At 52.6% G+C, this 57671-nt stretch carries 53 protein-coding genes and 1 tRNA gene (1 of these 54 running past the window's edge); 16 read left to right on the forward strand and 38 right to left on the reverse strand.

What is annotated here, in order from left to right; genetic code table 11:
• The coding region (locus tag KNP85_RS15845) for an IS3 family transposase (RefSeq protein WP_214800926.1) at window positions 1-81 on the forward strand (81 nt) is incomplete at its 5' end.
• 236 nt (window positions 82-317) lie between these two features.
• Here the strand turns inward: KNP85_RS15845 and KNP85_RS00010 are convergent.
• From KNP85_RS00010 to KNP85_RS00045, 8 genes are all read right to left on the reverse strand, one after another.
• Window positions 318-734 (reverse strand): YhfM domain-containing protein, encoded by a 417-nt coding sequence (locus KNP85_RS00010; RefSeq protein ID WP_214800716.1) that lies wholly within the window; start codon window positions 732-734, stop codon window positions 318-320.
• Between the two features lie 88 nt (window positions 735-822).
• The gene (locus KNP85_RS00015) at window positions 823-1110 is read right to left on the reverse strand and encodes a hypothetical protein (protein ID WP_029595544.1); all 288 of its coding nucleotides are present in this window, start codon (window positions 1108-1110) and stop codon (window positions 823-825) included.
• Between the two features lie 110 nt (window positions 1111-1220).
• Window positions 1221-2639, reverse strand: a complete 1419-nt coding sequence (locus KNP85_RS00020) for a sucrose-6-phosphate hydrolase (protein ID WP_214713648.1) — start codon at window positions 2637-2639, stop codon at window positions 1221-1223.
• An 18-nt stretch (window positions 2640-2657) separates the two neighbouring features.
• Window positions 2658-4088: a sucrose-specific PTS transporter subunit IIBC gene (locus tag KNP85_RS00025; RefSeq protein ID WP_021067362.1), complete on the reverse strand. Its 1431-nt coding sequence runs from the start codon at window positions 4086-4088 to the stop codon at window positions 2658-2660.
• On the reverse strand, window positions 4085-5029 hold the full coding sequence (locus KNP85_RS00030; protein ID WP_214713650.1) for a carbohydrate kinase family protein: 945 nt from the start codon (window positions 5027-5029) through the stop codon (window positions 4085-4087). The genes KNP85_RS00025 and KNP85_RS00030 overlap by 4 nt, the downstream gene beginning before the upstream one ends.
• Window positions 5030-5139: 110 nt before the next feature.
• Complete coding sequence (locus tag KNP85_RS00035) at window positions 5140-6126, reverse strand: LacI family DNA-binding transcriptional regulator (RefSeq protein ID WP_021067360.1); 987 nt, start codon at window positions 6124-6126, stop codon at window positions 5140-5142.
• Window positions 6127-6173: 47 nt separating this feature from the next.
• Complete coding sequence (locus tag KNP85_RS00040) at window positions 6174-6650, reverse strand: GNAT family N-acetyltransferase (RefSeq protein ID WP_021067359.1); 477 nt, start codon at window positions 6648-6650, stop codon at window positions 6174-6176.
• A gap of 86 nt (window positions 6651-6736) precedes the next feature.
• A complete protein-coding gene (locus KNP85_RS00045; protein WP_021067358.1) occupies window positions 6737-7600 on the reverse strand; it encodes a cation diffusion facilitator family transporter in 864 nt (287 codons plus the stop codon).
• Window positions 7601-7780: 180 nt separating this feature from the next.
• Here KNP85_RS00045 and KNP85_RS00050 point away from each other — a divergent pair, with 180 nt between their 5' ends.
• From KNP85_RS00050 to KNP85_RS00070, 5 genes are all read left to right on the forward strand, one after another.
• The gene (locus tag KNP85_RS00050; protein WP_021067357.1) at window positions 7781-8092 is read left to right on the forward strand and encodes a hypothetical protein; all 312 of its coding nucleotides are present in this window, start codon (window positions 7781-7783) and stop codon (window positions 8090-8092) included.
• A gap of 38 nt (window positions 8093-8130) precedes the next feature.
• Window positions 8131-8916: a class I SAM-dependent methyltransferase gene (locus tag KNP85_RS00055; RefSeq protein WP_214755924.1), complete on the forward strand. Its 786-nt coding sequence runs from the start codon at window positions 8131-8133 to the stop codon at window positions 8914-8916.
• Window positions 8917-9060: 144 nt separating this feature from the next.
• The gene (locus KNP85_RS00060) at window positions 9061-11433 is read left to right on the forward strand and encodes an immune inhibitor A domain-containing protein (RefSeq protein ID WP_021067355.1); all 2373 of its coding nucleotides are present in this window, start codon (window positions 9061-9063) and stop codon (window positions 11431-11433) included.
• Between the two features lie 110 nt (window positions 11434-11543).
• Window positions 11544-11614: transfer RNA gene (locus tag KNP85_RS00065), tRNA-Thr, on the forward strand.
• Between the two features lie 136 nt (window positions 11615-11750).
• A complete protein-coding gene (locus tag KNP85_RS00070) occupies window positions 11751-12446 on the forward strand; it encodes a queuosine precursor transporter (RefSeq protein WP_021067354.1) in 696 nt (231 codons plus the stop codon).
• Between the two features lie 31 nt (window positions 12447-12477).
• On the opposite strand, the gene KNP85_RS00075 is transcribed toward KNP85_RS00070, so the two are convergent.
• On the reverse strand, window positions 12478-12726 hold the full coding sequence (locus KNP85_RS00075) for a hypothetical protein (protein ID WP_029595550.1): 249 nt from the start codon (window positions 12724-12726) through the stop codon (window positions 12478-12480).
• A gap of 145 nt (window positions 12727-12871) precedes the next feature.
• Here KNP85_RS00075 and KNP85_RS00080 point away from each other — a divergent pair, with 145 nt between their 5' ends.
• The 3 genes from KNP85_RS00080 to KNP85_RS00090 all read left to right on the forward strand — a co-directional run bounded on the left by KNP85_RS00080 (window position 12872) and on the right by KNP85_RS00090 (window position 14344).
• Window positions 12872-13228, forward strand: coding sequence for a PilZ domain-containing protein (locus KNP85_RS00080; protein WP_021067352.1), 357 nt, complete (start codon window positions 12872-12874; stop codon window positions 13226-13228).
• 87 nt (window positions 13229-13315) lie between these two features.
• The gene (locus tag KNP85_RS00085) at window positions 13316-13948 is read left to right on the forward strand and encodes a hypothetical protein (RefSeq protein WP_214800718.1); all 633 of its coding nucleotides are present in this window, start codon (window positions 13316-13318) and stop codon (window positions 13946-13948) included.
• A 123-nt stretch (window positions 13949-14071) separates the two neighbouring features.
• Window positions 14072-14344, forward strand: a complete 273-nt coding sequence (locus KNP85_RS00090; protein ID WP_021067350.1) for a hypothetical protein — start codon at window positions 14072-14074, stop codon at window positions 14342-14344.
• Window positions 14345-14416: 72 nt separating this feature from the next.
• Here KNP85_RS00090 and KNP85_RS15815 read toward each other — a convergent pair whose 3' ends face one another.
• Window positions 14417-14551 carry a hypothetical protein gene (locus KNP85_RS15815; protein WP_021067349.1) on the reverse strand — a complete coding sequence of 45 codons (135 nt, stop codon included), beginning with the start codon at window positions 14549-14551 and terminating at the stop codon, window positions 14417-14419.
• A 56-nt stretch (window positions 14552-14607) separates the two neighbouring features.
• On the reverse strand, window positions 14608-17271 hold the full coding sequence (locus KNP85_RS00095) for a cation-transporting P-type ATPase (protein WP_214800720.1): 2664 nt from the start codon (window positions 17269-17271) through the stop codon (window positions 14608-14610).
• A gap of 251 nt (window positions 17272-17522) precedes the next feature.
• Between KNP85_RS00095 and KNP85_RS00100 the strand changes: the two genes are divergently transcribed.
• On the forward strand, window positions 17523-18557 hold the full coding sequence (locus KNP85_RS00100) for a PTS sugar transporter subunit IIC (protein ID WP_214800723.1): 1035 nt from the start codon (window positions 17523-17525) through the stop codon (window positions 18555-18557).
• A 41-nt stretch (window positions 18558-18598) separates the two neighbouring features.
• On the opposite strand, the gene KNP85_RS00105 is transcribed toward KNP85_RS00100, so the two are convergent.
• From KNP85_RS00105 to KNP85_RS00120, 4 genes are all read right to left on the reverse strand, one after another.
• Window positions 18599-19645 (reverse strand): lipid II:glycine glycyltransferase FemX, encoded by a 1047-nt coding sequence (locus tag KNP85_RS00105; protein WP_214755920.1) that lies wholly within the window; start codon window positions 19643-19645, stop codon window positions 18599-18601.
• Between the two features lie 232 nt (window positions 19646-19877).
• Complete coding sequence (locus KNP85_RS00110) at window positions 19878-20876, reverse strand: Gfo/Idh/MocA family oxidoreductase (protein ID WP_214755919.1); 999 nt, start codon at window positions 20874-20876, stop codon at window positions 19878-19880.
• Window positions 20877-20935: 59 nt separating this feature from the next.
• Window positions 20936-21424 carry a GNAT family N-acetyltransferase gene (locus KNP85_RS00115; protein WP_214755918.1) on the reverse strand — a complete coding sequence of 163 codons (489 nt, stop codon included), beginning with the start codon at window positions 21422-21424 and terminating at the stop codon, window positions 20936-20938.
• A gap of 79 nt (window positions 21425-21503) precedes the next feature.
• Entirely contained in the window at window positions 21504-21929 is a 426-nt protein-coding gene (locus KNP85_RS00120) for an OsmC family protein (protein WP_214755917.1), read from the reverse strand.
• Window positions 21930-22024: 95 nt separating this feature from the next.
• Here KNP85_RS00120 and cls point away from each other — a divergent pair, with 95 nt between their 5' ends.
• Entirely contained in the window at window positions 22025-23482 is a 1458-nt protein-coding gene (cls, locus tag KNP85_RS00125) for a cardiolipin synthase (RefSeq protein ID WP_214755916.1), read from the forward strand.
• Between the two features lie 231 nt (window positions 23483-23713).
• Entirely contained in the window at window positions 23714-24619 is a 906-nt protein-coding gene (locus KNP85_RS00130; protein WP_214755915.1) for a GGDEF domain-containing protein, read from the forward strand.
• Between the two features lie 44 nt (window positions 24620-24663).
• Here KNP85_RS00130 and KNP85_RS00135 read toward each other — a convergent pair whose 3' ends face one another.
• From KNP85_RS00135 to adhE, 13 genes are all read right to left on the reverse strand, one after another.
• Entirely contained in the window at window positions 24664-26643 is a 1980-nt protein-coding gene (locus KNP85_RS00135) for a methyl-accepting chemotaxis protein (RefSeq protein WP_251136169.1), read from the reverse strand.
• Between the two features lie 172 nt (window positions 26644-26815).
• The gene (locus KNP85_RS00140; RefSeq protein WP_214800725.1) at window positions 26816-27283 is read right to left on the reverse strand and encodes an SRPBCC domain-containing protein; all 468 of its coding nucleotides are present in this window, start codon (window positions 27281-27283) and stop codon (window positions 26816-26818) included.
• Between the two features lie 155 nt (window positions 27284-27438).
• The gene (locus KNP85_RS00145; protein ID WP_251136170.1) at window positions 27439-28917 is read right to left on the reverse strand and encodes an AMP-binding protein; all 1479 of its coding nucleotides are present in this window, start codon (window positions 28915-28917) and stop codon (window positions 27439-27441) included.
• 61 nt (window positions 28918-28978) lie between these two features.
• The gene (locus KNP85_RS00150; protein WP_214800729.1) at window positions 28979-29839 is read right to left on the reverse strand and encodes an SDR family NAD(P)-dependent oxidoreductase; all 861 of its coding nucleotides are present in this window, start codon (window positions 29837-29839) and stop codon (window positions 28979-28981) included.
• A gap of 54 nt (window positions 29840-29893) precedes the next feature.
• The gene (locus tag KNP85_RS00155) at window positions 29894-30412 is read right to left on the reverse strand and encodes a hypothetical protein (protein ID WP_029595565.1); all 519 of its coding nucleotides are present in this window, start codon (window positions 30410-30412) and stop codon (window positions 29894-29896) included.
• A gap of 206 nt (window positions 30413-30618) precedes the next feature.
• Window positions 30619-31302: an alpha/beta fold hydrolase gene (locus KNP85_RS00160; RefSeq protein ID WP_051627731.1), complete on the reverse strand. Its 684-nt coding sequence runs from the start codon at window positions 31300-31302 to the stop codon at window positions 30619-30621.
• Window positions 31303-31355: 53 nt separating this feature from the next.
• Window positions 31356-31877 (reverse strand): GNAT family N-acetyltransferase, encoded by a 522-nt coding sequence (locus KNP85_RS00165; protein WP_214800731.1) that lies wholly within the window; start codon window positions 31875-31877, stop codon window positions 31356-31358.
• Between the two features lie 134 nt (window positions 31878-32011).
• Window positions 32012-33919 carry a PTS fructose transporter subunit IIABC gene (locus KNP85_RS00170; protein WP_214800733.1) on the reverse strand — a complete coding sequence of 636 codons (1908 nt, stop codon included), beginning with the start codon at window positions 33917-33919 and terminating at the stop codon, window positions 32012-32014.
• On the reverse strand, window positions 33916-34845 hold the full coding sequence (pfkB, locus tag KNP85_RS00175) for a 1-phosphofructokinase (RefSeq protein WP_214800735.1): 930 nt from the start codon (window positions 34843-34845) through the stop codon (window positions 33916-33918). Before pfkB ends, KNP85_RS00170 begins: the two co-directional genes overlap by 4 nt.
• Window positions 34842-35588: a DeoR/GlpR family DNA-binding transcription regulator gene (locus tag KNP85_RS00180; protein ID WP_214800737.1), complete on the reverse strand. Its 747-nt coding sequence runs from the start codon at window positions 35586-35588 to the stop codon at window positions 34842-34844. Before KNP85_RS00180 ends, pfkB begins: the two co-directional genes overlap by 4 nt.
• Window positions 35589-35727: 139 nt before the next feature.
• A complete protein-coding gene (locus KNP85_RS00185; RefSeq protein ID WP_214800739.1) occupies window positions 35728-36639 on the reverse strand; it encodes an alpha/beta hydrolase in 912 nt (303 codons plus the stop codon).
• 103 nt (window positions 36640-36742) lie between these two features.
• Window positions 36743-37933 (reverse strand): zinc-binding metallopeptidase family protein, encoded by a 1191-nt coding sequence (locus tag KNP85_RS00190; protein ID WP_214800741.1) that lies wholly within the window; start codon window positions 37931-37933, stop codon window positions 36743-36745.
• 141 nt (window positions 37934-38074) lie between these two features.
• Window positions 38075-40666: a bifunctional acetaldehyde-CoA/alcohol dehydrogenase gene (gene adhE / locus KNP85_RS00195; protein ID WP_214800743.1), complete on the reverse strand. Its 2592-nt coding sequence runs from the start codon at window positions 40664-40666 to the stop codon at window positions 38075-38077.
• A 386-nt stretch (window positions 40667-41052) separates the two neighbouring features.
• On the opposite strand from adhE, the gene KNP85_RS00200 reads away from it, so the two are divergent.
• From KNP85_RS00200 to KNP85_RS00210, 3 genes are all read left to right on the forward strand, one after another.
• On the forward strand, window positions 41053-41499 hold the full coding sequence (locus KNP85_RS00200) for a MarR family winged helix-turn-helix transcriptional regulator (protein WP_021067328.1): 447 nt from the start codon (window positions 41053-41055) through the stop codon (window positions 41497-41499).
• 79 nt (window positions 41500-41578) lie between these two features.
• Window positions 41579-42292, forward strand: a complete 714-nt coding sequence (locus tag KNP85_RS00205) for a YebC/PmpR family DNA-binding transcriptional regulator (protein ID WP_214800745.1) — start codon at window positions 41579-41581, stop codon at window positions 42290-42292.
• A gap of 145 nt (window positions 42293-42437) precedes the next feature.
• On the forward strand, window positions 42438-43757 hold the full coding sequence (locus tag KNP85_RS00210) for a Na+/H+ antiporter family protein (protein WP_021067326.1): 1320 nt from the start codon (window positions 42438-42440) through the stop codon (window positions 43755-43757).
• A 149-nt stretch (window positions 43758-43906) separates the two neighbouring features.
• On the opposite strand, the gene KNP85_RS00215 is transcribed toward KNP85_RS00210, so the two are convergent.
• The 6 genes from KNP85_RS00215 to KNP85_RS00240 form a co-directional block, all read right to left on the reverse strand.
• On the reverse strand, window positions 43907-45358 hold the full coding sequence (locus KNP85_RS00215) for a glutamate synthase subunit beta (RefSeq protein WP_029595574.1): 1452 nt from the start codon (window positions 45356-45358) through the stop codon (window positions 43907-43909).
• On the reverse strand, window positions 45355-49794 hold the full coding sequence (gltB, locus tag KNP85_RS00220) for a glutamate synthase large subunit (protein WP_214800747.1): 4440 nt from the start codon (window positions 49792-49794) through the stop codon (window positions 45355-45357). Before gltB ends, KNP85_RS00215 begins: the two co-directional genes overlap by 4 nt.
• A gap of 279 nt (window positions 49795-50073) precedes the next feature.
• Window positions 50074-50823 (reverse strand): TspO/MBR family protein, encoded by a 750-nt coding sequence (locus tag KNP85_RS00225; RefSeq protein WP_058763540.1) that lies wholly within the window; start codon window positions 50821-50823, stop codon window positions 50074-50076.
• Between the two features lie 217 nt (window positions 50824-51040).
• Window positions 51041-51853 (reverse strand): aldo/keto reductase, encoded by an 813-nt coding sequence (locus tag KNP85_RS00230; RefSeq protein ID WP_214800749.1) that lies wholly within the window; start codon window positions 51851-51853, stop codon window positions 51041-51043.
• A 66-nt stretch (window positions 51854-51919) separates the two neighbouring features.
• Entirely contained in the window at window positions 51920-52717 is a 798-nt protein-coding gene (locus KNP85_RS00235; protein ID WP_214799710.1) for an ABC transporter permease subunit, read from the reverse strand.
• Entirely contained in the window at window positions 52718-53590 is an 873-nt protein-coding gene (locus KNP85_RS00240) for an ABC transporter ATP-binding protein (RefSeq protein WP_214800751.1), read from the reverse strand.
• Window positions 53591-53712: 122 nt separating this feature from the next.
• Between KNP85_RS00240 and KNP85_RS00245 the strand changes: the two genes are divergently transcribed.
• A complete protein-coding gene (locus KNP85_RS00245) occupies window positions 53713-54282 on the forward strand; it encodes a TetR/AcrR family transcriptional regulator (protein ID WP_214800753.1) in 570 nt (189 codons plus the stop codon).
• A gap of 62 nt (window positions 54283-54344) precedes the next feature.
• Here KNP85_RS00245 and KNP85_RS00250 read toward each other — a convergent pair whose 3' ends face one another.
• The 4 genes from KNP85_RS00250 to KNP85_RS00265 form a co-directional block, all read right to left on the reverse strand.
• Window positions 54345-55463: an NAD(P)/FAD-dependent oxidoreductase gene (locus KNP85_RS00250; protein ID WP_214800755.1), complete on the reverse strand. Its 1119-nt coding sequence runs from the start codon at window positions 55461-55463 to the stop codon at window positions 54345-54347.
• 75 nt (window positions 55464-55538) lie between these two features.
• Window positions 55539-56273, reverse strand: coding sequence for a Bax inhibitor-1/YccA family protein (locus KNP85_RS00255; RefSeq protein WP_031200225.1), 735 nt, complete (start codon window positions 56271-56273; stop codon window positions 55539-55541).
• Between the two features lie 26 nt (window positions 56274-56299).
• The gene (locus KNP85_RS00260; protein ID WP_021067315.1) at window positions 56300-56824 is read right to left on the reverse strand and encodes a type 1 glutamine amidotransferase domain-containing protein; all 525 of its coding nucleotides are present in this window, start codon (window positions 56822-56824) and stop codon (window positions 56300-56302) included.
• Window positions 56825-56923: 99 nt separating this feature from the next.
• Window positions 56924-57671 carry the 3' portion of an NAD(P)-dependent alcohol dehydrogenase gene (locus KNP85_RS00265; protein ID WP_214800757.1) on the reverse strand. It continues 173 nt past the right edge of the window, so the window shows 748 of its 921 coding nt (coding positions 174-921); the start codon falls outside the window, past its right edge; its stop codon occupies window positions 56924-56926.

Consider the following 57671-nt stretch of genomic DNA (forward strand, 5'->3'; position numbering starts at 1 on the left):
ATATCGTTCTACAACCACGAGCGTCTCCAGAAACGACTAAACGGCTTGAGCCCTGTCGAATACAGGTCTCAAGCCGCCTAGGTTGGTTTTCATTATTTGCCCTGTCTACTTGACGGGGAGCAGTTCATTTCGAGACGCGGACTTCTTCAATCCCATCCGTCCGAAAATCGTTCGAGCCGCAGCCAGTCAAAGTAAGGGCTAATATTATATAACCAAGAACTGACATATGACGTTGTTTCATAAATAGACTCCCTTTGTTTGTGTATGGTTGATATACGCGATGAAAGCTAGTAAAGTTCCCATCACATGTCTATCGATCACTCGTCCACCCCGAGCACTTGAATCAACCGATTCGTCATGTCTGCCGACACGCGATAGATGAGGTGTAAATGGGTCACGTCCATCAAATAGCTCGGTTGCTGCTTCTGTCCGAGCCATAGTTGATACTGCGCCATCACCCCGCCCTTCCAATGAATCTCTAAATCAAAGTCCGGTTCCCCGTGAATGGAATCTTCGAGCGCATCATCTGCATTGCGCAACATGTCTGCGAACGGTCTCACTTTTTCGACTCCATTGAACATAATGAAATCCGTCTCATTGAACGAACCGATCCCTGACGACTCAGCGACTCGCGCTTGAATCATTTCTTCATTATTCAATTCAGAACTATCTGGTTCCATGAATGCCTTAATCATCACCGAAGCCCCTGTCAATATGGCTCGATTTAGTTTCATGCCTTTCACCCCATTCACGTTGATAGTCATCATTTACGAGAATCCGGACGAAAGGTTTCACAATTTCTGACATCGGATTGTGATCCGTTCATGCCCGTCTCCTCGTTCGCTCCAAGAAAATCGGCAATAGGTTCAATAGAATCGAGATGCTGGTGAGAACCCATAATGCCCGTCCCATGCCGGGGATGACATCCGCCAATGCACCCCAATCTTCCGCTTCGACCCAGACCGACAAATAACTGTAATCTGCACACACCGTCAACGCGGTCAGCGATAACGCAAGCGCCATCGGCAGTTTGTAATCTTTCCCGACGCTAAACGTATACAAATTGACCAGTGTCGCGCCAATCGCGAGCAATCCTAAAATCATCCACATTTCTAAACCGCCCCCTATCTAATATGTAAGTTATTACCTATTCTCAGAGTAACACAAGCCACTTCATTTATAGACAAACAAAAAAAGCCGAGCCGAAGCTCAGCTTTTCCTTATTGATACGTCCAACCGGTCAGGCTCGCAGTCGCGCCTTCGTAGCGCAACTGTTTCTCGAGCTCGCTCGGGAAGACACGGAGTGTCGCGACCGCCTCTCCGTCATTGACAAAGCATTCGACACTTGACGAGTCGACGAACAAATGAAGCGACGTCACGGCAATCGCTTTCGTCCGTGTCGTGCCATACTCGGTCGCGAACGTCTCGCCGGCATGCGTCCGGTCGATCGTCAATTCGCCTGCCGCTGCGTCGTATCGGATGACGAATGACTCGTCGCCGACTTGAAGCAAGTCGAGGCTGAAGTCTAAGCCGTCCGTTTTCAGCTCCAGCTCGTAACGGTCCGGTGTCGCGACGCTGACCGACGTGCCAGTCGCGTCGAGAAATGTGTCTCGGCGAAGCGTTGTCATCTCCGCCACCGGACGCTGCTTAAGCATCCCGTCCTCAATTGTGAGCACTCGCGGTAGCGTCAAGGCGTGTGCCCAGCCGAAGCGGTCCGTCGGATACTCGATCTCAGGCAAGCCCATCCATCCGACGAGGACGCGACGTCCGTCTTGTTCGGTCGTCTGCGGCGCATAGAAATCGAAACCGAAGTCGAGTTCCTCGAACGCGCCGTGGGTGAACGTCAACGTTTTAAGGTCGAGCTTGCCGATCAAGAATCCGGACTGATAGATGTTGTGATAGCGATGCCCGTCCGGTTCAATCCCTTGCGGCGAGAAGACGAGGACATGCTGTCCGTTCAGTTCGAACACGTCGGGACATTCCCACATGTAGCCGAACGAATCGAGTCCCGTCTTAATCTCACCGAGAAACGTCCACTCATCCAAGTCGATCGAGCGGTACAACACGACGCATCCTGTCTCGTCCGTGCGTTGTGCGCCGACGACGGCGTAATAGATGCCGTCCTCGAGCCATACTTTCGGGTCACGGAAGTGTTCCGTGTACCCGGCCGGCACGTCCGGGATCGCGACGTTCCGACGTTCGATTTTGCCGTCTCGTAATACACCGATGACCTGCGAGGCGTGACGCGTCCAGTCATCCGTCCGGTGATTGCCGGTGTACATGACGTGGAGTTCTCCGTCCTTCACGAACCCGCTGCCTGAATAGGCACCGTGTGAATCTTCGGTCGTCTCCGGGACTAACGCTACCCCGCGGTCCGTCCACGTGACGAGGTCGGGTGATGTGACATGATACCAATGCTTGAGACCGTGTACCGGTCCAAGCGGGAACCACTGATAAAACATGTGATATTCCCCGTTGTAATATGCGAATCCGTTCGGGTCGTTCAGGAGTCCCGTCGGCGGTTGGATATGGTATCCGAACCGCCACGGGGAAGCCGCCGTCTTTGTGCGGAGCGTCTCCATCTCGAGGGCACTCACGTCACGTAACGAGCGATAACGCTCTGCCTTCGTCCAACTCATAACATCACTTCCTTTTTCTTAAGCTGCTTCTTTTACTGCTTCTTTTTTCGCTTGGCGTTTTGCGAGCACGAACGTCAATCCGAAGGCGACCGCGAAGGCAATGGCCATCCCGATGATATACGAGACGATTGACGCTGGTGCAATCGAGATAATCCCTGGAAGACCTGCCGCACCGAGGGCGACGGCGAGGACTTCACGTCCGACGATGAACGCCGAGGCAATTCCTGAGCCGATGATGGCCGCGATGAACGGATAGCGTAGTTTCAAGTTGACCCCGAACATGGCCGGCTCCGTGATTCCGAGGAGTGCCGAGATACCAGATGCCGAAGCGACACCTTTCATCTTTTGATCACGTGTCAAGAAGAAGACGGCGAGTGTGGCCGCACCTTGCGCGACGTTCGACATCGCGGCGATCGGGAAGATGAACGACCCGCCTGTGCGGGCGATATCCGCGAGAAGTTGTGTCTCGATGGCGATAAAGCTGTGGTGCATCCCTGTGATGACGATTGGTGCGTACAAGAGACCCATGACGAGACCGCCGAAGAAGCCGAGTGAGTCGTACGTCCAAACGAGACCGTCGATAATCAAGTTACCCGCTTCACGCGTGATCGGTCCGACGAAAGCGAACGTGACGAACGCTGTGATGAGGAGCGAGAGGAGCGGTGTGAGCAAGATATCGAGTGAAGCTGGCATGAATTTACGGATATTGATTTCAAGTTTCGACAAGATATAAGCGGATACGAGGACCGGTAACACTTGTCCTTGGTAACCGAGCTTCTCGATTTCAAAGCCGAGAATATTCCAAACCGGAATATCGCCAACCGTTGCTTGCGCGTAGGCGTTGACGAGATCCGGGTGAACCATGATCATCCCGAGCGCGGCGCCAAGGTACGGGTTACCCCCAAACCGCTTGGCGGCGGAGAAACCTATCAGGACAGGTAAGAAGACGAAGGCGGCGTTGGCGAACGTGTTGATCATCGCGGCGAGGTCGGCGATGCCAGGGTACTGGTCAATCAATGAGCTGCCTTCGAAGAACAAATCAGGTGCCGTGAGCAAGTTGTTGATCCCCATCAAGAGACCACCGGCGACGATGGCCGGGATGATCGGGACGAAAATATCAGACAACATCTTAACGAACTGTTGGAGTGGGTTGCCTTTCTTCGCACCGGCCGACTTGACGTCGCTTGTCGACATATCGCCGAGGCCTGTCAGTTGAGCGAATTCGGCGTATACCTTGTTGACCGTACCTGTACCAATGATGATTTGATATTGGCCACCCGTCGAGAACGTCCCTTTGACGACGTCTAAGGCGTCCAACTTCTTCTCATCGACTTTCGATTCGTCGTTCAAGACGAGGCGGAGCCGGGTCGCACAGTGGGCCGCGGCGGCGACGTTGTCTTTTCCGCCGATTGCCTCTAAAATCGCTTCTGCTTCTTGTCTGTAGTTCATGCTGGTTTCCCTCCTAGCGCTTCAAGCACGCGTTGTTGTGTTGGTATGGCTGGAATCGCGCCGTATGCAGTGCATGTCAATGCACCGGTCACGTTCGCATATTCGATGTCCTGCAAGAGTCGGTCGTCATCCATCCCGAGTGTCGACAACCGATATAGATAGGCTCCGACGAAGGCGTCGCCCGCTCCCGTCGAATCGACGCTGTCGATTTTCACTGAAGCGATGACATCTTCGACATCTTTCGTCGCAATCAGCGTCCCGCGCGAGCCGAGCGTGATGGCGATTCGTTTCGCACCCGCTTCAAGCAGTGACGCGACCGCTTGATTCAAATCTTCAAGCCCCGTCAACAAGTGCGCCTCTTCTTCGCTCAATTTGACGAAGTCGGATTCAGCGATGAAATGGAGCGAATCTTGTTTGAACGCCTCGAGGTCGGTCACAAGCGCGTCACGGTAGTTCGGATCGAACGAGACGAACAGGCCGTCACGTTTGGCGAACTGAAGAAGTTTGAAGTAGGCGTTCTTTAACTCGCCGTCGAGGAGCGCCGTCGCCGACCCGAAATGGACGATGTCTCCAGACTTGAATGCCGACAAGTCAATCGACTCGAACGCGTAGTCACCGTCGCTGCCGCGGCGGAACGTGAAGTCCCGTTCTCCGTCTTCTTGAATCGAGACGAACGCGAACGTCGTGTCACCTTCCTCAACGAGGTTCTCGACGCCGACACCGTTATCAACGAGCGTCTGTTTTAAAAATCGGCCGAACGGGTCAGCCCCGACTTGACCGAGGAAGCTCGAGCTTCCACCGTGTTTGCTGACGACGGCCGCGACGTTTGCCGGTGCGCCCCCTGCTTTCTTCACGAATGTCGTCCCGTTGACGAGGTCGCTCGACGCGTCCTCACAAACCCAATCAATCAATAGTTCACCAATGCAATGTACGGTATTCATCCGTCCACCTCCATGTCTGAATGTATTGCTTCGTAGCATCTGTCGAACCGGTTCCAAAAACAAATAAAAAAATGTTGCGGAACCGGTTCCGCAACACAAATGTAAACGATTTAATTTAAAATGTCAACGCTTTCGCGCAGTTTTAATTCAAAAGTTGTGAACGTTTTCATCGGGATGGTTTCACCTGTTAACAACTGGAGAATCATGTCAGCCGCTCGGGATCCGGTCCGACGGTATGGGAGGTGGACCGTCGTGATGGACGGATGGAGCACTTCGGTAAAATCATAGCCTCCAAATCCACTCACCGAGATGTCGCCCGGGACCGTCTTGCCGGCGTTGGCAAGTCCCTTCAACACGCCGAGTGCGATGTTGTCGGTCGCACAGACGACGAGTGACGCCGACAGCTCATGCCCTATCTGAGCCCCAATCGGAATCGCGTCATCGATTTTAAATGACGTCGTGTACGTCTTCACATCCGCCCCTGCCTCGTTGAAGGCGCGTAAGAAACCATCACGTCTCGTTTGACCGACGGCGATGTCGTACTCCTCGACGCCCACATAGATGATGTCGCGATGTCCCCAATCCATGAACTGCTTTCCGAGGGCGTACGCCGCGTCAAAGTCGGGATAAACGAGGCTATGAACGTGTCCATGTTCCTGACCGATCAATAAGACGGGGATTTGAATGTCTTGTATTGCCTGCAAGTGTCGCTCCGTCACGGTCGTCCCGAGCCAGATGATACCGGCCACTTTTTGTTTCGCCAAGTTATACAACTGCTCGATTTCCCGTTCGGTCTGTTGGGCCGTGTTGACGACGAGCATTTGATACCCGCGTTCGGTCAGTCGTTCATCGATGCCCATCATGGTCCGCGAAGCGGCATAGGAATCGAGCCGCGGCACGATGACACCAATCATTTTTGTCTGTTTCGACTTCAAGCTTTGCGCGAACTGGTTCGGCTCATAGTTCGTCTCTTGGATGACGCGCTCAATCTTGTCGCGGGTCGCCTGTCCGACCGAGCCCCCGTTCAAGTAACGGGAAACGGTGCTTTTCGCAACTCCGGCCAATTTGGCGATGTCATTGATTGTCACTTGTTTCATCTCAAAAACCTCCATACGAAAAAACTGACGCGTTAGACGCCGTCAGTTCAATGGTTGATTACATATCGTTTTTTAAAGTTTAAATAATAAAGGCCGTTCCGTTTCTCGAAGCCGTTCTTCTCGAGGACATGGCGTACCGCTTCCTGATGCGGACTCGTCGGCGGGATGCCGGCGCGGACCGTATGCCCTTCTTTCAAATCGGACTGCTCGAGCGCGAGGCGAAGCCCTTCAGTCGCATAACCCTTGTCTTTGAATGGGTCGAACACCATCAAATCAAGCTGATAGACGCGAGCCAGTTTCAAGAGCAACACTTTTCCGACGACTTGACCATCGACACGGAGGTCGTAATAGAAGTCCTCCCCATAGCTATGGGCGTCGGCTGAGTACACCTGCTCTTCGCCCATCTCGACAAAGATGCCTTTTAACTCTTCGGCTGACATGCCGTAAGAACTTTGACCGTATTTTTTAAAATGCTCATATTCGATCTCATCAATCTGACGAATAGGTTGACGCACGATTTCCATCCCGTGCCCTCCTTAACAGTTATCTCATTGTCTTTCCACACTCATTATATACGAACGGCGCCGTGAAGCGCAAAAGATAACCGAAATCAGACCGGTTCGATGTGAATGTGGACTGTATCGACGGCATGGTGTTCGTCGAGTTCGCGCTCGATGTCATCACATAAATCGTGCGCCTCCTCGACGGTGAGGCTTCCTTCGACGGCAATCGTCACATCGAGCATGACGTGATTGCCGAGGTGGCGTCCTTTGATTTCACGGACTTCCTTGACGGCATCAAAGTGTTGGATTGTCTCTTCATACGAATCGACAAGGTCCGGTGGGAACCCGTCCGAGAGCTGATGGGTCGCGTCGAGAAAGATTTGAATCGCCGTCCGGATAATCATCCCCGCGATGAGGACGGCGAGCACCGTATCCATCCACGGCAATTTAAAGTAGGCAAACAGGACGCCGAGCGTCGCCCCGATTGAAATCATGGCGTCGGCGAGATTGTCTTTCGCTGCCGCCTTCAAGGCGAGTGACCGGGTCTGCTTGGCCAATCTCGAATTGTACGCATATACGCCGAACATGACGAGCGCACTCACGAACGCGACGACGGCCGCGAGCGGGTTCGGTTCCACGTATTCGCCCCCAATCAGAGTGGCGATACTGTTCAATAGAACGAACACCCCAACGGCGACCATGATCAGTGATGCGACGAGTGCGGCGAGGGTCTCCATCTTGGCGTGCCCGTATTTATGTTCCGCGTCCCGGGGCAGTGCGGCGATGCGAATGCCGATATAAACGGCGATTGAAGCGATGATATCGGTCGTGTTATTGAATCCGTCGGCGAGGACGGCTTCCGAATTATACAAATAACCGAATACGACTTTTAGGACAGATAAGACCAAATACGTCGTGATGGATAAAATGGCGCCTTTGAGCGCTTTTGGTGGATGAGTTGTCGACTGCATCCGACCACCTCCTTATTAGCTAAGTCAGTATACCAGTCGAATGTCGTGTGGGCATAGAGAAACAGTGTTTCCCTCAGTCAAATAAAATGGAATATATTCCCGGTAGTTTCGTCTTTCGATAATTATGGTAAAGTAAATGAGAAGATACCTAACGGTTACCCAACAAAAGAGGTGAAACGAATGTTTACAGAACGTGATGGAATCAAGCTTCGTTTGGAACAAATTGACAGATTACTCGCCGATTTGAACCGAGAAGCAAAACAATTGATGGCTCGTCTACGAGAACTCGACGCAAGCGGTGAAAACCCGCATGAAGTGACGCTCAAACCGGAAGATCGTGATACGCTCAAATCGTCAATCGATGAGACGCTCGAAGCGCTTCAAAGCCGCTCGAAACGCCCGATCAACCCGAATGATGAGAAGAAGAAAGAACTCGCCTCGCATAAGGCGCTCATCGATGAACTGTCGGATTTACTCAGCAAGAAAAAATGAGACGCCTCCGCGTCTCATTTTTTCAGTAAGGAGATGCTATGACCTATATCGTTACGACTTGTTTACGCCCGACCGAGGCAATCATCGAACGGGCCGAGGCTCACGCAGCAAAGTACGGCGCCCGTTTTATCCCCCGGTGCAAACACTCCATCGACACGTTAAAGCAACGCCACCAGACAGGCGTCCTCGTCTTCGATAAGCGCCGTGTCGAATATACCCCACTCGACGGAGATGAATCGTTCTTTTTCCATCCATCGAGCTCGGTGTTCCGCGTGAAGCAGCTTGCACGTGGTGGGAACGACCCGCTCGTCGATGCTGCCGCAATCAAACCAGGTGACCGCGTCCTCGACTGCACACTCGGGCTCGGCTCGGACAGCATCGTCCTCAGTCATGCCGTCGGTCCGACCGGTCGCGCCGTCGGTCTCGAGAGTGAGTTCGTCACCGCGATGCTCGTCAAAGAAGGCTTGACCGTCTGGGAAGAGAAACACGACGCGGTCAATCAGGCGATGCGTCGACTCGAGGTCGTCTGGACGGATGCTCTCACCTATTTGAAGTCATGCCCGGACGATTCGTTCGACGTCGTCTACTTCGATCCGATGTTCGAAAAGACGATTTCAGAATCGGTTCACTTGAACCCATTACGTTCACTCGCCAACACGAATCCACTGTCTCTTGAACTCATGACGGAGGCCCGTCGTGTCGCGGCTAGACGGATTGTCCTAAAGGCTCATTTTGAGAGTGAGACGTTCGAAACGTTTGGTTTTACACGGATTGTTCGCAAAACATCCAAATTTCATTACGGCATCATCGATGTAGAGACTTGACCCCTTAGGTCTTTAGGACCAATCGGGACGAAAGTCTCTTTTTTTAATTCTTATTTTCTGAATATTGACATTAATCTGACACAAGTTTAATGTTGGATTCAAGCTCACACAATTTCCCATTATTTTCACAGGAGGTTAGTACAAATGAAAAAACGTTCCATCCGTCGCACGACGCTCGCCGTCGCGCTGACATCGGTCATGAGCGTCAGTGCGATCCCGGCCGTCGGTGCCGCTCCACTCGCCGCCTCACCGCTACCAACCCCGAGCACGAATGCTCCATTCGATCACAACATCATCGATGAGGATCGGCTCGCCAAAGCGCTCGAGAAACGAGGCGTCATCAAAAAAGGGCTTTCGGCCACCGAGCGCCAAAAGGCCGTCGATGCCTATATCGAGAAGAAGCAAGGCAATGCGCAAGACGTCCATAAGCACGGCTTGAACGATAAAGCCGCTGAAGCAAAAGAGAAGATACATAACCAATTCGAGAAAGAATCGAAACGTCTCCTCGACAAAGCGAAAAAAGGACAAGCGAACTATCGGAAAGGCAAGCCGAACGGCCAAGTCAAAGTCGACCCGGCCAAGCAAGCTGGCTATAACGGCGCCGTCCGTGAAGACAAAGTACTCGTCCTTCTCGTCGAGTATAGCGACTTCAAACATAACAACGTCGTCCAAGAAGAAGGTTATCTTTATAGCGACAACTTCAGTAAAGAACACTACGAGCAGTATATGTTCGGCGACGAGTCGTTCGAACTGTTCAACGGTGAAAAAGTCCAAACGTTCAAACAGTATTATGAAGAGCAGTCGGGCGGCAGCTACACGGTCGACGGCACGGTTTCTGACTGGTTGACTGTCCCGGGTACGGCGAAAGACTACGGTGGTGATAATCCGGCTGGCGGGAATGACAACATCGGACCAGGTCCGCGTCAACTCGTTAAAGACACGTTGAACGCGGCAGTCGCTTCAGGCATGGACCTCGCCGAATATGATGAATACGATTTATATGACCTCGACGGTGACGGCGACTTCAACGAGCCGGACGGCTTGGTCGACCACTTGATGATCATCCATGCCGGTACCGGCCAAGAGGCGGGTGGCGGTGTCCTCGGTGATGACGCAGTCTGGTCACACCGTTGGGTCGTCGGGAACAGTCCTTACCGTGTAGCTGGAACGACAGCAGACGTCCCGTACTGGGGCGGTCAAATGGCGGCATTCGATTACACGATTCAACCGGAAGACGGCGCAGTCGGCGTCTTCGCTCACGAATATGGTCACGACCTCGGTCTTCCAGATGAATACGACACACAGTACACAGGTCAAGGCGAACCAGTCCAATCATGGTCGATCATGAGTGGCGGCAGCTGGGCTGGTAAAGTGGCAGGTACGGAGCCGACGAGCTTCTCGCCACAAAACAAAGAGTACTTCCAAAAATTGATGGGCGGCAACTGGGCGAACATCACGGAAGTTGATCTTGAAGACATCACACAACAAGGTTTCGTCTCGAAACTCGATCAATCCGTGACGAAATCGACGAACCCTGGATTGTTGAAAGTAAACCTTCCAGACAAGAAAGTAAAAGGCATAGAGCCAGCATTCGGCGAGTATTACTACTACTCGACAAAAGGCGATAACTTGCATACCGAACTCGCAACACCGACGGTCAAACTCGGCGCGGACGGTACGCTCGCTTTCGACACACGTTTCGATATCGAATTTGACTACGACTACTTGTACGTTAAAGCACTCAGCGGCGGCAAAGAAGTCGTCCTTGATGTCTACGGCGATGACAACACTGGAAACGGTGCGGAATCGACGAACGGTGCTTGGGTGAACAAATCGTACGACTTGTCTCAATTCGCGGGTCAAGACGTGCAAATCGTCTTCGAATACGTGACAGACGGTGGACTTGCCCTTGAAGGATTCGCACTCGACAACTTGTCGATTACGTCAGGCGGTCAATCGCTTCTCGCAGACGATGCGGAAGGCGCAGAGAAAGTCACACTCGACGGTTTCGTCAAGTCGGACGGCTATGACACGAAACCTCACTACTACTACCTGGAATGGCGCAACCATGAAGGTGCAGACACAGGTCTCTTGAACGGCCGTGGCGTCAAGTACAACACAGGTCTCGTCGTCTGGTATGCGGATGATTCGTTCTCAGACAACTGGGTCGGGATTCACCCGGGTGAAGGTTTCCTCGGTGTCGTCGACTCGCATCCTGAGGCCCTTATCGGCAACTTGAACGGTCAAGAAACAGTCGCTGGCAGCACGCGCTACCAGATCGCAGATGCGGCGTTCAGCTTAGATAAGACGCTCCCATGGTACATCGATTCACCGAGCCGTGGCATCTATGACTACAAAGCTCAACCAGGCGTGAAACAGTTCAACGACGCCAACACGTACATCAACTCGCTCATCCCAGATGCGGGCCGTAAACTTCCACAATACGGACTCGTCGTCGACGTCGTCGGCGAAGCGAAAGACAACTCGGCTGGAGCTGTTTGGGTCCGGACGAAGTAAGCTTGATTCAACGCACCCCCGCCCTTCTCACCATGAGGAGGACGGGGGTCTTATTATTCTAAAAAAGCTTGAAATTTCATGACAGACTGTGTAACATACTAGATGTAACCGCCTCTGTAGGTTAGTGGCAGACCTCAGCAATGGTAATGCTGCAGCACGAGTTCGATTCTCGTCGGAGGCATCAAATGAAGCGACCTTTCCTTATCAGGACAGGTCGCTTTTTCTTTTGGTCATGGAAACTGTCTTGACACGGTTTCCGTTCCTCTATAAACTTGTAAAGTTGACAGAATGAATGATTTGGAAGGAGTACGATCCCCATGCACAATGAATGGTTATGGATTCCTTCTGCCTTGCTCACGCTCGGTCTGCTCGTCCTCAGCTACAAGCTGTTCGGACGCGTCGGACTGTTCGCCTGGATTGCGATGGCCTCGGTCGTCGCCAACATCCAAGTGACGCAGCAGATTGTAATCGGTGGTTTCATCTTTACTCTCGGGAATATCGTCTACGGTTCCCTTTATTTAGCGACAGACATCTTGAATGAAAAATACGGTCGTCACACCGCCCGTAAAGGCGTCTGGCTCGGCTTCTTCATCTTGATCGTCTCGACCGTGCTCATGCAATTCGCATTGCTCTATGAGCCGTTTGAAGAGGCGTTGTTCATGCATGAGAGCTTCGAAGCGCTGTTCTCGATGCTTCCGCTCATCACGCTCGGTAGTCTCGCCGCGTACCTCGTCTCGCAGCTGTTCGACGTCTTCATCTATTCGAAGATTCGCGCCAAGACGGGTGAGAAAAAACTGTGGCTTCGGACGACCGGTTCGACCGTCGTCTCTCAGTTCATCGATACGCTCACTTTCTGTACGATCGCCTTCTGGGGCATGGAATGGGATATCTGGTGGAACATCTTCATCACGACATATGTCGCCAAGTTCATCATCGCTTGGATGGCGACGCCGTTCATGTATTATGCGAAACGGACCGTCCCACAGGACGACGAAAAAGAAGAAGCAGCCTAAGCAAAACCGCGAGCCCATCGGCTCGCGGTTTTTACTTTCCTTTGATATGGAGCCGCACCGCATAAGGGCGTGCATCTTCAAGCGACGATTTCTCCCGACAAACGGTGAGTGCCACGTACGCGTCGATGGCGAGCGCCTCGATGGCCTCGTCCGTCGCCTCGACCTCTAGTATGGTGTAGGGCGGCAGTTGCTCGATTTTGACCCACTGCCCGTGTAGATTTTTCGCGTAGATGATTGGTTCGTCGATCGAATAGCGTCGGAGTAAGTCCTTGACATTCATACGATCCCTCCTTCACCAACTCTGTCTTTCTATTATAGAAAGCGTTTGCAATTCTGTAAACCGCGCTTCCTAAATTTTGGTGGCTCCCCCCTTCACGAATCGCCACAAATAGCCGATAATCTAGGTAGAGAAATGAGGTGAACCGATGCGCTATCGACGACAAGAAACGTTTCGCTATATTTTACCGAATCCCCGCTTCATCCCATATCGCCTCATTTGGGAAGACAAAGAACTGCATGACGGGGAAGCACAACTGCTCAATATCAGTGCCCACGGTCTGAAGATGCGGTGCGACTACTTATTCCCACTTTCTGAAGGATTGAAAGTCCAAGTCAAACTCGACCTCGTCCCGTTGATTCAACCGCTCGATCTGACAGGTCACGTCCGCCACCGCGGACAAATGGGAAGCCTATATGATTACGGGATCCGACTCGAATCAGACTCAGACGAGACCCAGCAACTCGTGACGATGATTAAAGCGTATGCTCGTGAAAACCAATGAGAACGTGTCGATTGACACTTCTCATTTTTTGTTCGCTTGATTCCGGGGTATACTAATGGAAACAGAGACAGACTCGAGGTGTAGGGCATGACTAGAAAGTTTTTACTCATTCCGTGGGCCGCTGCGATCGCGATCGCGCTCCTCGGCCCGAACGAACCGTTCTCGAGCCGGTTTTTGCTCGATTTCATCACGTATAACACGGACGCCTATGAAGGATATTCGCTTTCCCTTTTCAGCATCCTAGGCGTCTATCCGCTCGCCTTGTTCCCGCTTCTTTGGTCCGAGGTGAACCAGTTGCGCCCGAACCCGCTCTTACCGGCAGCGACCGGTTTCGTCGTCGGCGGCTTCATCATCGCCCCGTACTTGGCGTTCGCGCGGCAGTCGCCTTATCCGACACCGATTAAGCCGCTCCCGACGCGACTGCTCGGGGTGCTGCTCTTGCTCGTCACGATCGGCTTGTTCATCGCCGCCTCAACGACCGGGAACGTGGCCGAATATTGGTCTTACGTCGAACAGAACCAGTTCGTCCGGACGATGACGGTCGATTTCTTCTTGCTCGCCTTCATCCAAATCACGTTGATGAATCGGGATGCCAAGCGCTACAAGATGAGTTTGTGGCCTCTGCCTTCTATCCCCTTGTTCGGTTTGTTGTTCTGGCTAATCATTCGCCATAAACAACCGTTCAACGAGGCACCACCGAACCGCCACAAATTAAAATGAGACGAGCCCCTTTCACATTCAACACGAAAGGGGCATCTCCATGGAAACCGGGATGACGGTTCCCAAATCAGGCCAGCCCCTTTATACTGAGAATTCAGCTTACAGACGAAAGAAGGTACACCAATGAGATTTTTTAAAGTGATGACGCATACGAACGACAGAGGCGAAGACATCATCTTGAGCGAATACTTCAAAATTAACGACAAACAAGTCGATCAGTTTTTGAAGGACACGCTCGAGCTTGATATGTACGACCAGAAAGTGACACTGAAAGAGTGTCAAATCGCCAAAGACCGTTGGGAATGCCCGGTCGGCGATTTCGTCGTCGTCGAGTATTTCAATGAGAAAGAATTCGACAAGATGACCGAGTATCGCAGCCCGGCACCGAAGAAATAACAGTAAAAAGGGATTTCCGACATTGATCGGAAATCCCTTTTTGTATGAATCGCCGATCAAGCATCGGCGTCCTTAGTTTGAGTCGTCATTGTCCTGTTCCGGGTCCGGATCTGGATGTTGGGTCGGTGCCGGTTTAGTGGCCGGATCTGACTCTTCATCCGGGACTGGATCTGGGTGTACCCCAGGTTGTGATTCATCACGTTTCATTGAGCATCCCTCCTCTGCATAATGCTTTAATTCCACATTCCGTCTTCACTAAAACATTAGTGTATGTCTTTGTTACCGATGACACGACGCGAGATGGCTTTCTCGATTTCGACGATGACAAAGACGATGAGACCGAACGCGACCGGATAAATCCAGTCTTGCAGCTCGAGCGGTGCCGTACCGAACAGCGTATGCATGAACGGGACGTAGGTGATGAACAACTGGAGCCCGATCAGTAGTGCCGAGACGACAAAGGCAATTTTATTGTCGAAGAAATGACGGTTGAACGCTGGCGCGAGCTCGGTCCGACAGTTGAACAAGTGGAACAGTTGCGCCATGACGATCGTATTGAGCGTAATCGTCTGCAACTTATCGGTCGAATAGTCGAAATCACCGAGCATATAGTTGATAATTAAACTACCGCCCCCGATTAAAATCGAGACGAACGTGATTCGGAAAATGTAATAGCGACTTAATAGCGGTACGTTCGCAGGGCGCGGCGGCCGTTTCATCGTGCTCTCTTCAAGCGGCTCGAACGCGATGGCGAGCGAGAGCGTGATGGCGACGACCATGTTGACCCAAAGGATTTGAACCGGGCTGAGTGGTGCCGCTGCGCCAAGCAAGATACTCATGGCGACGAGAAGTGCTTGTCCACCGTTTGTCGGGAGCAAGAACAAAATCGTCTTCTTCAAGTTATCGTAGACACGGCGTCCTTCACGGACGGCGTTGTAAATCGTCTTGAAGTTGTCATCGACGAGGACCATCTGCGAGGCCTCTTTCGCGACTTCCGTTCCTTTAATCCCCATCGCGACACCGATGTCGGCCCGTTTCAAGGCTGGTGCGTCATTGACGCCGTCTCCGGTCATCGACGTGATTAAGCCGTTCTGTTGTAACCCTTTGACGAGACGAAGTTTATCGTTCGGGCTCGTCCGGGCGAAGACGTCATTATGAACCGACGCCTCTTTGATTTCTTCGTCGGACATGTTCGTCAATTCTTTCCCTTCGAGGGCACCTTCGACTTCCATGCCGAGTTCTCGCGCGATGGCGACGGCCGTGTCTTTATGGTCCCCGGTGATCATCTTGATACGGATCCCAGCGTCACGACAAGCCGCGACCGCTTCGATTGCTTCTTGACGTGGCGGATCGACGATACCGTATAGGCCGAGGAACGTGATGCCGTTCTCGACGTCTTCGTGGTCGACCGTCTCTTTCGAGGCGTCGACGCGCTTGAAGCCGCCGCCGAGCACGCGTTGTCCGCGGTCGGCAATCTCTTTTCGTTTCTCATCCCAATAGGCGCGGTCAAACTCCGTGTCTTCCGCCATATCGAACAGGCGGTCCGGCGCCCCTTTGATGAAAATCATGCGCTTGCCCTTATAATCGACGAGCGTCGCCATATATTTGTACTCCGAATCGAATGGAATCTTCGAGATGACGTCCAAACGTTCGATCGGCCGCTCCGCCTTCTCGGCGAGCGTGAGCAAGCATGCTTCCGTCGGGTCACCATTGACGACCCATTCGCCGCCTTCTTCGTACAACTGGGCGTCATTACACGTTTTCCCGACCGTTAATAAATCAATCATCGACTCGTCATCATCCAAATCGAACGGTTGGCCGTTCAATTCCAAATCACCGTCCGGCTCATAACCGCTCCCTGACACTTCGATGTCGTGTTTAGCCGTGACGACTTGTTTGACGGTCATCTCATTTTTTGTCAACGTCCCGGTCTTATCGGTACAGATGACCGATACGGCACCGAGCGTCTCGACCGATGGTAAGCTGCGGACGATGGCTTTTTTCTCAGCCATGTTCCGGACACCGAGCGCGAGGATGATTGAGATAACTGCCGGTAATCCCTCTGGAATCGCGGCGACGGCGAGACCGATTGTCGTCAGCATCAATTCAATCGGATCGAAATCGCGGACGAAGTAACCGAACGCGTAAATGACGACCGAGATGACGAGGATGGCAATCGATACCGTCTGACCAAACTTCGTCGTCTGCCGAATGAGCGGCGTCTTCACCGTCTCGACTTCAGCAATCGAGGCGTTGATTTGGCCGAGCTCCGTGCCTTCTCCGATGGACGTGACGATTGCTTTCGCACTTCCTGTCGCCACGCTCGTACCCGAATAAATCATGTTCTTGCGATCACCGAGGACGGCGTCTTCCGGGACGACTTGAATTTTCTTTTCGACCGTCGTCGCTTCGCCCGTCAATGCCGATTCCTCGACTTTGAACTTCTCCGCTTGGATGACACGGGCGTCAGCCGGGACCTTGTCCCCGGCGGCAAGGACCAAGATGTCCCCGACGACGAGGTCACTCGAGTCGACTTGGCTCTGCTTGCCGTCACGGATGACGCTCGCCTTCGTCTCGAGTAACTTTTTAATGCCTTCTAACGCTTGCTCGGCCTTGTTCTCTTGGAGATAACCGACGACCGCGATAATCGTCACGACAAGCACGATGACAATCGTATCGATGTACTCCCCTAAAAAGCCGGTGACGACAGCGGCACCAAGTAAGACGAAGACAAGAATATCATTGAACTGACGCAAAAATTTTATGATTTCAGGTGTCTTCTCTTTCTCGGGCAATACGTTCTTTCCATACTGCTCTTGCCGAATTGACACTTCCCCTTTCGACAGACCACTGTTCGTGTCCGTCTCGAGCGAACTCTGTACCACATCCGGTTCGAGTGCGTGCCAATTTTTGTTCTCCATCTGCATCTCTACTCCTCCTTGGTCATTCCTATATCAAAAGTCTTTCCCCTTTCTGTTCCCACTCCGGACCGGACTGACACATATGAGCTTGTTTTTTCCCAAATTTCACAGCAGATCTTGTTCACAATTATCCAATTCCGAAGATGGAAACGCTACCACCAAAAAAAGTCTTGTCAGTTGGATGAAATGGCTTTACAGAACCGTTCGAATGGTTAACTATAGAGGAAATATAGAACAGAGAGAAAGAGGTACACCATATGGTCATTATTCAAGGTATCGCACTTTTACTGTTGATTCTTGCCTTATTCACATTATTCAGCTACAAAGCCCCGTTTGGGATGAAAGCGATGGGCGCCCTTGCCGGCGCCGCCATCGCCAGTTTCTTGGTCGAGGCGTTCAACGCCTACGCCATCGGCGGTCTGCTCCCGCTTCCTTTATATGAAGAAGTCGGACAAGCAGCCGGTTCATTATCAGGTCCGGCCGCAGCCGCGCTCGTATCGATTGCCCTCGGTATCAATCCGGTCTACGCGCTCATGCTCGGACTTTCGGTCGCGGGCTTCGGAATTCTTCCCGGCTTTTTCGCCGGCTATATCCTCGCGCTCGTAGGTCGAAAATTGGACCGGCACTTGCCAGCCGGTGTCGACATGATCTTCTACGTCATCATCATGGCTCCGCTCGCCCGCCTCGTGGCGACTGGCGTCGATCCGCTCGTCACGAACACGCTGACACAAATCGGTGCGGTCATCGAACTTGCCGCGACGCAAAATCCGGTCGTGATGGGACTTGTCCTTGGTGGCATCGTCACGGTCGTCTCGACGTCGCCACTTAGCTCGATGGCACTCACGGCGATGCTCGGTTTGACAGGCGTACCGATGGCCATCGCTGCCCTCGCCTTGACGGCGTCGATCTCGATGAACTTTTTGCTGTTCAAACGGTTGGACATAGGAACGAAGAAAGACCAACTATCGGTCGCGATCGAACCGCTCACGCAAGCCGACCTCATCTCGGCGAACCCGATTCCCATCTATAGCGTCAACTTTGTCGGCGGTGCGATTGCCGGACTCATCGTCGCCATGACCGGGATGGTGAACGATGCCCCAGGTTCCGCTGCCGGGATTCCGGGCTTGCTCGTCATGTACGGCTTCAATGATTGGCAGACCGTGACGGTGACGGCGCTCATCTTGTTCGGTGTCGGAATCGTTGCCGGACTCGTCGGCAGTAAACTGTTCCGTAACTTCCCAATCACGCGCCAAACTGAAAAAATGGCCGCTTCGGACGAAGATGCCGCTTAATACAAAAGGTTCTCACTCCATCTCGAGTGAGAACCTTTTTGTTATCGTTCCGCTTGCACCTCGGTGACCGTCTCTGCGACCGGTGTCCGATAGAGCGGAAAGAAATCAGATGGCCCGTAGCGAAGCAAATGGTCTTGGTTCAACCGATGATAGACCACCTCGTCGAGCACGGCTTGACCGATGTAATACGTGAGCGGCTCATCACCGGAGAAGCTCTGCTTGAAATCGAAGAGCGCATCTTCCCCGGTCGCACCGCCACCAAGATGCACGTATGTCTTCTCTTTCTCGATCGCGCGACGAATCATCTCCCGGAACAAGAAGTGGTTCGGTCGGAGTGCCAAGTAATCCGCATCCGATCCGCCGAGATGATAGTGGGCCCCGTCGTCCCCGAACAACATGAACACGCCCGCCACGATGACGCCTTCATGGACGGCAAACAATAATTCCGTCTCACACGTATCGCTGTTCCATAGGTCCTCGAAGTATCGGTCCGGGAAGTAATAGATGTCGTTCGCAGCACGCCGGTCCATCGTGGCCCGATACAGTCGAATGAACTCACACAGTTCATTCGACTGCCCACGAGCGACCGTCACCTGTTCACGTACAGCTCGCTTCACGTTCCGTTTCGTCATCTTGCTGAAACGTTGCTCAAGCTGTTCGAACGAATCATCAAGTCGGACGTGGACCGTCTGCCGAATCGGGACGGCTTGCCCGAACGCATGCATCAAGTCCGGATCGATGCGACAAGGGTGATAACGAATCGTCTCGGTGACGGTCGCTTGATTCTCGGGACGCTGCAGAAAGAGTCGGCGCGCCTCCTTGACGTCCTCGTTCGTGAAGTTGCCTTCACGGAACGGGCCGCCGTAACCGTACGCCGTCACGAGGTCATCATGGCGATGTGCGATTGGACGACGGATATACGGGTACAGCAAAATCCCATCATCCTTGGCCGCGATATACAACTCAGGCTGCTCGCCGGGTTCACAGTTGGCCAACACATAGTCGTAATGGTCATACGAATCACAGTTGACCTCCCGCAACCAGTTCTCCCACTCCCAACGGTGTTTCACGATTTGATTGAACATCATCCGTTCCCCTCTTCCTAAAGTTCGTCATTGGTTCGAAGCGTGACAGGACAGTCTAAAGTCGTTTCCTAATGTCTTGTTCCCATTCACCGCTGACTATTTGAAAGAGACGGATAGCTTTTTGTTGTTAACAAACATGAAGCGAGTTTGTTCATTCACAATAAAATCATCATGATTTCTTTTTAAATTACGGAAAAAGACGACCGTGCCGAACACGGCAGGTCGTCCTACAAAATTATGAGTTGAAGTCGAGGACACGTTGGGAACGGGACGACTCACGGGCCGTCTCGATGACGCGTGTTGTCAAAAGCGCGTCATCAAGTGGGACGAGCGGACGTCGCGTCGTATAGCTATCCGAGAGCGCTTGATAGAATGTCACATAGCCGCCCGGTTCGATGTCAATCGTCGTTTCCGAATCCGTGACGACCGCTCCGGTCTCACGGTCGGGGCATCTGACCTCTCCGTTCCGGAGACACGCCTCCTGTGGATCGAGCCCGAATTTGAGGAAGCTGCCTTCCGTCCCGTGCACTTCGAACCGCGGCGCCTCGATGGCGATGAACGGGTTCGAGCGAAGATAGACCCGCTTCTCTCCATAATGCAACGTCACATGGAAACCATCATCGGACTGACCCCCGTCACGTTGTACCATGACATCGGCCGATACCTTGTCCGGCGCCCCGAACAAGACGAGTGCTTGGTCGATCAAATGACTGCCGAGGTCGAATAAAATTCCGGCGCCCGGCCCCGCGTTCTCGCGCCAACGGTCACGGACGATCGGACGGAACCGATCGAACCGGGACTCGAGCACTTTCCAATCGCCGAGGCGTCGTTCTTCCAGCAGCCGTTTGACGGTCAAGAAGTCTCCGTCCATCCGCCGATTATGGAACACGTTGACGATGCCGTCACTTGCCTGTTCCAGTCGGAGTAACTCCTCCCCTTCCTCGGTCGTCACGAACGCCGGTTTCTCGACGAGCACGTCTTTGCCTGCTGTCAGGCAATGTTCGACCATATCCTTATGTAAATGGGATGGTGTCGTGATGACGAACAACGAAGCGTCTGTCGCAAGTGCCTCGTCTAACGTCGCGTACACCGAGACGTCACCGAGTACGGCTTGTACATCCTCAGGGCGTGAAGAGACGACACCATCGATTTGGAAGTCATCGAGTTCCTGTAAAAAGGGTAAATGGAATGTCGTCGCGGAGAAGCCGAAACCGACAAGTATTGTATGAATCATTTTGTTTCCTCCCATCAATTCGCTTTTCAGTATACCAAAAAAAGGGGTTGGTTGACCCCTTATGCACTGACACTCTCATCCATATTGTATTCGAACGTGTTGTATCCGTCCCGTGAGTCCACGAAGACGAAGCCAAACCGTGGATAATAACTATTCAAGAACGCATTGTCGGCCACACAGTCGAGTCGAATCGGTTCATGTGTGTCGGCCTCACGCAAGACGTGCTCCATCAGTTGTTGACCGACGCCTTGGCCTTTTAACCGTTCGCTGACGACGATTCGATGGATGTATTGACCGCGTTCGCCATCTTCCCATAAATTGTGATCCCAGTCATCTGCCGGAAGTAAGGCGATCGAGGCCAATACCGATTCGTCTTGCTCGTACACGTAGACGTGTCCCGAGGAGATGTCCGTCTGCACCCGATCCATGAGGTCTTGCTCCAAATATTCCGTCCATTGATCGCTACCTTGTTGTTTTAGCGCTACGGCTCGTTGTTCGATTAGGTCCGCGATGTGCTTGGCATCGCGTTTCGTCGCGAGTCGAATCATAACGTCCTCCTTTGTATTGCAGTATTTGAAATACAAATATAACGGACCATTTCGACTCTTTTCAACCATCTTGCTCACATCATGTGAACGGGACGACCTCGCCGCCGTTCAATTGATAGCTGTACGTCATCGTCGCGTTCAGACTGTGCGATACGGAACAATAGCGGTCGACCGACAACTCGATGGCACGGCGGACCCGTTCTTCCGGCATATCCCCGTCAAGGACGTACAAGATATGAATCGCTGTGAACTTCTTCGGATGTTCCGTCGCCCGGACGCCGTCGATTTTCATCTCGAACCGCTCGAGCGGCAAACGCATCTTATGCAGAATCGAGACGATATCGATGCCTGTACAGGCCGCCGTCGCCTGCAGGAGCATCTCGGTCGGCCGTGGACCGGTGTTGAGACCACCGACTTCCTCCCCGGCGTCGAGCGTCACATCATGCCCCGACGGCGTCGTCGTCTGGAACGCCATCCCTTGTTTCCAATTCACTTGTAAATGCATCTCTGTCTCCTCCTTATGTTTCGATAGCTTACTATTCCCTTGAATGAGGTATTATTAATCTATGCAGTGAAATTGTCGTTTAGGGAGTTGGTCGCATGGATTGGTCGGTCATTATTAGTTGGGGACTGTATATCGTCCTCGGATTGAATTTATTGTTCGCATTAGCCGTCATATTCGCGGAGCGCCGTGACGTCGGGGCGACGTGGGCATGGCTGCTCGTTTTATTTTTCTTACCAATCCTAGGGTTCATCGTCTACATGTTTCTCGGACGTCAGTTAAAGAAAGATAACTTCTTCAACTTGAGCGTCGAAGAGCGCTCATTCCACGCCCTTCAAGTCGACAGTCAAATCGAGCAGATTCGCCGGAAAGAGACGATGATTGCTCAACCGTTATTCGAGAAGTACGAGCAACTGCTCGAGATGAACTTACGCTCCTCAAAATCTTTGATTAGTGTCCACAACAAATCTGCCATCATGCACGACGGGGAACAAAAGTTCAAAGCGCTCATGGACGATATTCGGAGCGCCGAGACGGAAATCAACATCCAGTACTATATCATCCAACGGGATGCGCTCGGAAAGGCATTGATCCATGAACTGATTGAACGAGCCAAGGCAGGCGTCAAAGTGCGGCTCCTCTATGACGCGGTCGGTTCGCGCAGCCTCCGCAACTCCGACTTCAAAGAGTTGATTGCCCATAACGGCGAGGTGCGTGTCTTCTTCCCGCCGACGCTCGGTTTAATCAACTTTAAGTTGAACAACCGGAACCACCGGAAAGTCGTCATCATCGACGGTAAAATCGGTTACGTCGGCGGCTTCAACGTCGGGACCGAATACCTCGGCCTCGTCGAGAAGTTTGGTTACTGGCGCGATACGCACCTTCGAGTCGAGGGAGACGTCGTCTACCATTTGCAACACCGGTTCATCCTCGATTGGAACTATTCCGGCAGCAAACATCATGACCCGGAGAACTCGTTCTGTTTCGCCCGCCATGACATCAAGGATATGTCGCCGATGCAAATCGTGACGAGCGGTCCGAACTCAGACACGGAACATTTGAAAAACATGATGATTAAAATGATTATGTCGGCGAAGGAGCGCGTCATCATTCAGACGCCTTACTTCATCCCGGATACGAGTTTCATGGACGCCTGTAAGATGGCGCTCCTGTCCGGTGTCAAGATGGACATCATGATTCCCGGCAAGCCCGACCATCCGTTCGTCATGTGGGCGTCACTGTCATTCCTCGGCGAACTGCTCGACTATGGGGCGAACGTGTATATGTACGGGGAAGGTTTCCTGCACGCCAAGACGCTCGTCGTCGATGATGAGATTTCAACCGTCGGGACGACGAACTTGGATGCCCGCAGCTTCCGCTTGAACTTCGAAGTGAACGCCGTCATCTATGACGAGCGGGTCGCGCTCGAACTCGCCTCATTGTTCGAGTCAGACGTCGCCGTCAGCCGGAAGTACACGATTGACGATTATTCAGCCCGGAAATGGACCGTCCGAATGCGCGAAGGCGTGTCACGATTGCTCAGTCCGATCTTATAACCTCCATTTATTGTAGTCGCCCTGTTATGTCGGATTAGCCATCGACATGACGGGGCGATTTTGTTGGGTCGAAGGTGAACGTTTACCTCACAACAAGCTGTGACGGTTTCTCGTCATATTCTAAATTTTGTTAGCTTTTAAAAGAATAATCGCTAGTTCTTTCCCAATTTAGGGTATAAAGTATCAGTACGAACGTCCTACACTACCGCTACGGTTAGGAAAGGAGGAAGTATGCGTTCACGCATATGTCATACAATGGCTGATCAAGAACGGACTCATCATGACACGCACACCACGAAACCCGATCCTTCCTCATGGGACCAGCTTCCAATCGGCCTGTTCGCCTTCGATCGGCACGGCCAAATCGTGAGCTACAATGAATCATTTGTCCATTTACTTGGGATACTTCCAACCTCGAATCTAATATTCGAGCGATGTAGCTCTTCCTCGTTCGACTTCTTGGGCGCCATCCGGAACGTCTTGAACGGGGAGACAATTCGCATGGCTGGCTGGTATAAGGCGCCGGAGCGGCAACCTCGCTTCATCCGGACGACGATGTCCCCGAGTTTTTCAGCAGATGGAAAACTCGACGGCGGTGTCGGTATTTTAGAAGACGCGACGGAACAACGTCGCTATGAAGAGCGGATGGAGCACTTGTCGTCGCTCGACCCGTTGACAGAGCTGTATAACCGGAAGAAAGTCGGAGACGTCCTCTCGACGACGGCCCAAGAGACGGTCGACAAACGGGCACCCGCCGCCGTCATCATGCTCGACATCGACTATTTCAAACTCGTCAACGACACGTTCGGGCACCCGACCGGTGACCTCGTCTTGCGCTCGATCGCCCAATTGCTCAGGCGCAACATCCGCAAGTCGGACTCTATCGGACGTTGGGGCGGTGAAGAGTTTTTAATCGTCGCGCCCCAGTCGACACTCGCCGACGGCGTCCAACTTGCTGATAAGCTCCGACAAAAGATTAACGCCGAGCCGTTCGGTCCCGTCCCGCGCGTCACTTGTTCGTTCGGCGTCAGCGCCCTTGAAGATGGGAAGACGGTCGAACAGGCGCTTCAAGATGCCGATGAGGCACTGTATATTGCCAAGAACCGCGGCCGGAATCAAGTATCGAGTAAACGTTAACTAACTGATGCCACCAAAAAGAGGATGCCGCAGCATCCTCTTTTCTATACATTGAAGCGTGAGACAAGCTCCTGCAACTCTTCTGCCATATCCGCAAGTGACTTCGCGGATTGCGCAATCTCTTCCATCGAACCGAGTTGGTCCTCTGTCGTCGCCGCCACTTGCTTCGAGGCGACCGAGTTCTCATCGGCGATATGAGCGATTTGTGTCGCTGCGGCCGAGACTTCTTCGACGTTCGCGGCAATCTCTTCGACCGTCGCCGTCACGTCCTCGATGCGCGGCGTCATCGCCTGCGTCTGGTTCATGATTGTTCGGAAACGCTTGGCCGTATTTTCCGTCGTCTCGAGTCCTGCTTTCGTATGGGCCGACACTTCCTTCATCAACTGGACCGAACGCTCCGTCTCTTGCTTGATATTATCAATCAACTCGGAAATCTGTTTCGTCGACTGTTGCGATTGTTCGGCGAGCTTCCGCACCTCGCTCGCGACGACGGCGAAACCTTTTCCGTTCTCCCCAGCCCGTGCCGCTTCAATTGCAGCGTTCAAAGCAAGTAAGTTCGTCTGCGTCGCGATCCCGTTGATGACGTCGACGATATTCCCGATCTCGTTCGACCGTTCGGCAAGCGAGTGAATGACTTTCCCGAACGTCTCGACCGATGAGTCGATGGCTTGCATCTGGGCCACGTTTTCCGTGACGGCCGTCGTCCCGTTCTCGGCCTCGAGCGCCGTCTCGCGGGACAGCTCGGACACGTCGGTCGAACTTTCCGCGATGCGCATGATACCACCGGTGATAGCCTGAAGCGATACGGCGTTATCGTCAAGTTGACGTTTCGAGTCATCCGCTCCGGCGGCCATCTGTTGGACCGCTCCGGCGATTTGTTCCGAAGCGGCCGTGTTCTGTGCCGAGTTCGCCATCAGTTCCTGTGACGAGGCGGCGACTTGTCCAATCGATTGATCGAGATTTTGAATGATGGCGCGCAAGGAACGCGTCATCTCGTTGAAGCTCGCGGCGACACGACCGACTTCGTCATTCGACTCGACGACGATGTCTTCGGTCAAATCACCGGCTTGAATTCGTTCGGCCCCGACCGTCAAACGGTTCAGCGGGCGCAGAATCGAGCGTAAGATGACATAGAGCAGTCCCGCTGCCAAGACGAGCATCAATCCGATCACACCGACGGTCGTCCATAAGATTCCAGACGTCTCATCCGTGATTTCCTCATCATACAGCGTCCCGGCAATCTTCCATCCCGTCAATTCGTTCGTCATGAAATCCATCTGCTTGCCTTCATTCTCGAACTCATAGGCAAAGCGGCCCGCATTTTCCGCATAGAGCGGTTCAATCCATTCGCCTTCCCCTTTTTCCCCAGGCGCCATCGTCGGATGGGTGACGAACTGTTGCAACGCATCAAGAATCGTCACGTAGCCTTCTTTCCCGATTTGAATGCTCGCCGCGACGGCTGCGATATCGTCAACGTCGACGTCCACCGCGATCACCCCGCGACCATCCGTCCCTGTCTGCGACAGCGTGATCATCATCTTGTTCGAGGCTGCATCGACATATGGGTCCGTCACGACGACGTTCCCACCGGCCGCTTCGGCCGCCTCATACCAAGGACGCGTGCGCGGGTCGTAATCATCCGGTAACTCTTGCGCCGGATAAATCGTCATCTCGCCACCAGTCGAGGCGTAGTAGATATTCGTCACGTTCGGATGCGTCTCCAAATACTCGAGAAACTTCTCTTCCAAGTCGAGGTTCTCTGCCCCCGACTCGTAAAGGGACGAATCAATCCGTCCCGCAAAGAACGCGACATCGCGTTGAATCGGTTCAATCAGGTTGGTGATTTCATCATTCATCCGCTCCACTCCCGCGTGGGCCGACTGCATAATTTGTTCGGTGATTTTCTGTTTCGCCTGATTGTAGGCGACAAACCCAATCAATAAAGAAGGAATCAATAATAGCACCAACGACATCGTAATCAATTTTTGTTTGATGGTGATGGTTCGGTCGTTCATTCGTCTCATAAAACAACTCCCATTCTCGAGAAAAACTCGTTATGTTAACCTTTGTATCGGACAGATGGAGGAGGATGTTGACACCCTAGACAAAAAAACATCACCTTTTTCTATTTTTCATCAGTGAAACCCTTTTCATACACAAAAAGACCATCTGTTCGCATGAAGCGAACAAACGGACTCAGTCGTTGGTCAAATAGCGGGCCAGATTGTCGAGTGTGGAGCGAAGTCCGGCATCATGGTCTTGTTTCTGAATGCCCGGCGGTACGTTCTCACAGACGATCGTGATGCGCGTCCCTCCATCGAGCGCCTCCAAATACCACGTCTGGGTCATCTCACCAGCAAAGGCCGGGTCGGATGACTCGAACGTTCCGATTTGAACGATTTTGAGGCCGGGAACGAGGTCCAAAAAACGGCCGTTCGACACGTCGGTCCGGTCAGTCGTTTTGCCGGAGGCGAAATCAGTTTCTTCATACTTAAGAATGAGCTGGTACGTGCCTCCAATCCAAGGCTCGAACACGGTGGCGCGAGCCGACATGCCTTCCGGCGGTAGCCACTCGACGAGCTCATCAGGGTTGAGAAATGCTTGATAGATCCGTAAAGGTGTTGCCTCAATCCATGTCGTGGCTGTATCGATCCGTCGATTCATGTCTTCATCACTCCTTGCTACAATGCTGAGGACGTCCGGCTGTGCTCTGATCTCTAGTACTCGATAAAGCGTTCCATCACTTCTTTTCGAACGGTGAGTGTTCTAAACGTATCTTGATGTGGCACTCAATTTTTATCACTCGAGTCTTCAATTACTTAGTCCTCAACACGCGTCATTGTTTGAACTCGTTTCCGGTCCAACTTGCCTACAGGTGTATACGGCAACTTCTCAACAAAAGCGATTTCTCGAGGGATTTGATATGCTGCCACTCGCATGCGTAACCAGCCCAAAAGTGCTTCCTCCGTCATTTTTTTATCAGCATATAGCTGTACGTATGCCTTCAGAATGTTGCCAGCGTAGACATCGTCCACACCGATGACAGCGACGTCTTCGACACTCGGATGGTTGATTAAAGCAACTTCTATTTCCGACGGATAGATATTGTTGCCGGCTGAAATGATCAAATCGTCTGTTCGTCCACATAGAAAATAATTACCGTTCTCGTCCCGGTAACCCATATCGCCAGTTTGAATCCAAAGGTTTGGGCTGTTTTTCATGGACCATTTATTCCGAATACAAAATTGCCCAATCCTGCCGGGTTCAACTTCTTTTCCATCCATTAAGACCTGCAGGCGGCTTCCCGGAATTGCTTTTCCGAGCGTGTCTGGATGATCATATAAATCTTCGGGAGTAGCAATGATGTTCAAGCCGGCTTCTGACGTTCCGTATAGATTGTATAAGACGTTCCCCAGATGATGGGTTACTTCACTCACTAAAACCGGATTTAGTTTTGCACCTCCAGACGCAATGCAAGCCAGGGATCCGAGCGCTTCTTGATCGTGCTTCAACATTTTATGGACCATCAAAGGAACGACCGTGACCACTTCCACTTGATGCTGCTGAATGAGGGCGCATGCGTTTTTCGCATCAAAGCTCTCTTGAATGACAACTTTCTTTCCCAAAGCAAGAAATGATAATAGGACAGCAATCCCGTAGCCATGGTAAATCGGCGTAGCTATATAGGCTGTGCTGTATGTTGGCAGCTGCAATCGGTTCAGTAAAGCCGCAAACGGATTTAGGAAATTAAACAGGGATGGGCGGTGAACCACTTGTTTGGGCTTTCCAGTCGTGCCACCGGTCAACAGGACAAGCTTTCCGCTGGAAGAGGCCGTCAGTTTTTCTTTTCGATGTGGAGCCGACGTTGACAACCTGTTGATGGATTCATGTGTTTCATGATAACTGACGAGTTTCGCATGTTGATATGAAGATTTTTCAATCAATCCACTAAATTCTTCGTCGTAAATCAGGAAGTCGAAACGATGTTCTTGCACGAGGCGATCGAACTGTAGTTGACTCATCGAACAATTGAGCAAGTATATATCTGCGCCGAGCCGTGAAGCAGCAAAGATGCCTTGCACGAACGACGCGTGGTTTTTACAGAAGAACGCTACTTTATGGCCTTTACAAATCCCGTACCTCTCCACTAATTGGTGAGCGAGATTTTCACAATGTTTTTGGAGTTCCTCATAATTGAGTGTTCCCCGACTATCCACCAAAGCAATCTTTTGCCCTCCTGTCTTTTCCGTCAATGAAAAAAGAAGCATCAGGTTTACACCGTTTTGACGGATTGCCAAGCAAAGACGTCCTAAGTTCGATGGGGAAAGAAAATTGAGCTGCGACAATATGTTCAATAAATTAAACATGGTCTCTGTCACGCTCCTTTTTCTTTACTAACTTGAGAACGAGAAATGATAACGGTGATCTGAACACAACTGAAGCCCATTGACCTAGAATCAGCCACCACGGTTTATAAACGTTTCGTTTCGTATACAAGGCGTGTCCAATCATTTCCGCCACGTGAACCGGTGACATGGCAGAAGTACTCTGATAAGCAATGGTCGGTTTAATCATGGGTGTTCTCACGAGCGGTAGGTAAATAGAAGTGGTGTATATGTTTTTGACTTTCAGTTCCGGCTCCGCCGAGCGCAACCACGTATCAAACGCGGTTTTAGACGCCTGGTAGGCAGCCCAATAAGGTATGGGGAATAACAAGACGTTGATAGAGGAAACATTGATGATTTGCCCATTATTCCTCGCAAGCATCGGAATGAGCGATAGCAATAACTGGACCGGGGCAAAATAATTAAGTGCCTTTGTACGTGTGAAGTCATGGTAACGATCCAGCGACTGGGCAATTGGACGGTTTATGGAGATGCCGGCATTGCTGACGACAACATCTAATCCGTTCGTCAATTGATGCAGAAATGTCAGCAATTCTTTTCGTTCCTCTTCGTTTCGCAAATCTGCCGGGAATACCGTCACACGGGCTGAGGACTGTTCAATGTCGACTTTCATAGCGTTCATGTTTGCTTCGCTGCGGGCCACCAGAATCAGATGCGCAGTCGTGTCCGCTAAGAGATAGGCGAACTCCTTGCCGATTCCCGAACTCGCCCCAGTGATCAGGACCGTCTTCCCGTCCATTTCTTGTTTCATCTTCTCGAAATTGAAGGAAGGCGATAAAAATAGAAACCTCTCCAACAGCGTGTAGTTATGCATATAGCCAACACCTTTTTATAAAATATTGTGATTGAATCAGGAATCACTGTTGACTTAATGTTCGAGATACATATCTAAATGCAACAGCTCGTCTCGAAGCGGCGACAAATCTTTTACCGAATGGACCCCCATCATATAGTCGTATCCGAAGAACACCTTGAACGTGTATTGTTTATCTGACTCATTTTCTTTATACTCTAACTCGGCGTAAAGCGTATTACGGAACATAAGGCGAAGCATGTTCGGGACTTGGTCTCGGGACAAGACCTTTCCTGGCTTCACTTTTTTACGAAGTTCTCTCATCCGGATCGGATAAAGCGTATTGAACGCGTGTTTCGAAGAAGGTCGATAGTCATAGTCGCGTCGCTCTAGATAGGAGACGGTCAACGTCTTTACGCCTAAATAGAACATGATTTGCTCAATCGCTTTGACGTAATTCGATTCCATGCGGAGATATTCCTCCAATGTGAAGACGACTCCGTCAAACGTTCGATTGATGTCAGAGATTTCTGTCCATTCGTCAATCTCACCTCTCGTTCCAGGATGATATTTGGTTACGCTATAGATGTTCATCTAGTCACCTGGCCTGTTCTTTTAATATTGGTACTCTAAAAAACGGACACAACGGTTGAGTCGTGTCCGAGCATGCGCCGACGACGGCGTTGTGATTCCCTTTCGTCCACCCGTAGGCGACTTCGCGCAGATTGGGCCAACCCCGTTGCGTTGATGGTTTTCTATCATGTAAACAGACCCGTGTCGATACGCCGCTTCATCACGGATCACTCCGTCTTGAAAAACGGAGACCTCACTGTCGTCAGCTTAGACGGCAAAAACGCATCAATTGCTTCTATGACTTCCTGTAGAACCTCAATCGTACCGAACGTACCGGCATCCCGCTCTAGCCCATGGTTCACTCCCATGAGCAGGTGCGTCTTGAGCGATGTGATGGCCGCTAACGCGTCTACCCGATTCGCCGTATAACAATGGTCCTTGTCACCGATGACGACGAGTTGAGATGCCCGAGTCGTCCTCATCGTCTCTGTCACATCCTCGCGTCCAAGGAGCGGCGTCAACCAAATGACATGTGCCTCGTGGAATATGGGACGAGTCAACTCATGGGCTAACGCGACGGTACCGAGCGACTTCCCGACGAAGATGAACGCTTCGTATTTATGTGTCGACAAGACATGATCGATGACCGTCCTCACATCGTGACGGACAACCGCGTCGATGTCATCGATGTGCGCATAGTCGTCACGGTAATACTGGTAGTTGATTTCCAAAACATCGCTTGAACGTTCTAAGAGCAAGCTCGTCGTAAAATGGAACATCGGGGCAGCGGTCGAATACCGATATCCTGGTAGTAGAATCGCGAGTTGTCGCGAAGGCCTCTCTTGCGTCAGCAATGTATACGAGATTTCCATCCCGTCAAACCCAGGCAGCTTACTTGTCTGTTCTTGCATGGTCATCCCCCTTATCCATAAAAACGGACGCGACCCGCTCAGGCCGCGTCCGTTCATGCGCCGACGATGGCGTCGTGATTTCCTTTCGTCCACCCGTAGGCGACTTCGCGTAAGGCGAGCTCCCCGAACAGTCGCTCTTTCGCATCGATGACCTGTCCGTCGCGCCGCTCATAGAACGTGCGGTACGGATTCAATTCAAGCGCCCAAATGATGAGCCCGTGGTTCGACATCGCTTGGACCGCTCGCTCAATCAGGAGCGAACCAATCCCGTTGCGTTGATGGTCCTCTAAAATGTAAATCGCATAAATCTCATTACGATGATCCGGATAGTCGCCGGTCCGCTCTTCCCCGTACAAAACGAACCCGACAATCTCTTCATCAACCGTAGCGACGAACCCTTCGACTTCTCGTTTGGCGAGGGCGCTGCGAACCTTTTCGGACCACTCGATTGCGTTCGAACCGAGCTTCAAGAGAAAGTCGGCCGGCACAATCCCCCGATAGGTCGTGCGCCATCCGTTCACCCTCACCCGCGCAATCCCGTAAGCGTCTTTTGGCTCGGCTTTCCGTATGAGCATCCGTACCCCCTCCTTCGTGCAAGTTTTACAAGTATTTTACCACAAATCACCCAATTGAAATCACGCTTCTTCCAGATTTGACTGACAATCATTTGACAAAAAACGACCGTAGGATATACCTACGGTCGCAGTCGTTAAGCGACGTCACGCGTCGTTGTAGCTTGCGTGTCCGTCAATGGTTTTTTCAAGAATGACAAGAGCAGTGCTCCAATCAAGGCTCCGGCGAGAATCGCGAGGGCGTAAAGACCCATGCTCATCGCGACGTTTCCAGCCCCTTCAAGGAGTGGGAAGACGAAGATTCCACCGTGTGGCGCTGGCAATTGGATAGCGAAGAAGGCTGACAATCCACCAGCGATGGCTGATCCGAGAATCGCTGACGGCAATACCCGAATCGGGTCGGCCGCTGCAAACGGGATGGCCGCTTCCGTGATGAACGAGGCACCCATGATATACGCTGTCTTACCGGCTTCACGTTCTTGTTTCGAGAACTTTTGACGAGCGAACACAGTCGAAGCGAATGCGACGAGAAGCGGTGGTACCATCCCACCTGCCATGACAGCTGCCATGATTTCTTGGTTACCGGCAGTGAGTGCCGCTGTACCAAAGACGTAGGCTGTTTTGTTGATCGGACCACCCATATCGACGGCCATCATTCCACCGACGATAACACCGAGCAAGATGGCGTTGGCACCGCTCAGGCTGTTCATGACATCCATCAACCATGTCATGAAGGCTGCGATTGGTTTATTGACAACAAGTAACATGATCATACCGGAAATAAATGATCCAAGTAACGGATAGAGCAATACCGGTTTAATTCCTTCAAGCGAGGCCGGTAGTTTAGAAAGTGCTTTAACCAAGAAGAGGACGACATATCCGGCAAGGAAACCGGCGATGAGTCCGCCGAGGAATCCGGCGCCACCTTGGCTGGCTAATAAACCAGCGACAAGACCTGGTGCGAGACCTGGACGGTCGGCGATTGACATCGCGATGAAACCGGCAAGAATCGGGACGAGGAAGCTAAAGGCTGCACCACCGATTGTGTTGAGTTGCGCCGCAAATTCATTGAATGACGGGTCATCCGGGTTTGCCGAGTTGATGCCCCAGAAGAAGCTGATGGCGATCAAGAGACCACCAGCGACGACGAGTGGGAGCATCGCGGATACACCGCTCATCAAGTGCTTATAGATGCCTGTGCGCTGTTCTTTCGTCCCACCTGACGAACCAGTTCCTCGATACACCGGTGCGTCTTGTTTGACGGCCCGGTTGATCAACTCTTCCGGCTTCCGGATGCCTTGGGCGACCGGGACTTCGATGACATGTTTTCCGGCGAACCGGTCCATCTCGACGGCTTTATCGGCCGCGACGATGATGGCAGTCGCTTTCGCGATATCGGCCCCTGTCAATTCGTTTTTGACACCGGTCGAACCGTTCGTCTCGACTTTGATGTCAACTCCCATCGCTTCCGCTTTCTGCTTCAAGCTATCGGCGGCCATGTACGTGTGAGCGATACCCGTTGGACAAGCCGTGACAGCAAGGATGTAAGGTGCATCGGCTTGAACCGGTTTCGAAGCAATAGGAGCCGCCTCAGCCGCTTCTTTTTCTTCGATGGCCCGAATGACGTCATCTTCTGACGTGGCTGCATAGAGACGTTCTTGGAACGCTGGATCCATAAGGAAGACAGATAATTTCGAGAGTGTTTCCAAGTGTTCGTTATTGGCGTGCTCCCCGGCAGCGATCATGAAGAACAAGCGGCTGTCTTGGCCGTCGAGTGCTTCGTAATCGATGCCTTCCGAGCGTCCGAAGGCGATGGCCGGTTGTTTGACGGCTTTCGTCTTCGCGTGCGGGATGGCGATCCCTTCACCGAGTCCGGTCGTACTTTGTGCTTCACGTGCGAGAATCGCGTCGCGGTAGCCGTTACGGTCCGATAGTTTGCCAGCGCGGTCGAGCACGTCGACGAGTTCTTCGATGACTTCGGCTTTCGAACGGCTGCGGAGATTCAGTTGAATCGTGTCCTTTTTAAGAAGGTCCGTGATGTTCATGTTGTTTCCTCCAATCGAGATAGTGGGGTGACGCTGACTTCGCCGACCAAGCGGTCCACGTCTTCTTTTGTGCACAGCCCGAACGTATATGCAGACGCGCTGCCGGTCGTGACCGCATAGCGGAACGCTTCGGTTGCGTCGTGGTCGAGAATGTTGGCGACGAATCCGGCGACGAGTGAATCGCCTGCGCCGACCGAGTTGACGAGTTTGCCGCTCGGTGTGTTCGCCGTATAAGCGCCTGAAGCGTTGACGAGCATGGCACCGTCACCGGCGAATGAGACGATGACGTTTTGAGCACCGCGTTCGACCAACTGCTCCGCATATGGAAGTGCCTGCTCGAACGTCTCGATGTCTGTATCGAACAGTTCACCGAGTTCATGGTGGTTCGGTTTAATCATGAGCGGTTTGAGTGAGAGGACTTCGAGCATCGCTTCCTTCGTCGTATCGACGACGAACTCGGCACCGTTTGCCCGAACCGTCTCAGCGAGCGTGCGGTAGAGTGTATCCGGCAGATTGCCCGGAATGCTTCCGGCGAGGACGACGATGTCGCCCGGTTGAACGTGATCGAACTGACGCGTCAACCGTTCAAGTTCCGTGTCCGAGATGACCGGTCCGCTCGCGTTCAATTCCGTCTCTTCTTGCGCTCGAATCTTGACGTTGATGCGCGTTTCTCCATCGACTTCGACGAAATCGGTTTGGACGCCTTTGTCGGTCAGCGCCTTCTTGATGAAGTCTCCCGTCGTGCCGCCGACGAATCCTAACGCGACCGTGTCGACGTCATATTCACGTAAGACGAACGCGACGTTGATGCCTTTTCCTCCGGCCCGTTGCGTCGTCTCTTGAATCCGGTTGACTTCACCGAGGACGACCTCAGGGAGCGTCACATAATAATCGATTGAGGGGTTCAGTGTTAACGTGTAAATCATTGGGCGTTCACCACCTTTGTGATTGATTGAATTGAACTGACGCTTGTCGAGTCGCTCCATGTGACGAGTGTGGCTGCTTCGAGCGGTGCCACCCGACTGAACGAACGTTTCCCGAATTTTGAATCGTCCGCCAAAATGTACGCCTCGCGAGCCAGTTCGATTGCTGTTTTTTTGACGAGTGCCTCTTCCGGGTCTGGGGTCGTGTACCCGGCCTCTAGGTCGACGCCATTGATGCCAAGAAAAGCGAGGTCGACCCGATAGTTCATCATGCTCTCTCGAGCGTTATAGCCGACGAGTGCCTGTGTCGACCGTTTCAACTCACCGCCGATCACGAACGTCTTAATATCGAGGTCGAACAAGTCGTTGGCGATCGGTAAACTGTTCGTCACGACGATGACGTCTTTTCCATCTAAAAAAGGAACCATCGCTTGCGTCGTCGTCCCGGCATCGAGATAGACGGACATCCCGTCTTCGATGAATGTCGCGGCCTTCCGTGCGATCGCGACTTTTTCATTGACGTGTTGATCTCGTTTCTCCTCGAACGTCGGCTCTTCTTCGTAGCGGGCCACGAGCGTTGCGCCGCCGTGTACCCGTTCGAGATAACCTTCTGCTTCGAGGTCGGTCAAATCCCGGCGAATCGTCGACTCCGACGATGCCGTCAACTCGACCAATTCTTTCAATTTGACAATCTTTTGCTCCGACAGACGTTGCAAAATCAGTTGATGTCGTTGCTTCGTTAACATCATATTCCCTCCGTAGCTCTAATATAAAGCGTTTTCATTTAAAAAACAATCATAAACATTCAAAAACATTCATATTTTTTTACGTTGTCACAATTATAACATAAAAAACGGTCACTTAGTGACCGTTTTTGACAGTTCGTTATCGTTTCATCAACCAATCGTTCAATCGGCGGATGAGTTCGGGATGAAGCGGTGCCTCAATGGCGTTTCGATATTCCTTATGCAATGTGAGGAGCGCGTGCGGACTCGTCCGTTCGACGAGCAAGTGGTTCATGTCGTGGATGATGTGGCTGTCGATGTCCCCTTTCGTCCGAATCGAGTGGACATGCTCCGGCGGGACTTGGACGTCGCGGTCACCGGTCAGGGCGAGCACCGGGACCCGCACATGTTCGAGTCGCTCGCGGACGTCATACGACGCATGCTCGCGAATCCATTTGGCGTTCACGACTTGGCCGCGGTACTTGAAGGCGGCGACGTTCGTCCGTAACGACCGTTCGAGCAAATCGTCTTGGCGCTGGCGAATCTTCTTCGGGACGCCGGTCAATCGATAGAACACGCCCTTGAGTCCTTTCACCGAACCGACTTCAGTTGCGAGTGCGTCGGCTTGCAGCAAGAACATCTTCTTCGAGGAATCGTTGAATCCGGCAAGAAGAATCAGTCCGGCCGCGTTCGTCTCTAGCTGGACCGCCGGGGCGATGACGGCCCCTTCGCTGTGACCGAGCACATACATGTCCCCTGCGTCCGGCTCCTGTTTGATGGCGTTGACGACGGTGATCGCATCTGTCACCAGGTCGTGCAGACCGACTTTATTGAAATCACCGTCCGATTCACCGATGCCTTGTTTATCATACCGATAGACGTTGACACCCATCTTAAAGAGCGCCTCGGCCAGTTTTTTATACGTGCCGAATTGGGATGGTCCCAAATTGCCGTCCCGGTCGCTCGGCCCACTCCCGCTGAGCAGGACGACCGTCTTACGGGGTTCGCCGTGGGTCATCCACGTACCGGCCAGTTGTCCATAATTCGTTGTCACGTTCAGTTGTCGTTCCATCGTATCGCCTCCCCTTTCATCATACCGAAGTATTTAAGAGAGGACGAGTGTTTATCCGTAAAGAAAAGACGTTCTTATTAGGAACGTCTCGGGGAAAATCGTTTCATTGAGTGATCAGCCACTGCTTCAGCCATTCAACTTGCTCTTCCATCACTTCATTGGATAGACGATCTAGATTATCGTATTCAGTATGCAAGTCATAAACTGCCAACCGCGAATCGCTCAGGACGGCTAGAGGTAAGTCAGCTTCTCCGTAGCTGTCCAGACTTGAACTGCCTAATATCGTCACATCAAGTGCGTCGAACGGTTCTGTCTCTAAAAAGGAGTGGCGTTTCATCCCGATCGTTCGAATATAAAGTGGGTCGTCCCCCGTTCCCATGGCATCTAACTGCAGAATCGTCTTTACCGATGGTTGACGCTCTTTCAATTGAGCGAGATAGTCATCACTTGCCTCTTCTCCAAACCCACTACCATTTAAAAAAACGTAGCGGATTGTGGCATCGGTTTTCACACCGTCCATCTTTTCTAATAAATGATAAAGGACGGAAGACCCACTAACGCTTGAGAGGACATGATCCCCTTTCCACGAAGCGTCAAGGCGAGACATGATGACAATTTCTTCATCCCCTTCCCCTTGTTGAACATACTCTATATACGGTATTTCTTCGCGGTACGGTTCGATGACAATCATTTCGCCATCACGAAAAGCTTTGGCCGCTTCTCCATCGACTCCGGTACCCCCAATCGGTAATGTATAGGAAACAATCACGAAGCCGCTCTCATCCGGTTCATTCGGATGCGGTGTAATGACGTAACCGGCTGCCCCTGCTTCAGCGAGTTTACCTAAGTAACGGTTGGCCGCTTCATCATTATCGATGACCCCGTAATAATCTGACGTATAGGCCGTATGCGACTTTTCGAGAGAAGTGTCTGTCATCGGTAACACAACCACTTTGCCTTCCACTTGTTCGATGGGGTCATCCCAGTTCATATGTAAAAGTTCACCTTTGATCTCCTGTTCGAGCGCCATGCTCGAGTATCCTTCAAAATAATCGTCGCCTAGATAAATGTCCGTCCAATAAGTAGAGCGCTCCACGTAATGAACGACACGCTTCGCACTCACTTCTAGCTCTGTACCAAATGTGTCAAAAAACTCAAAACTATCGTAACTATCTGCATCCCGATCTTGTGACGCAAAATATTCAGCCGTTTCATATGGACTTGTTGATGAAAGCGGATTGAAATAAAGAAAAACGGTAAATAGTGCCGACAGTAAGCTGTACATAATTGTCATCTGCGTATCTCCATCAAAAAAACTCACCAATAAATGGTTGTATTATCCTATTATATTAAGTGATCTGACAATTGTATATTTCTTTTTCACAAAAAAACGGCCTCCCTCCGAACGAGGGAAACCGTTTGATTGGTGCAAGACTTATACGCCTTCGTAAGCAGCGTACATGATCTCTTTCAATTCTTCAACGAGCGGCATTTTCGGGTTAGCCGTCGTACATTGGTCTTCGAACGCGTCGACTGCCATCTTGTCGACTTTCGCGTCGAGGTCCGCTTTCTTGATGCCTTGGGCTTTGAACGAGAGTTTGATGTTCAAGCGCTGACCGAGCTCGATGATCGCTTGGATGAGCGACTCGACGCCTTCTTCCGTCGTGCTGGCTGGAAGTCCGAGGTAGCGCGCGATTTCAGCGTAACGCTCGTCGGCGATGAATGACTCATATTTCGGGAACGCCGCGAGTTTCGATGGGCGTGTCGCGTTATAGCGGATGACGTGCGGCATAAGGATCGCGTTCGTCCGTCCGTGTGGGACATGGAACTCGCCACCGATTTTGTGTGCGATCGAGTGGTTGATACCGAGGAACGCGTTCGCGAAAGCCATACCAGCCATTGTTGATGCGTTGTGGACTTTCTGACGTGCTTCGGCGTCACTGCCGTTCTCATACGCTTTCGGGAGGTAATCGAAAATCATCTTCATCGAACGAAGCGCGAGTCCATCCGTATAGTCGTTTGCCATGACCGAAACGTACGCTTCGATGGCGTGTGTCAACACGTCCATTCCTGTATCCGCCGTGATTGAAGCTGGGACCGTCATGACGAACTCAGGGTCGACGATGGCGACGTCCGGTGTAATCGCATAGTCAGCGATCGGGTATTTGACGTTGCGTTTCTTATCCGTGATGACCGTGAACGGTGTCACTTCAGAACCCGTACCTGATGTTGTCGGGATGGCGACGAACATCGACTTGTTACCGAGCGTCGGGAATTTGTACGTCCGCTTGCGGATATCCATGAATTTTTGGCGAAGGTTCGAGAACTTCTCTTCTGGGCGTTCGTAGAAGAGCCACATGCCTTTCGCGGCATCCATTGGTGATCCACCGCCGAGGGCGATAATCATATCTGGTTGGAAGTGACGCATCGCTTCGGCACCGCGCATGACCGTCTCAACTGACGGGTCTGGTTCAACTTGGTCGAAGATGCGGTACTCGACGCCAGCCGGCAAGTTTTTGACGACTTTATCAGCAAATCCGAGTTTGACCATCATTTCATCCGTGACGATCATCGCCCGTTTTTTCGATGTGAGCGATTGAAGGTATTGGACCGAGTTTTTCTCAAAGTAAATCTTTTCAGGGACTTTAAACCATTGCATGTTCACGCGACGTCTCGCCACCTTTTTCACGTTGAGTAGATGTTTCGCCGTCACGTTCTCAGAGACGGAGTTTTTACCGTACGACCCACAACCGAGTGTGAGTGATGGTGTCATTTCGTTATAGAGGTCACCGATCCCGCCGTGTGCCGTTGGCGAGTTGACGATGATGCGGCAAGCTTTCATTCGGAGTCCGAATGCGAGGATGGCGTCGTCGTCAGTCGAGTGGATGGCTGCCGTATGACCGAGACCACCGATTTCGAGCATCTTCTCTGCGATGGCGAAACCTTCTTCACGCGATTGAACTTTGTAGGCTCCGAGTACTGGGCTGAGTTTCTCATGTGAGAGCAGTTCTGTCGCACCTACCGTCTCGAGTTCGGCGATCAAGATTTTCGTATCGGCCGGGACTGTGAGTCCAGCTCGTTCGGCGATCCAGGCTGCAGGCTTCCCGACGATTTCCGGGTTGACCGCACAAGAGTCTGTTTTAATGACGAGTGTCTCGAGTTTTGCTTTCTCTTCTGGTGAGCAGAAGTAGCAACCGAGCGCCGTCATTTCGGCTTTCACTTCTTCGTACACTTCTTGGTCGACGATAATCGCTTGTTCAGATGCACAGATCATCCCGTTATCGAACGTTTTCGACAAGATGACGTCCGAGATGGCACGTTTTACTTTTGCTGTTTTGTCGATGTAGGCCGGAACGTTACCAGGACCGACGCCAAGGGCTGGTTTACCAGTCGAGTAGGCTGATTTGACCATCGCCGCTCCACCAGTTGCGAGGACCATGGCGACTCCTGGGTGGTTCATGAGCGCTTTCGTCGCGTCGAGTGACGGTTTTTCAACCCATTGGATCAAGTGTTCCGGAGCTCCCGCTTCGATGGCTGCGTCACGAAGGATGCTTGCCGCTTCACTTGAACACTGTTGTGCCGACGGGTGGAAACCGAAGATGATCGGGTTACGTGTTTTGATGGCGATGATTGCTTTGAACATCGTCGTTGATGTCGGGTTCGTAACCGGTGTGACCCCGGCGACGACACCGACTGGTTCCGCGATGTACGTGATGCCGTTTTGCTCATCGTCTTCGATGACGCCGACCGTCTTCTCGCCACGGAGTGAGTTATAAATATATTCTGTCGCAAAGATGTTTTTGATCATTTTATCTTCAAACACACCGCGACCTGTTTCTTCATATGCATGTTTCGCGAGGGCGACGTGTTGTTCGAGACCGGCTAACGCCATCGCTTGAACAATCGCATCGATTTTCTCTTGGTCGAACGTCATCAATGTCTCGAGCGCCGTGTGGGCTCTAGTGACGAGCGTGTCGACCATCTGTTCTGCTGATGTTTCTACTACTGCTTTCTCTTTAACTGCCATGTTGGTTTCCTCCTCATGAATGAGAGCTTATACTGTTGACTTGATGGAGAGCACGGGGCAATCAGTTGGTTTGAGAAGAGTTTGTGCTTTCCTTCACATTCATAGAATACAACGTTTCTTGCATTTTGTGCGTGACAACAATGTGAACTCTTTCACAATATTTTTTAGGAGAATGAGGATAGGGCTTGCTTTTTCATATGACGCTCAGTAAAATCGAATGCGTTTTCATGAAAATAAAGCATATGCGATATGTAAACGCTTACATCCATTGTGTCCATGATGAGGCGAATGCGCTGTGCAAAATGTCACGGGATGAGGATTGGTCGTCCACCCTGCGCTCGGTCGTGTATAATGAAGAAAGAACCTAATTAGGAAGTGACATGATTATGCCGAGACAAGACGCAGCCGATCAGTTCGTGAAACTGATCCCATTAATTCGCCGGAAGTTATTACGTCGTTCCGACCTTCCGCAAATCCCAAACTTAAACTTTTCCCACTTTCATCTCCTCATGTTGATTGAAGATGAAGGCGCGGTCACGAACGGACACATCAGTGAGACGTTATCGATTGCCCCGCCGAACGTGACGCCGCTCATCACGAAGCTCGTCGATGAGGGCTACATCACCCGCGTCCCGGACGAACGCGATCGTCGTGTCATCTGGAATCAACTGACCGAAAAGGGCGAACTCGTCCTCCGCGAGCGTCGGGATTCGTTCCGTCGCCTGTTCGAGGACCGTCTCGCGTTTCTGAACGAGGAAGAGACGGACCGCCTAATCGACAGTTTGAAGACGTTGACGGAGATCGTCGAGAAGATGGATAAAAGCGAGGGATGATTTTTGCTCGTCAACATCCACGTCTTCTTATATAATCGAGGATGAATCAATCGAACAATGGAAAGAGAGATGACATGTAATGGGTCGTAAATGGAACAACATTAAAGAGAAAAAGGCGTCAAAAGACGCCAATACGAGTCGCATCTATGCGAAGTTCGGCCGTGAAATCTACGTAGTCGCCCGTCAAGGGGAACCAGATCCAGAATCAAACCAAGCACTCAAGTTCGTCGTCGAACGAGCGAAGACGTACAACGTCCCGCGCGCAATCATCGACCGCGCCATCGACAAAGCGAAGGGCGGCGACGAAGAGAACTTCGATGAGCTCCGCTATGAAGGATTCGGACCGAACGGCTCGATGCTCATCGTCGACACGCTCACGAACAACGTCAACCGGACGGCGTCTGAAGTCCGCGCCGCTTTCGGTAAAAACGGCGGCAACATGGGTGTCAGCGGGTCAGTCGCTTACATGTTCGACGCGACGGCTGTCATCGGTGTCAACGGCATGTCTGCTGACGACGTACTCGAACTCATGATGGAGCACGACCTCGACGTCCGTGATGTCATCGAAGAAGATGAGACGGTGATCGTCTATGCGGAACCAGAAGCGTTCCATGCCGTCCAGACTGCCTTTAAAGCAGCAGGCATTGAGACGTTTGAAGTCGCCGAGTTGACGATGCTGCCACAAAACGAGATTGGCCTCGACAACGAGTCGAAAGAACAGTTCGAAAAACTACTCGACGTCCTCGAAGACCTCGAAGACGTGCGCCAGGTATACCATAACGTTGAAGGATGACGAACGAGCGATAACTTTTCGGAGTTATCGCTTTTTTTGAACAATCGATTTGACAACCCGAAACACGTATGTTAAATTTCAAAAGTCTTTATCATATTAAAGTGATAACAAGAGAAAGAGTTTTGAATGAAAGGTGTTGGAAATGATGAATGCTGTCTTATTAGCTGTTATCGTATTATTCGCTCTTGCGATCAGTCGAGTTCACATCGTCTTATCGCTCATCCTTGCCGCGGTCGTCGGTGGTCTGGTCGGAGGTCTCGGGTTTAATGAGACGTTGACCGCCTTCAGTGACGGGCTCGGCGGAGGTGCGACAATCGCCCTCAGTTACGCGTTGCTCGGCGCATTTGCCGTCGGTCTATCAAAAACAGGGCTCCCAGACGTCCTGGCTGAAAAGTTGATCAGCATGTCAGGCCGCGACGTCACAGGCAAAAGTGTGACCCGGGTCAAGGCATTGTTGCTATCTTTCCTCTTATTACTAGCAATCAGTTCGCAGAACGCGCTACCGATTCACATCGCGTTCATCCCGATCGTCATCCCGCCGCTCCTCGTGCTATTTAACGAGTTGAAGCTCGACCGCCGTCTCGTGGCGACGATTCTCACATTCGGTCTCGTCACCCCGTACATGTTACTCCCGGTCGGATTCGGTGGCATTTACTTGAATGAGATTTTGCTGCCGAACGTGGAAACGAACGGCATGACCGTCGGTGATGTCAACATCGTCAGCATCATGGCCATCCCGGCCCTCGGTATGCTCGTCGGTCTCATCACCGCCTTCTTCCACTATCGGAAGCCGCGTTCGTATGAGACGATTCAACTCGGACCAAGCGACTATGAGGTCCGGACGTTGAGCCCGCTCAAGATTTGGCTCACGGCCGCTGTCATCCTCGTCGTGCTCGTCGTACAGCTTCAAACCGAGTCGATGATCGCCTCGGCCGTCACAGGACTCATCTTGTTGACGTTACTTCGCCTCATCCCTTGGTCAGAGGCCGATGACATCTTCACGAGCGGCATGCGCATGATGGCCTTTATCGGCTTCGTCATGATTGCAGCAAGCGGTTTCGCCGCCGTCATCCGCGCGACCGGTGCCATCGAACCACTCGTCAGTGGTGCGAGCGGCATTATGGGTGACTCACAATTTGTCGCCGCACTCGTCATGCTCCTCGTCGGACTCGTCATCACGCTCGGCATCGGTTCGAGTTTCTCGACGGTTCCAATCATCGCGGCCATCTTCGTCCCGCTTTGCATCCAGTACGGTTTCTCGGTCGAGGCGACGATCGCCATCATCGGGACGGCCGGTGCGCTCGGTGACGCCGGTAGCCCGGCGAGTGACTCGACACTCGGCCCGACGAGCGGCTTGAACGCCGACGGTCAACACGATCACTTGCGTGAGACCGTGTGGCCGACGTTCCTTCACTACAATATCCCGCTCATCATCTTCGGTTTGATTGCCGCCATGGTACTGTAATCACTTCCGGTTACGCCGCGCGTAAATCGTGCCGAGTAAGACGAGCACGAGTAAGAACCAAATCCCGGTATACATGAGGATTTCGATAATCATTGCTAACTCCTCCTAAATATCCATGTAAAAAAGGAGCGACATCGCGTCGCTCCTTTTTATGATGAAGTTTTTAGCTGTTGTTGACAAGTGTTCAAGTATCCGTCGACGGTATCCGCGACTTCGCGGCCTTCCCGGATCGCCCAAACGATCAAACTTTGTCCCCGTCTCGCATCCCCTGCGACAAACACACCCTCGACGTTCGACGTATAGTTATGGTTCGCCTCGATGCCGACCTTCCGGAGTTCACGTTCCGGTCGTTCGAATCCGATGGCGACAAGCACGAGATCGGCTGGATACGTCTCGATCGAACCGTCGACGACGAAGAATGTCGCCTGTCCGTCCGGTTTGACGATTTTCTCCATCCGTTCCGTCTCAATCCCGACGACCTGATCCCCTTGTTTGATGACCCGGTTCGAACGAATCAAATACGTGCGCGGGTCACGGTCGAAGTGTTCGATTGCTTCCGCATAGGCATAATCGGTCGACAACGTGTCCGGCTGGAGCGGCCATGGCCGTTCCGGTGCCCGGAACATGCCTTTCTCCGGGTGCTTCCCGAACTGTGTCACCGACTTGGCGCCTTGACGGATTGCCGTCGCCACACAGTCCGCGCCCGTGTCACCGCCACCGATGACGATGACGTCTTTCCCGTTCGCGTCGTATCGGGCGTCGAGCGATTTCCCGCCGAGCGTACGCGTCGACTCGGTCAAATAATCCATCGCCGGCTCAACGCCTGTGGCATCATCCCCATCGATGCCGAGCGTACGTTGCTTTTGAGCGCCCGTCGCGAGAATGACGGCATCGTACGTGTGACGGAGTGACTCGATCGTCACATCGGTCCCGACGTTGACGCCCGTCTTGAAGCGGATCCCCTCCGCCTCGAGTAGACGTACACGACGCCGGACGACATCTTTCTCGAGCTTCATGTTCGGGATGCCATAGAACAACAGGCCGCCCGCCTCATCCGCTTTCTCATAAATCGTGACCGCATGGCCGAGCTGATTCAACTGATCGGCCGCTGCGAGCCCGGCCGGCCCGCTACCGATGATGGCGACACGGCTTCCGGTCCGTTTCTGGACGTGACGAGGTTTGACCCAGCCTTCCTCGAACGCCCGGTCGATAATCGTCCGTTCGATCGATTTGATGGCGACCGGGTCCTCACTGATGCCGAGCGTACACGAGCCTTCACACGGCGCCGGACAGACACGACCCGTGAACTCTGGGAAGTTGTTCGTCTCCATCAATCGCTCGTAGGCCCGATACCAATCTTGATCCGAGACAAGCTTGTTCCACTCCGGAATCAAGTTGTGAATCGGACAACCGATCGTCTCTTGTCCGATCATGTCCCCGACGTGACAGAACGGGGTGCCGCAATCCATGCAGCGCTCGGCTTGTTTGACGATTGGTCCGTCTTCCATGCGGGAAGCGTATTCTTTATAATCATGAACCCGTTCGACGACAGAACGCTCCGGCAATGTCTGTCGTGGGATATCGATAAATTTATGTCTCATACTCCCCCTCCTTCAGTCACGACACGGAATAGTTCGAGGGCGCGGTCGGCGTCACTCAATTCCGGACGCGTCGCCTCGATGTGACGCATGACGTCAAGCACGTTCGCATAGTCACGCGGCACGATTTTGACGAAGCGTTTACGTTCTTGCTCGAACGCCTCGAGCACGGCTCTCGCTTTGACACTGTCCGTATGGAACTGGTGCATCTCGAGCAGTGCGTAAATCTGTTCGGCATCCTCGTCGGTCAATTCACGGTCGACCGAGACGAGCTCTTGGTTGACGAGCTGTTCGTACGCTTGGTCCCCGTACAGATAGGCGACCCCGCCCGACATCCCGGCCCCAAAGTTACGTCCGACATCCCCGAGTACGACGACCGTGCCGCCGGTCATATATTCACAGCCATGGTCGCCTACCCCTTCGGTCACGGCGACGGCACCCGAGTTACGGACGGCAAACCGTTCTCCGACGTGACCGTTGAAGAACGCCATCCCGGACGTCGCGCCATACAGGCAGACGTTACCAGCGATGACTTGTTCACTCTCTTCGAACGGGGCATGTTTCTCGGCGATGACGGCGAGCTTTCCGCCGCTCAAGCCTTTCCCGACATAGTCGTTGGCGTCGCCGATGACCGAGATGGTGATCCCGTTCGGCAAGAAGGCACCGAGGCTTTGTCCGGCCGAGCCGCTGAGTCGGAGTGAAATCGTGTCCTCGGCGAGTCCGACGTTGCCATGCACTTTCGTCACTTCATGACCGAGCATCGTTCCGACGGCGCGGTCCGTATTGCGGACACGTCCGACGAAGAACGTCGGTTGGAGCGATTTGATGGAACGCGAGACGGCTGGAATCAATTTGCGGTGATCATACGACTGATAGGCCGGATGGGCCAACTCCTCTTTCTCCGGCAAAGCCGTCGGAATCGACAACATCGGCGTCAAATCGAGCGTTTTCGCTTTCGGATGCGCTTGTTTCCAGGCACTCTCCTCCAATAAATCGGTCCGACCGATGACGTCACGAAGCGAGGTCGCTCCGAGCGAGGCTAAAATCTCCCTTACTTCCTCGGCGAGGAACGTCATCAAGTTGACGACATGTTCGGGTTTCCCCATGAACTTCGCACGCAACGCCGGATCTTGGGTCGCGACACCGACAGGACACGTATCGAGGTGACACGCCCGCATCATGATGCAACCGAGCACGACGAGCGGTGCCGTCGCGAATGCGTATTCCTCGGCACCGAAAATGGCGGCGAGGACGATATCGCGTCCGGTCATGAGTTTGCCGTCAGTCTCGAGCGTGACGCGGCCCCGAAGCCCGTTCAACGCGAGCGTCTGGTGCGTCTCGAGCAGACCGAGCTCCCACGGGAGTCCTGTATGCTTGATTGACGTCCGCGGCGACGCCCCGGTCCCACCGTCATAACCGCTGATGACGATCGTATCGGCGTTCGCCTTGGCGACACCGGCTGCAATCGTCCCGACGCCTGACTTCGAGACGAGTTTGACGCTGATTTTCGCGTTCGGATTGACATGCTTCAAGTCAAAGATGAGTTGCGCTAAATCTTCAATCGAATAGATGTCGTGGTGTGGTGGTGGCGAGATGAGACCGACACCTGGGACGGAGCCGCGCACTTCGGCGACCCATGGATATACTTTGTTCCCAGGCAATTGTCCGCCCTCACCCGGTTTCGCCCCTTGCGCCATCTTGATTTGAATCTCATCGGCGTGATACAAGTATTCGGCCGTCACGCCGAAACGTCCACTCGCGACTTGCTTGATGCGACTAACGCGTTCACTGCCGTCCTCGTCAGGGGTGAACCGCTTCCGGTCTTCCCCGCCTTCCCCTGAGTTACTCTTGCCGCCGATTCGGTTCATGGCGATGGCGAGTGTCTCATGGGCCTCTTTTGACAAAGATCCGAACGACATCGCTCCCGTCTTGAAGCGACTGACGATTGATGCGACCGACTCGACCTCGTCGAGTGGAATTGCATCCTGTTGTTTAAATGCGAACAATTGGCGCAAGAATTGACCTGATGACTCATGGAGCTTGACGTAGGCGTCATAATACCGGCGCTCGTTCTCGCGGCAGGCTCGTTGTAAGAGGTGAATCGTCTTCGGGTTGAAGGCGTGTTCTTCCCCATCGGCGCGCCACTGGAAGTCGGTCCCGGCCTCGAGTGGTCGCTCGCGCTTATAGGCGGATTCGTGCTGCCGGCGCGACTCGTCTTCAAGTTCGGTGAAACCGATACCAGACAACTGTGACGTCGTCCCGCGGAAATGGCGTTCAATCAAAGCGCGGTCGATACCGACCGCCTCGAAGATTTGTGCACCGCGGTAACTTTGTACGGTCGAGATGCCCATCTTCGACATGATTTTCACGATGCCGTCGACCGAGGCCGTCTGATAGCGGCGGACCGCCTCATCGAACGAGTACGAAAGTTGACCGGCCTCGACCGCCTCGGCGATTGTCGCATAGGCGAGATACGGATAGACGGCGTCGGCGCCGTAACCGATTAAGGCGGCCGCTTGATGGACCTCGCGAACTTCACCGCTCTCAGAGACGAGACTGCATGATGCCCGTAGGTCGACGCGAATCAAGTGCTGGTGGACGGCGCTCAATACGAGTAGCGCTGGCATCGCGAGCATATCTTCATTCATGTTTCGGTCCGACAAGACGATGACGTCGGCACCGTCGCGGATGAGCGCCTCGACTCGCCCGAACAACGCCTCTAACGAAGCCTCCAAATCGTGTGTATATGACGTATCGACCCGTTCGACGCGCAACGTCTCGTTCACTTTTTCGAGTGCGACCGCATCGAGGAACGGGTGCTTGAGCCAGACGCGACGGGCGTGACCACGGCCGGTATGGACCGGGTTCGCTTGTGGCCCGAGCCATGTGAATGTCGCCGTGACGATTTTCTCACGCAATGCATCGATCGGCGGGTTCGTGACTTGGGCGAAGTGCTGTTTGAAGTAATGGAACAAAGAGCGTGGCCGCTCAGACAACACCGCGACCGGTTGGTCATGTCCCATCGACCCGATTGGATCCTTTTTTTCGAGGATGAGCGGGACGAGATATTGTTCAATGTCCTCTTTCGTGTATCCGAACGCACGCTGCTTTCGATGCAGGTCGGCGACGAACGGCTCGTCGACCGGTCCATCGCTGAGTTCGGTCATCTGCTTCAACCATTTACCGTACGGCTCGGCCCGTGCGATCGTCTGTTTGATTTCCGCGTCCGGGATGAGTCGTTTCGACTCCAAGTCGATTAATAACAGCTGCCCAGGACGGAGTCGTTGCTTCGACTTCACGTTCTCGGCTTGTACCGGGATGACGCCGCTCTCTGACGACAAAATGAGCTCACCATCCAGTGTCTCGATATAGCGCATCGGTCGTAGTCCGTTTCGATCCAAGATGGCCCCGATTTGACGGCCGTCCGTGAAGACGACACCGGTCGGCCCATCCCAAGGCTCCATGATCGACGAATGATATTGATAGAAGTCTTTTTTGAACGGGTCTATTTTTACTTCCGCGAACGGCTCAGGGATGAGCATCATCGCCGTATGGGCGATGGAACGTCCGGTGCGTGTGAAGAACTCGAAGGCGTTGTCGAGCATCGACGAGTCGCTTCCCGTCTCTTGAAGGACCGGGAACAGCTGATTGACATCCTCGAACAAATCGGTCGAGGTCACGCCTTCACGAGCCCGCATCGCATCGATGTTTCCGCGGAGCGTATTGATTTCCCCGTTATGGACGATCATGCGGTTCGGATGAGCCCGCTCCCATGACGGGAACGTGTTCGTCGAGAAGCGGGAATGGACGATGCCGAACGTGCTCTTGAAGGACGGCGCCTGTAAATCGAGATAAAAACGCTCGATTTGTTCCGGCGTGAGCATCCCTTTATAGACGATCGTCTTCGTCGACAAGCTCGGCATGTACAGGTTCAACGCTTCGGTCTTTTCAATCGTCCGCCGGAGCTGATATAGTGTCCGCTCGTTTGAGTCATAGTCCGCGAACGGGCACGAGACGAACCATTGGTAGATGGTCGGCTGTGTCACGCGGGCATGCTCACCGATCGCATTTGGATTGACCGGGACTTCGCGCCAGGCGATGGTCGCGAAATCAAATTCGTCGGCAATCGCTTCCATCTGACGTTGCTTATCCTGCAGTCTCGACTCATCCGGTTGGAAAAAGACCATTCCGACGGCATAGCGACCTGGTGTCGGCAAATTCATCGTCTCAAGGAACAGTTCGTGCGGCAGCTCGGTCATGATTCCCGCGCCGTCACCGGCATCGATGACGCCTTGCCCGCCTCGGTGTTCTAGCTTACAGAGCATCGACAGCGATTTACTGACGATGTCATGTTTTTTCTCTCCATTTAGGTTGACATATAGCCCAATGCCACATGCGTCTTTTTCGAATCGTGAATCGTACAAGCCTGTTCGCTTCATCGAATCAACCCCTCTCTCTCGAACTTGTTTCGTAAATTTTATTTTGTTCTAAATATTCTGATAAATCAAGTGGGTTGTATACTATTCTGCATAACACAAATCGTCTAAGTCATAATTGAAAGCGGATTCATTAGCTTTATCAAGCTATTTATGAAAATCACTTATAATCTATAAAGAATAATTATCCATCAAATATATTAGTATATAGGTTCAAAAGAACTTAAATATTCGCACAAAAAAGCGATAGCCTCATAGACTATCACTTCTCTTTACATTCGCTTATTCGACCGTCTTGCGGGAATGGTGTAAAAATGCCCGGGGCTTCTTCCAAATGATTAAGCCGACATAACCGAGCGTGAGCAAAATCAAGGCACTGACGAGGACGACGTAAAGCGTCGCTTCCTCGATTCGTGCAAAGATGGCGATGTACGCCCAGACGAAGACGAGCGGATAGATGAAGTCACGATGCCACCACATGAAGACGAGCGCCAGGACGACCCCGACCATGAGCATGAGCGATGTCCAAGCAAGTTCGTCGAGCCCGAGCACGGTCGTGACCCGCTCCCGATTCATGACGACGAATACGTTGACGATTGTTGCGACGGAAACCCAACCGATATAAATCGAGAATGGGAACCGATCGAGCCAACTTGTCGACGTCCGGAAGGCGATGTAATAGAGCCAGGCGAGCGTCGCCAAGAAAGCGACCATGACGACGAGCGAGGCGATGAACCACTCGTTCGTGAACGTGAGCAACCAAAGGCCGTTCAAGATGCACGAGACAAGAAAGCCCGCTTTCATCCGATTCGCCTGCCGGTTCGCGACCGACCCTTTCTTCAATTGCAAGACGAGCCAGACGGCGAGCGCGATATAAATCACACCCCAAATTGAGAACGCATAGCCAGCCGGTTTGAAATAAATGTCGATGCGGTCCGACACAGCAGCGTTTTCACCGCTCGCGAAGTAGTTGATGACGACCGTCGCCAAAAATGCCAGCCAGTTGATTAAAGGCCATTTTGATAAGTCCATAAGTACGATCCTCCGAAGAAGACCTGACACCTCCTTTTTTAGCATAGTTTTCTATACCCATGTGCCAACGCTCATACACTTCTCGACTTGTTCATAAATAAATCGTTAGACACATAACAAAACGACCCCGGCCTTAACCGGAGTCGTTTCGAAGAAGCGGCAGTGTCACCGCATTCGTGATTGCCCATCTGAGTTCATGGACAAAAGCATCAATTGTTTAAAAGTCAATCTCGTCCGGGTCTGGACCGAGACGGTCATGTGTCGCCACGGCATCGATTTTCGCCAAATCGTCTGCATCAAGCGCGAAGTCGAACACATCGAAGTTCTCTTGAATCCGGTGCGGTGTGACCGATTTCGGAAGCGCGACGTTCCCCGTGTCTAAATGCCAGCGAAGCACGACTTGGGCCGGTGTCTTCCCATGTTTCTCAGCGATCTCGGCAAAGGCCGGGATATCGAGGAACTTCCCTTGCATGAGCGGGCTCCATGCCTCGACTTGGATGCCCTCGTCTTGGCAATATTCGACGAGATCCGGTTGCGGGAGTTGCGGATGGAGCTCGATTTGGTTGATGAGCGGCGTCATGAGACCTTCCTGTTTCAACGTCTCGAGATGATGCTCTTTGAAGTTCGACACGCCGATCGCCTTGATTTTACCAGTCTCATAGAGGTCAATCAAATCTTTCCATGCCTCGACGAACCCGTCGACTGGCCAGTGGAGCAGACAAAGATCTAAATAGTCAATTTCGAGTCGAGCGAGTGATTCGTCAAACGCCTCTTTCGTCCGGCGCTGGCGAATGTCTTCGTTCCAAATCTTCGACGTCAAAAAGATATCTTCACGAGCGACGCCTGATTCTTGAATCCCTTTGGCGACACCCTCTTCATTCTTATAGACGGCTGCCGTATCGATATGGCGATATCCGACTTTGAGTGCCTCGGCGACGGCCTGTGGCGCCTCCGTCTCGTTGTCGACTTGCCATACCCCAAAGCCGATCATTGGAATTTTGACACCATTGCGTAACGTTGCGAGTTGCATACAATCATTCCCCTTTCCAATCTGTTCGAGCTGATTGTATCATACCCGTCATTCTATTTCGAAAAACTAAATCGTCAAATCTTTTCGCGTGAAGCGTCCATAAGATAGGAGCATTGCGACGACGAGAATCCCCGCCAACAAGAAGAAAGAACGAAGCGTGGAATCCCCTTGGATTTGTGCGTTGGCGTCAAACAACGAGAAAATCGACAGCGCATTCAACCAGTCGAGCTGGTCACTAAATCCCGAGAACACGTTCGCCATTAAGAAGAGGGCGAATATCCCTCCCGTGACCATGTAGGACCGCGAACTGTCGTCGAACAGGCTCGCGAGCACATAAGCGAGCGTTCCGAGCACGAGCAGCATCAGACCCGCGTTCAACTGAAGTGTCCACAATAAGCCGAGGTCAATCTGTAAATCAAACAACACGTTGGCGAGCATGAGACTAAGCCCATTCAGTCCGACGAGCAAGGTTGACGCCATCAAGAGCACGATCAGACTGGCCGTCACGTAACCGCTGCGCGAAATCGGTGCTGCCAAATAGAGCATGACCTCGCCTGAGTCGACTGGTTTGGCCATGAGCCGTGAGGCGAATGTGAGCGCGAACAGAATCGCCAACACGTAAAAGATGAGCCCATAGTAATTGCCGGCCAATAAATTCATGACGTTGTCCATCGCCATATTCGGATCGATTTTGAACACATCGAGCAGCTCAGGTGGCAACGAATCCAATTTGCCTTCAATCAGCCCCGTCTCTTGGATAGACGGGAACACCGCCGCCAAAAAGAACAAGTAGAGACTCGTCCCGAGCGAGTAGCCAAAAATCCAGCTCCGGTTTTGTTTGAACAGTGCCGAAATGAGAACCATTTAGTTCGCCTCCCCGTAATATTGCATGAATAGATGCTCAAGCTCGTCGGTGCCGCTCGACAACGATTGGACCTCATGACGAGTGAGCCGATGAATCAAGTCGTTCAACTCCTCGACCGTCGACAAGTTGACAGTGACGACCACTCCGTCCCGCACACCAATTTCTTCACTCAAGCGCTGAGCTGCCACCTCGTCCTTCAATTCGATTCGATACGTCTTCTGACTATGCCGTTTCAACTCTGTCATCTCCGCTTCGATAATCATCCGACCGTCGCGGATGAGCGCGGCCCGGTCGCATGTCTTCTCCATCTCGGGAAAGTGGTGCGAACTCATCAACACTGCCTTGCCCGCCGCCTTCTCCGAGATCACCCAATCGACGAGTCGTTCCTGCATGAGCGGATCGAGTCCGCTCGTCGGTTCATCGAGAATATACACGGGCACATCTTTCATGAAACATGTAACGATGGCGAGCTTTTGTTTCATCCCTTTCGACATCTTACGCACTTTGAGCGATGTGTCAAAAGCGAACACGTTACGCAACGTCCGTTCGCGCTCAGCACTTGTCGCATGTAGCTTTCGGGTAAGCCGGATGACGTCCTCACCGGTCATATCCTGAGGATAATTGATTTCGCCCGGTAAATAACCGACGAGCGCCTTCACCGTCTCGCTCTCGTTCCAACAGTCGTGACCCATAACGGTGGCACTACCGGAATCGGCGTGGAGCAATCCCATCAAGTGACGAATCGTCGTTGATTTCCCTGCCCCGTTCGGCCCGATGAAACCGAAGACGGTACCAGGTTCGACGGTGAACGACACGTCGAAGATGCCGTGGGATGAATCGAACCGTTTCGTCAATCCTTTCAATTGAATCACCGATCTCACTCCTTAGTTTTGAAATATATAGTTCATATGATTACAAAACTAGTATATCACGTTATTTTTTGAAATGGAAATGGTATATTGGTTACAAAACTACAAAAGAAGCGAGGATGCCCATGGATGGATTCACAAAACGGACCGAGACGAAGCGACGCGCGATTTTAGATGTGGCCGTTCGACTGATGGCCTCGAAACAGTCCCGTTTCACGGTGAGCGAGTTGGCCCGCGCAGCCTCGGTCTCACCGGTATCAATTTATAATTATTTTGGTTCGAAAGAACAAGTGATCATCGCCGTCTTGACCGAGATGACGGAAGAACAGATGGGATGGATTGAGTCACAAATCGCTGACCATGTCCCGTTCGATCAATTGCTGATTGAGATTTTGTCTCGTAAAATCGAGACGGCTGGGCTGTTCGACGAGACGATTACGACAATGATTCAAGCGGACCCATCGTGGCAACAGTTGGCCGGTCGGGGCTACGCCGCATTCCGGCAACTGATCGAATATGGGAAGACGAGCGGGGCCATCGACCCGGAGCTGTCGACCGATTCGTATTTACGGTACGTCCAACTCGTGCAGCAGGCGATTTTGTCCGACCCGAGCCTGTCGACGTCACCGATGACCGAATCGATGCAAGATTATTTCCGATTTTTCCTTCACGGCATCATCCGGAAACATAACTAAAAAGTCGCCTTCCCCTTCTTATGTATATAGTAAGGGGGTAGGCGACTTTTTATATTTCATTGTTATTTATCGTTCGTTCGGAACACTGATTCCTCGATTGGATAGAGTGACAGGTCAAGCTCGCAGTCCCCGGTCATAACGAGGTCGGCGAGCACTTTCCCGATGAACGGACCGACCGTCAAACCGGACGAGCCGAGACCGTTCGCGACGAGCAACTGCTCCGCTCCCGGAACGCGTCCGAGAATCGGAATCGAGTTCGGGGTGACCGGGCGAAAGCCGACCCGCGTCTCAATCAGTTCGGCCTCAGCGAGTCCAGGGGCCGATTCCAGCCCTTTCGAGAGCACTTCATGAATTCCGATTGCCGTCGGCCGTGCGTCGAACGCCTTGTCACGCTCATGCGTCGAACCGATGACGATTCGCCCTTCTTCAAACCCGAGCAAATAACGACGCCGTGGTGGCATGACGACCGGCCAATCAGACGCATCCATGTCCGGCAGCTGCACGTGCACGATTTGCGCTTTCTCCCCGGCGACACGGGCCGTATAGCCGATCGGCTCCATCAAATCGGGCAACCACGCCCCACAGGCGAGCACAATCTCATCCGCCTCAAAGCGGACACCGTCGCACTCGACATGATAGCCGTCCGCTTCGACGAGGACGGCCGAACCGTCGACCAAGGTCACGCCACGCTTCACGGCGACCCGTTCGAGGGCCGCTCGCAATTTCTCTCCATCCACACGAGCCCCGCCTTCGACAAGGAGGGCGTCATATTCGTCCGAGAGCGGTGGAAATAGCGCTCTCGCTTCTTCCGCTGTCATCCGGGTCAACTCCCCGATTTCTGGTGCTTCTTCCCGGCGTAGCGCCGTCCGTTCTTGCATCTCGTTCAATTTCTTGTCTTCATGCAAGGCGAGCGTCCCGACACGTTTGTAGCCGGTCTCCGTCTCGCCTTCTTGTTTCAAGTCCTCGACGACCGTCGCATAGTAGTGAGCGCCGCCTTTGGCGAGCGCGTACCATGCCTTATTGCGACGCTGGGCAATCCATGGGCAGACGATGCCTGCCGCGGCGTCGGTGGCACGGCCTTTCTCTTTCCGGTCGATGACGGTGACGTCGGCTTTCCCGGCTAAATGGTAAGCGGTCGAGATGCCGACGATTCCTGATCCAATTACAATCACTTTTTTCATAACAGCTGCGCCTTCATCGGTTCGATGTCGGCTTCACATCCTTTCATAAAAAATCACCGGCCCGAAGGCCGATGATCAGTCGCGCATGGCGAGGCGATACAGTAAATCAAGAATTTCAATATAGAGCCAGATGAGCGTCACAATCAAACCGAACGCTGCGACCCATTCGAGCTCTTTCGGAGCCCGGCTCTCGACTTGACGAGCAATATAGTCGAAATCGAGGACGAGCGCGAGTGAGGCGATGATGACGATCACAAATTGCACGCCGATGGCGAGCGGTGACGAGCCCGTCATGAACGGGAGTCCTGAACCGAAGAAACTCATCCCGATTTGGACGAGATAGAGCAACATGACCGTAAAGATCGCGGCTGTGACTCCGGCACGGAACTTTTGCGTCACTTTGACGAGACCCGTCGAGTAGACGAACCACATCGCGAACGCGACGATGAACGTCGTCAAGACGGCACGGCCGACGATGCCCGGGAGCATCGCTTCAAAGAAATAGGAAATCAATCCGACGAACACACCTTCAACGATGCCATACAATGGTGCGACAACGGGTGCTGTTCTCGGTTTGAACGTGATGACGAGCGCCAAAATTAAGCCGAGAATGAGCGAACCAATCATGAGCGGGAACAGCAATGCTTCTCCGATTGTCGGTACGAGCATCCACGTCGTCCCGGCGGCTGCCGTGACGAGCAAGAGTAGTGTGAACACTTTCGACCACGTGCCGGCTTTCGTCATCGGCGTGGTGCTATAAGCTGTTGTCTCCATCGATTTACGGAGAACTGGATTCGATTTAAGTCTCAACTGTCGTTAACCCCTTTATTCTATTTTCAGTGTTTGGCCATGACTTTGATGAATTCCCGCATATAGTCAGGCAGGTCAGGTGGACGGCGGCTCGAGACGATATGGCCATCGACGACGACCGGCTCATCATGCCAAATCGCACCGGCGTTTTCCATATCATCTTTAATGCCCGGTGTGCTCGTGACGTTGACACCATCGAGAATTTTGGCTGAAATCAACACCCAGCCCGCGTGACAGATTTGGCCGATCGGCCGCTTCTCGTCATGCATATAACGGACGAACCCTTTCACCGAATCAAATCGGCGCAACAAGTCTGGGGACCAGCCACCCGGGACGAGTATGGCGTCGTACGATGAGATGTCGACGTCATCGAACGCGATGTCCGATTTGGCCGGGACGCCGTACTTGCCGATATAGGCGTGATCCGCCTTCTCGCCGGCCAGGATGACGTTTGCGCCTTCCTCGCGCAACCGATGGACCGGATACCATAATTCTAAATCTTCAAAGTCGTCGCTGACGATTTGCAGGACATTCTTACCTTGTAATTGCATCGAATCCCTCCCTTTATTTGTCTTTCACAAGTATACCCCATAAGCCACGTGGCGAAAACAGGGACTGTCCACCAAGTGCGCATCTCGCTCTCGATTGAATCAATTTGTTTGTGTCACGGTCACGATCACATTTCCAGCCTTTCCTCCGGCATCCACGTATCGGTGCGCTGCGACGATGTCCTCGAGCGGATAAACCGAATCGATGACAGCCTTTAACCGGCCGGCTTCAAACAGCTCGTTCAAGAAAGCCAAATCCTCTTTCCGTTCACTGGCATGTCCTTGCCCAGCGACAGAACTGAATTTCCCGTGTGCGGCGACATGCTTCCGGGCCATCCGCTTATCGATTTTACCAGCCGCATCGAACACAGCGTCGTATGTGGTCAGTTTCTCGTCGTAGCCGTCTATGGTGTAGTCAATCATCACGTCCGCGCCGAGATTTCTGACAAGTTCGAAGTTTCGCTCCCGACAGACTGCCGTTACGTGAGCCCCGTAATATTTCGCGATTTGAACGGCCATCGAACCGACTGCCCCGGACGCCCCGTAAATTAATACGGTCTTCGCTTGTTCGATGTTCGCTTTACGCAAAAAGTGAAGAGTCGTCGTCCCGCCGAACGGCAAGCTGGCTGCTTCGACAAAACTAGCGTTGTTCGGCATTCGCTCGACACATTTACTCGCTTTGACACACGCATATTCAGCATAGCCGCCGAACCGCATCCCGGTCAGTGCATAGACGCGGTCGCCGACCTTGAACTGCTCGACACGGCTGCCCGTCTCGACGACCTCGCCTGCCAAGACGACACCGAGAATCGGTTGGCGCGGTGCCTTGAAACCGACGACGATTCGCATC

The organism is Exiguobacterium sp. s194, from assembly GCF_018618275.1.
Classification (GTDB): domain Bacteria; phylum Bacillota; class Bacilli; order Exiguobacteriales; family Exiguobacteriaceae; genus Exiguobacterium; species Exiguobacterium chiriqhucha.

Excerpts from the sequence above, each read along its gene's own strand:
- KNP85_RS00010 (WP_214800716.1), bottom strand. The coding sequence starts at position 734 with ATGAAACTAAATCGAGCCATATTGACAGGGGCTTCGGTGATGATTAAG.
- KNP85_RS00015 (WP_029595544.1), bottom strand. The coding sequence starts at position 1,110 with ATGTGGATGATTTTAGGATTGCTCGCGATTGGCGCGACACTGGTCAAT.
- KNP85_RS00020 (WP_214713648.1), bottom strand. The coding sequence starts at position 2,639 with ATGAGTTGGACGAAGGCAGAGCGTTATCGCTCGTTACGTGACGTGAGT.
- KNP85_RS00025 (WP_021067362.1), bottom strand. The coding sequence starts at position 4,088 with ATGAACTACAGACAAGAAGCAGAAGCGATTTTAGAGGCAATCGGCGGA.
- KNP85_RS00030 (WP_214713650.1), bottom strand. The coding sequence starts at position 5,029 with ATGAATACCGTACATTGCATTGGTGAACTATTGATTGATTGGGTTTGT.
- KNP85_RS00035 (WP_021067360.1), bottom strand. The coding sequence starts at position 6,126 with ATGAAACAAGTGACAATCAATGACATCGCCAAATTGGCCGGAGTTGCG.
- KNP85_RS00040 (WP_021067359.1), bottom strand. The coding sequence starts at position 6,650 with ATGGAAATCGTGCGTCAACCTATTCGTCAGATTGATGAGATCGAATAT.
- KNP85_RS00045 (WP_021067358.1), bottom strand. The coding sequence starts at position 7,600 with ATGCAGTCGACAACTCATCCACCAAAAGCGCTCAAAGGCGCCATTTTA.
- KNP85_RS00050 (WP_021067357.1), top strand. The coding sequence starts at position 7,781 with ATGTTTACAGAACGTGATGGAATCAAGCTTCGTTTGGAACAAATTGAC.
- KNP85_RS00055 (WP_214755924.1), top strand. The coding sequence starts at position 8,131 with ATGACCTATATCGTTACGACTTGTTTACGCCCGACCGAGGCAATCATC.
- KNP85_RS00060 (WP_021067355.1), top strand. The coding sequence starts at position 9,061 with ATGAAAAAACGTTCCATCCGTCGCACGACGCTCGCCGTCGCGCTGACA.
- KNP85_RS00070 (WP_021067354.1), top strand. The coding sequence starts at position 11,751 with ATGCACAATGAATGGTTATGGATTCCTTCTGCCTTGCTCACGCTCGGT.
- KNP85_RS00075 (WP_029595550.1), bottom strand. The coding sequence starts at position 12,726 with ATGAATGTCAAGGACTTACTCCGACGCTATTCGATCGACGAACCAATC.
- KNP85_RS00080 (WP_021067352.1), top strand. The coding sequence starts at position 12,872 with ATGCGCTATCGACGACAAGAAACGTTTCGCTATATTTTACCGAATCCC.
- KNP85_RS00085 (WP_214800718.1), top strand. The coding sequence starts at position 13,316 with ATGACTAGAAAGTTTTTACTCATTCCGTGGGCCGCTGCGATCGCGATC.
- KNP85_RS00090 (WP_021067350.1), top strand. The coding sequence starts at position 14,072 with ATGAGATTTTTTAAAGTGATGACGCATACGAACGACAGAGGCGAAGAC.
- KNP85_RS15815 (WP_021067349.1), bottom strand. The coding sequence starts at position 14,551 with ATGAAACGTGATGAATCACAACCTGGGGTACACCCAGATCCAGTCCCG.
- KNP85_RS00095 (WP_214800720.1), bottom strand. The coding sequence starts at position 17,271 with ATGCAGATGGAGAACAAAAATTGGCACGCACTCGAACCGGATGTGGTA.
- KNP85_RS00100 (WP_214800723.1), top strand. The coding sequence starts at position 17,523 with ATGGTCATTATTCAAGGTATCGCACTTTTACTGTTGATTCTTGCCTTA.
- KNP85_RS00105 (WP_214755920.1), bottom strand. The coding sequence starts at position 19,645 with ATGATGTTCAATCAAATCGTGAAACACCGTTGGGAGTGGGAGAACTGG.
- KNP85_RS00110 (WP_214755919.1), bottom strand. The coding sequence starts at position 20,876 with ATGATTCATACAATACTTGTCGGTTTCGGCTTCTCCGCGACGACATTC.
- KNP85_RS00115 (WP_214755918.1), bottom strand. The coding sequence starts at position 21,424 with ATGATTCGACTCGCGACGAAACGCGATGCCAAGCACATCGCGGACCTA.
- KNP85_RS00120 (WP_214755917.1), bottom strand. The coding sequence starts at position 21,929 with ATGCATTTACAAGTGAATTGGAAACAAGGGATGGCGTTCCAGACGACG.
- cls (WP_214755916.1), top strand. The coding sequence starts at position 22,025 with ATGGATTGGTCGGTCATTATTAGTTGGGGACTGTATATCGTCCTCGGA.
- KNP85_RS00130 (WP_214755915.1), top strand. The coding sequence starts at position 23,714 with ATGCGTTCACGCATATGTCATACAATGGCTGATCAAGAACGGACTCAT.
- KNP85_RS00135 (WP_251136169.1), bottom strand. The coding sequence starts at position 26,643 with ATGAGACGAATGAACGACCGAACCATCACCATCAAACAAAAATTGATT.
- KNP85_RS00140 (WP_214800725.1), bottom strand. The coding sequence starts at position 27,283 with ATGAATCGACGGATCGATACAGCCACGACATGGATTGAGGCAACACCT.
- KNP85_RS00150 (WP_214800729.1), bottom strand. The coding sequence starts at position 29,839 with ATGCATAACTACACGCTGTTGGAGAGGTTTCTATTTTTATCGCCTTCC.
- KNP85_RS00155 (WP_029595565.1), bottom strand. The coding sequence starts at position 30,412 with ATGAACATCTATAGCGTAACCAAATATCATCCTGGAACGAGAGGTGAG.
- KNP85_RS00160 (WP_051627731.1), bottom strand. The coding sequence starts at position 31,302 with ATGCAAGAACAGACAAGTAAGCTGCCTGGGTTTGACGGGATGGAAATC.
- KNP85_RS00165 (WP_214800731.1), bottom strand. The coding sequence starts at position 31,877 with ATGCTCATACGGAAAGCCGAGCCAAAAGACGCTTACGGGATTGCGCGG.
- KNP85_RS00170 (WP_214800733.1), bottom strand. The coding sequence starts at position 33,919 with ATGAACATCACGGACCTTCTTAAAAAGGACACGATTCAACTGAATCTC.
- pfkB (WP_214800735.1), bottom strand. The coding sequence starts at position 34,845 with ATGATTTACACGTTAACACTGAACCCCTCAATCGATTATTATGTGACG.
- KNP85_RS00180 (WP_214800737.1), bottom strand. The coding sequence starts at position 35,588 with ATGTTAACGAAGCAACGACATCAACTGATTTTGCAACGTCTGTCGGAG.
- KNP85_RS00185 (WP_214800739.1), bottom strand. The coding sequence starts at position 36,639 with ATGGAACGACAACTGAACGTGACAACGAATTATGGACAACTGGCCGGT.
- KNP85_RS00190 (WP_214800741.1), bottom strand. The coding sequence starts at position 37,933 with ATGACAATTATGTACAGCTTACTGTCGGCACTATTTACCGTTTTTCTT.
- adhE (WP_214800743.1), bottom strand. The coding sequence starts at position 40,666 with ATGGCAGTTAAAGAGAAAGCAGTAGTAGAAACATCAGCAGAACAGATG.
- KNP85_RS00200 (WP_021067328.1), top strand. The coding sequence starts at position 41,053 with ATGCCGAGACAAGACGCAGCCGATCAGTTCGTGAAACTGATCCCATTA.
- KNP85_RS00205 (WP_214800745.1), top strand. The coding sequence starts at position 41,579 with ATGGGTCGTAAATGGAACAACATTAAAGAGAAAAAGGCGTCAAAAGAC.
- KNP85_RS00210 (WP_021067326.1), top strand. The coding sequence starts at position 42,438 with ATGAATGCTGTCTTATTAGCTGTTATCGTATTATTCGCTCTTGCGATC.
- KNP85_RS00215 (WP_029595574.1), bottom strand. The coding sequence starts at position 45,358 with ATGAGACATAAATTTATCGATATCCCACGACAGACATTGCCGGAGCGT.
- gltB (WP_214800747.1), bottom strand. The coding sequence starts at position 49,794 with ATGAAGCGAACAGGCTTGTACGATTCACGATTCGAAAAAGACGCATGT.
- KNP85_RS00225 (WP_058763540.1), bottom strand. The coding sequence starts at position 50,823 with ATGGACTTATCAAAATGGCCTTTAATCAACTGGCTGGCATTTTTGGCG.
- KNP85_RS00230 (WP_214800749.1), bottom strand. The coding sequence starts at position 51,853 with ATGCAACTCGCAACGTTACGCAATGGTGTCAAAATTCCAATGATCGGC.
- KNP85_RS00235 (WP_214799710.1), bottom strand. The coding sequence starts at position 52,717 with ATGGTTCTCATTTCGGCACTGTTCAAACAAAACCGGAGCTGGATTTTT.
- KNP85_RS00245 (WP_214800753.1), top strand. The coding sequence starts at position 53,713 with ATGGATGGATTCACAAAACGGACCGAGACGAAGCGACGCGCGATTTTA.
- KNP85_RS00250 (WP_214800755.1), bottom strand. The coding sequence starts at position 55,463 with ATGAAAAAAGTGATTGTAATTGGATCAGGAATCGTCGGCATCTCGACC.
- KNP85_RS00260 (WP_021067315.1), bottom strand. The coding sequence starts at position 56,824 with ATGCAATTACAAGGTAAGAATGTCCTGCAAATCGTCAGCGACGACTTT.